The 55,818-nt window shown below is 42.4% G+C and carries 70 protein-coding genes (1 of these 70 cut by a window edge); 9 read left to right on the forward strand and 61 right to left on the reverse strand.

Annotation, left to right across the window (positions count from 1 at the left end; all coding sequences use genetic code 11):
* Nucleotides 1-81: 81 nt before the first annotated feature.
* From AC0MXB_RS14920 to AC0MXB_RS14950, 7 genes are read right to left on the reverse strand one after another with little or no spacing between them, the layout of a single operon-like run.
* Entirely contained in the window at nt 82-1,272 is a 1,191-nt protein-coding gene (locus tag AC0MXB_RS14920; RefSeq protein ID WP_474040519.1) for a MalY/PatB family protein, read from the reverse strand.
* A gap of 12 nt (nt 1,273-1,284) precedes the next feature.
* The gene (locus AC0MXB_RS14925; protein WP_474040520.1) at nt 1,285-1,959 is read right to left on the reverse strand and encodes a DUF1847 domain-containing protein; all 675 of its coding nucleotides are present in this window, start codon (nt 1,957-1,959) and stop codon (nt 1,285-1,287) included.
* Nucleotides 1,960-1,980: 21 nt separating this feature from the next.
* Entirely contained in the window at nt 1,981-2,736 is a 756-nt protein-coding gene (locus AC0MXB_RS14930) for an amino acid ABC transporter ATP-binding protein (protein WP_474040521.1), read from the reverse strand.
* Entirely contained in the window at nt 2,733-3,449 is a 717-nt protein-coding gene (locus AC0MXB_RS14935) for an amino acid ABC transporter permease (protein ID WP_474040522.1), read from the reverse strand. Before AC0MXB_RS14935 ends, AC0MXB_RS14930 begins: the two co-directional genes overlap by 4 nt.
* On the reverse strand, nt 3,442-4,653 hold the full coding sequence (locus tag AC0MXB_RS14940; protein ID WP_474040523.1) for a M20 metallopeptidase family protein: 1,212 nt from the start codon (nt 4,651-4,653) through the stop codon (nt 3,442-3,444). The genes AC0MXB_RS14935 and AC0MXB_RS14940 overlap by 8 nt, the downstream gene beginning before the upstream one ends.
* The gene (locus tag AC0MXB_RS14945) at nt 4,650-5,351 is read right to left on the reverse strand and encodes an amino acid ABC transporter permease (protein ID WP_474040524.1); all 702 of its coding nucleotides are present in this window, start codon (nt 5,349-5,351) and stop codon (nt 4,650-4,652) included. Before AC0MXB_RS14945 ends, AC0MXB_RS14940 begins: the two co-directional genes overlap by 4 nt.
* 8 nt (nt 5,352-5,359) lie before the next feature.
* Complete coding sequence (locus AC0MXB_RS14950) at nt 5,360-6,199, reverse strand: transporter substrate-binding domain-containing protein (protein ID WP_474040525.1); 840 nt, start codon at nt 6,197-6,199, stop codon at nt 5,360-5,362.
* A 442-nt stretch (nt 6,200-6,641) separates the two neighbouring features.
* Here AC0MXB_RS14950 and AC0MXB_RS14955 point away from each other — a divergent pair, with 442 nt between their 5' ends.
* Genes AC0MXB_RS14955 through AC0MXB_RS14965 form a run of 3 tightly spaced genes read left to right on the forward strand, consistent with a single transcriptional unit; the run spans nt 6,642 to nt 7,166 of the window.
* Nucleotides 6,642-6,806 carry a hypothetical protein gene (locus AC0MXB_RS14955; protein WP_474040526.1) on the forward strand — a complete coding sequence of 55 codons (165 nt, stop codon included), beginning with the start codon at nt 6,642-6,644 and terminating at the stop codon, nt 6,804-6,806.
* 13 nt (nt 6,807-6,819) lie between these two features.
* Complete coding sequence (locus AC0MXB_RS14960) at nt 6,820-6,984, forward strand: hypothetical protein (protein ID WP_474040527.1); 165 nt, start codon at nt 6,820-6,822, stop codon at nt 6,982-6,984.
* A gap of 35 nt (nt 6,985-7,019) precedes the next feature.
* Nucleotides 7,020-7,166 (forward strand): hypothetical protein, encoded by a 147-nt coding sequence (locus AC0MXB_RS14965; RefSeq protein ID WP_474040528.1) that lies wholly within the window; start codon nt 7,020-7,022, stop codon nt 7,164-7,166.
* Nucleotides 7,167-7,178: 12 nt separating this feature from the next.
* Here AC0MXB_RS14965 and AC0MXB_RS14970 read toward each other — a convergent pair whose 3' ends face one another.
* Nucleotides 7,179-8,024 (reverse strand): methyl-accepting chemotaxis protein, encoded by an 846-nt coding sequence (locus AC0MXB_RS14970; protein ID WP_474040529.1) that lies wholly within the window; start codon nt 8,022-8,024, stop codon nt 7,179-7,181.
* Between the two features lie 212 nt (nt 8,025-8,236).
* Between AC0MXB_RS14970 and AC0MXB_RS14975 the strand changes: the two genes are divergently transcribed.
* Nucleotides 8,237-8,362, forward strand: coding sequence for a hypothetical protein (locus AC0MXB_RS14975; RefSeq protein WP_474040530.1), 126 nt, complete (start codon nt 8,237-8,239; stop codon nt 8,360-8,362).
* Nucleotides 8,363-8,385: 23 nt separating this feature from the next.
* On the forward strand, nt 8,386-8,727 hold the full coding sequence (locus AC0MXB_RS14980; protein WP_474040531.1) for a hypothetical protein: 342 nt from the start codon (nt 8,386-8,388) through the stop codon (nt 8,725-8,727).
* 121 nt (nt 8,728-8,848) lie between these two features.
* On the opposite strand, the gene AC0MXB_RS14985 is transcribed toward AC0MXB_RS14980, so the two are convergent.
* From AC0MXB_RS14985 to AC0MXB_RS15005, 5 genes are all read right to left on the reverse strand, one after another.
* Nucleotides 8,849-10,690 (reverse strand): ATP-binding protein, encoded by a 1,842-nt coding sequence (locus AC0MXB_RS14985; RefSeq protein ID WP_474040532.1) that lies wholly within the window; start codon nt 10,688-10,690, stop codon nt 8,849-8,851.
* Nucleotides 10,691-10,860: 170 nt separating this feature from the next.
* Entirely contained in the window at nt 10,861-11,307 is a 447-nt protein-coding gene (locus AC0MXB_RS14990) for a hypothetical protein (RefSeq protein WP_474040533.1), read from the reverse strand.
* 374 nt (nt 11,308-11,681) lie between these two features.
* A complete protein-coding gene (locus AC0MXB_RS14995) occupies nt 11,682-12,164 on the reverse strand; it encodes a hypothetical protein (protein WP_474040534.1) in 483 nt (160 codons plus the stop codon).
* Between the two features lie 103 nt (nt 12,165-12,267).
* Nucleotides 12,268-13,323, reverse strand: a complete 1,056-nt coding sequence (locus AC0MXB_RS15000) for an LPO_1073/Vpar_1526 family protein (RefSeq protein WP_474040535.1) — start codon at nt 13,321-13,323, stop codon at nt 12,268-12,270.
* A gap of 16 nt (nt 13,324-13,339) precedes the next feature.
* Nucleotides 13,340-13,498: a hypothetical protein gene (locus AC0MXB_RS15005; RefSeq protein WP_474040536.1), complete on the reverse strand. Its 159-nt coding sequence runs from the start codon at nt 13,496-13,498 to the stop codon at nt 13,340-13,342.
* A 129-nt stretch (nt 13,499-13,627) separates the two neighbouring features.
* Between AC0MXB_RS15005 and AC0MXB_RS15010 the strand changes: the two genes are divergently transcribed.
* Both AC0MXB_RS15010 and AC0MXB_RS15015 read left to right on the forward strand, forming a co-directional pair.
* Entirely contained in the window at nt 13,628-14,845 is a 1,218-nt protein-coding gene (locus AC0MXB_RS15010; RefSeq protein ID WP_474040537.1) for a tetratricopeptide repeat protein, read from the forward strand.
* Between the two features lie 10 nt (nt 14,846-14,855).
* On the forward strand, nt 14,856-15,548 hold the full coding sequence (locus AC0MXB_RS15015; RefSeq protein WP_474040538.1) for a hypothetical protein: 693 nt from the start codon (nt 14,856-14,858) through the stop codon (nt 15,546-15,548).
* Nucleotides 15,549-15,569: 21 nt separating this feature from the next.
* Here AC0MXB_RS15015 and AC0MXB_RS15020 read toward each other — a convergent pair whose 3' ends face one another.
* The 39 genes from AC0MXB_RS15020 to AC0MXB_RS15210 form a co-directional block, all read right to left on the reverse strand.
* Nucleotides 15,570-16,220, reverse strand: a complete 651-nt coding sequence (locus AC0MXB_RS15020) for a hypothetical protein (RefSeq protein ID WP_474040539.1) — start codon at nt 16,218-16,220, stop codon at nt 15,570-15,572.
* 828 nt (nt 16,221-17,048) lie between these two features.
* The gene (locus AC0MXB_RS15025; protein WP_474040540.1) at nt 17,049-18,131 is read right to left on the reverse strand and encodes a helix-turn-helix domain-containing protein; all 1,083 of its coding nucleotides are present in this window, start codon (nt 18,129-18,131) and stop codon (nt 17,049-17,051) included.
* The gene (locus tag AC0MXB_RS15030; protein ID WP_474040541.1) at nt 18,103-18,711 is read right to left on the reverse strand and encodes a hypothetical protein; all 609 of its coding nucleotides are present in this window, start codon (nt 18,709-18,711) and stop codon (nt 18,103-18,105) included. Before AC0MXB_RS15030 ends, AC0MXB_RS15025 begins: the two co-directional genes overlap by 29 nt.
* Nucleotides 18,712-18,857: 146 nt before the next feature.
* On the reverse strand, nt 18,858-19,088 hold the full coding sequence (locus AC0MXB_RS15035; RefSeq protein ID WP_474040542.1) for a hypothetical protein: 231 nt from the start codon (nt 19,086-19,088) through the stop codon (nt 18,858-18,860).
* A gap of 21 nt (nt 19,089-19,109) precedes the next feature.
* Complete coding sequence (locus AC0MXB_RS15040) at nt 19,110-19,448, reverse strand: hypothetical protein (protein WP_474040543.1); 339 nt, start codon at nt 19,446-19,448, stop codon at nt 19,110-19,112.
* Entirely contained in the window at nt 19,445-19,933 is a 489-nt protein-coding gene (locus AC0MXB_RS15045; RefSeq protein ID WP_474040544.1) for a hypothetical protein, read from the reverse strand. The genes AC0MXB_RS15040 and AC0MXB_RS15045 overlap by 4 nt, the downstream gene beginning before the upstream one ends.
* Nucleotides 19,934-19,938: 5 nt before the next feature.
* Nucleotides 19,939-20,457 (reverse strand): hypothetical protein, encoded by a 519-nt coding sequence (locus tag AC0MXB_RS15050; RefSeq protein ID WP_474040545.1) that lies wholly within the window; start codon nt 20,455-20,457, stop codon nt 19,939-19,941.
* 129 nt (nt 20,458-20,586) lie between these two features.
* Nucleotides 20,587-20,748, reverse strand: a complete 162-nt coding sequence (locus AC0MXB_RS15055; RefSeq protein ID WP_474040546.1) for a hypothetical protein — start codon at nt 20,746-20,748, stop codon at nt 20,587-20,589.
* A gap of 2 nt (nt 20,749-20,750) precedes the next feature.
* Entirely contained in the window at nt 20,751-21,362 is a 612-nt protein-coding gene (locus AC0MXB_RS15060; protein ID WP_474040547.1) for a hypothetical protein, read from the reverse strand.
* Complete coding sequence (locus tag AC0MXB_RS15065; RefSeq protein WP_474040548.1) at nt 21,359-21,856, reverse strand: HNH endonuclease; 498 nt, start codon at nt 21,854-21,856, stop codon at nt 21,359-21,361. The genes AC0MXB_RS15060 and AC0MXB_RS15065 overlap by 4 nt, the downstream gene beginning before the upstream one ends.
* Nucleotides 21,832-22,125: a hypothetical protein gene (locus AC0MXB_RS15070; protein ID WP_474040549.1), complete on the reverse strand. Its 294-nt coding sequence runs from the start codon at nt 22,123-22,125 to the stop codon at nt 21,832-21,834. The genes AC0MXB_RS15065 and AC0MXB_RS15070 overlap by 25 nt, the downstream gene beginning before the upstream one ends.
* 21 nt (nt 22,126-22,146) lie before the next feature.
* Nucleotides 22,147-22,494 carry a hypothetical protein gene (locus tag AC0MXB_RS15075; RefSeq protein WP_474040550.1) on the reverse strand — a complete coding sequence of 116 codons (348 nt, stop codon included), beginning with the start codon at nt 22,492-22,494 and terminating at the stop codon, nt 22,147-22,149.
* Between the two features lie 66 nt (nt 22,495-22,560).
* A complete protein-coding gene (locus AC0MXB_RS15080) occupies nt 22,561-22,698 on the reverse strand; it encodes a CD1375 family protein (RefSeq protein ID WP_474040551.1) in 138 nt (45 codons plus the stop codon).
* A gap of 1 nt (nt 22,699) precedes the next feature.
* The gene (locus tag AC0MXB_RS15085) at nt 22,700-22,885 is read right to left on the reverse strand and encodes a hypothetical protein (RefSeq protein WP_474040552.1); all 186 of its coding nucleotides are present in this window, start codon (nt 22,883-22,885) and stop codon (nt 22,700-22,702) included.
* Between the two features lie 15 nt (nt 22,886-22,900).
* Nucleotides 22,901-25,621: a hypothetical protein gene (locus AC0MXB_RS15090; protein WP_474040553.1), complete on the reverse strand. Its 2,721-nt coding sequence runs from the start codon at nt 25,619-25,621 to the stop codon at nt 22,901-22,903.
* Nucleotides 25,622-25,822: 201 nt separating this feature from the next.
* Nucleotides 25,823-27,028 carry a phage tail-collar fiber domain-containing protein gene (locus AC0MXB_RS15095; protein WP_474040554.1) on the reverse strand — a complete coding sequence of 402 codons (1,206 nt, stop codon included), beginning with the start codon at nt 27,026-27,028 and terminating at the stop codon, nt 25,823-25,825.
* On the reverse strand, nt 27,015-27,722 hold the full coding sequence (locus AC0MXB_RS15100; RefSeq protein ID WP_474040555.1) for a putative phage tail protein: 708 nt from the start codon (nt 27,720-27,722) through the stop codon (nt 27,015-27,017). Before AC0MXB_RS15100 ends, AC0MXB_RS15095 begins: the two co-directional genes overlap by 14 nt.
* Nucleotides 27,712-28,872, reverse strand: a complete 1,161-nt coding sequence (locus AC0MXB_RS15105; protein ID WP_474040556.1) for a baseplate J/gp47 family protein — start codon at nt 28,870-28,872, stop codon at nt 27,712-27,714. Before AC0MXB_RS15105 ends, AC0MXB_RS15100 begins: the two co-directional genes overlap by 11 nt.
* Before the next feature lie 15 nt (nt 28,873-28,887).
* Nucleotides 28,888-29,277, reverse strand: coding sequence for a DUF2634 domain-containing protein (locus AC0MXB_RS15110; RefSeq protein ID WP_474040557.1), 390 nt, complete (start codon nt 29,275-29,277; stop codon nt 28,888-28,890).
* Between the two features lie 12 nt (nt 29,278-29,289).
* On the reverse strand, nt 29,290-29,874 hold the full coding sequence (locus tag AC0MXB_RS15115; protein WP_474040558.1) for a phage baseplate assembly protein V: 585 nt from the start codon (nt 29,872-29,874) through the stop codon (nt 29,290-29,292).
* A gap of 1 nt (nt 29,875) precedes the next feature.
* On the reverse strand, nt 29,876-31,069 hold the full coding sequence (locus AC0MXB_RS15120) for a phage late control D family protein (protein WP_474040559.1): 1,194 nt from the start codon (nt 31,067-31,069) through the stop codon (nt 29,876-29,878).
* Nucleotides 31,069-31,920 carry a LysM peptidoglycan-binding domain-containing protein gene (locus AC0MXB_RS15125; RefSeq protein ID WP_474040560.1) on the reverse strand — a complete coding sequence of 284 codons (852 nt, stop codon included), beginning with the start codon at nt 31,918-31,920 and terminating at the stop codon, nt 31,069-31,071. The genes AC0MXB_RS15120 and AC0MXB_RS15125 overlap by 1 nt, the downstream gene beginning before the upstream one ends.
* A 14-nt stretch (nt 31,921-31,934) precedes the next feature.
* Nucleotides 31,935-34,217, reverse strand: coding sequence for a phage tail tape measure protein (locus tag AC0MXB_RS15130; RefSeq protein WP_474040561.1), 2,283 nt, complete (start codon nt 34,215-34,217; stop codon nt 31,935-31,937).
* A gap of 185 nt (nt 34,218-34,402) precedes the next feature.
* The gene (locus tag AC0MXB_RS15135; protein WP_474040562.1) at nt 34,403-34,750 is read right to left on the reverse strand and encodes a hypothetical protein; all 348 of its coding nucleotides are present in this window, start codon (nt 34,748-34,750) and stop codon (nt 34,403-34,405) included.
* Nucleotides 34,751-34,790: 40 nt separating this feature from the next.
* Nucleotides 34,791-35,249: a hypothetical protein gene (locus tag AC0MXB_RS15140; RefSeq protein ID WP_474040563.1), complete on the reverse strand. Its 459-nt coding sequence runs from the start codon at nt 35,247-35,249 to the stop codon at nt 34,791-34,793.
* Nucleotides 35,250-35,259: 10 nt separating this feature from the next.
* Nucleotides 35,260-36,774, reverse strand: coding sequence for a hypothetical protein (locus AC0MXB_RS15145; RefSeq protein WP_474040564.1), 1,515 nt, complete (start codon nt 36,772-36,774; stop codon nt 35,260-35,262).
* A 14-nt stretch (nt 36,775-36,788) separates the two neighbouring features.
* Entirely contained in the window at nt 36,789-37,481 is a 693-nt protein-coding gene (locus AC0MXB_RS15150) for a hypothetical protein (RefSeq protein ID WP_474040565.1), read from the reverse strand.
* A gap of 7 nt (nt 37,482-37,488) precedes the next feature.
* Nucleotides 37,489-38,013: a phage virion morphogenesis protein gene (locus AC0MXB_RS15155; protein ID WP_474040566.1), complete on the reverse strand. Its 525-nt coding sequence runs from the start codon at nt 38,011-38,013 to the stop codon at nt 37,489-37,491.
* Entirely contained in the window at nt 38,010-38,411 is a 402-nt protein-coding gene (locus AC0MXB_RS15160) for a hypothetical protein (protein ID WP_474040568.1), read from the reverse strand. The genes AC0MXB_RS15155 and AC0MXB_RS15160 overlap by 4 nt, the downstream gene beginning before the upstream one ends.
* Nucleotides 38,389-39,114 (reverse strand): phage adaptor protein, encoded by a 726-nt coding sequence (locus AC0MXB_RS15165; RefSeq protein WP_474040570.1) that lies wholly within the window; start codon nt 39,112-39,114, stop codon nt 38,389-38,391. The genes AC0MXB_RS15160 and AC0MXB_RS15165 overlap by 23 nt, the downstream gene beginning before the upstream one ends.
* A 2-nt stretch (nt 39,115-39,116) precedes the next feature.
* The gene (locus AC0MXB_RS15170) at nt 39,117-39,401 is read right to left on the reverse strand and encodes a hypothetical protein (RefSeq protein WP_474040571.1); all 285 of its coding nucleotides are present in this window, start codon (nt 39,399-39,401) and stop codon (nt 39,117-39,119) included.
* A gap of 62 nt (nt 39,402-39,463) precedes the next feature.
* A complete protein-coding gene (locus tag AC0MXB_RS15175; RefSeq protein ID WP_474040572.1) occupies nt 39,464-42,268 on the reverse strand; it encodes a hypothetical protein in 2,805 nt (934 codons plus the stop codon).
* A 61-nt stretch (nt 42,269-42,329) separates the two neighbouring features.
* Entirely contained in the window at nt 42,330-42,533 is a 204-nt protein-coding gene (locus AC0MXB_RS15180) for a hypothetical protein (RefSeq protein ID WP_474040573.1), read from the reverse strand.
* Nucleotides 42,534-42,547: 14 nt separating this feature from the next.
* Entirely contained in the window at nt 42,548-44,602 is a 2,055-nt protein-coding gene (locus tag AC0MXB_RS15185; protein WP_474040574.1) for a minor capsid protein, read from the reverse strand.
* 253 nt (nt 44,603-44,855) lie between these two features.
* Nucleotides 44,856-45,035 (reverse strand): hypothetical protein, encoded by a 180-nt coding sequence (locus AC0MXB_RS15190; RefSeq protein ID WP_474040575.1) that lies wholly within the window; start codon nt 45,033-45,035, stop codon nt 44,856-44,858.
* Nucleotides 45,036-45,048: 13 nt separating this feature from the next.
* Entirely contained in the window at nt 45,049-46,383 is a 1,335-nt protein-coding gene (locus AC0MXB_RS15195) for a PBSX family phage terminase large subunit (protein ID WP_474040576.1), read from the reverse strand.
* Nucleotides 46,370-47,266 (reverse strand): terminase small subunit, encoded by an 897-nt coding sequence (locus AC0MXB_RS15200; protein WP_474040577.1) that lies wholly within the window; start codon nt 47,264-47,266, stop codon nt 46,370-46,372. Before AC0MXB_RS15200 ends, AC0MXB_RS15195 begins: the two co-directional genes overlap by 14 nt.
* Nucleotides 47,248-47,850, reverse strand: a complete 603-nt coding sequence (locus AC0MXB_RS15205) for a putative metallopeptidase (RefSeq protein WP_474040578.1) — start codon at nt 47,848-47,850, stop codon at nt 47,248-47,250. Before AC0MXB_RS15205 ends, AC0MXB_RS15200 begins: the two co-directional genes overlap by 19 nt.
* Before the next feature lie 23 nt (nt 47,851-47,873).
* Nucleotides 47,874-48,077, reverse strand: coding sequence for a hypothetical protein (locus tag AC0MXB_RS15210; RefSeq protein WP_474040579.1), 204 nt, complete (start codon nt 48,075-48,077; stop codon nt 47,874-47,876).
* Between the two features lie 297 nt (nt 48,078-48,374).
* Here AC0MXB_RS15210 and AC0MXB_RS15215 point away from each other — a divergent pair, with 297 nt between their 5' ends.
* Together AC0MXB_RS15215 and AC0MXB_RS15220 are read left to right on the forward strand one after the other, a co-directional pair.
* Complete coding sequence (locus tag AC0MXB_RS15215; protein ID WP_474040580.1) at nt 48,375-48,566, forward strand: type II toxin-antitoxin system HicA family toxin; 192 nt, start codon at nt 48,375-48,377, stop codon at nt 48,564-48,566.
* A 23-nt stretch (nt 48,567-48,589) separates the two neighbouring features.
* A complete protein-coding gene (locus tag AC0MXB_RS15220) occupies nt 48,590-49,009 on the forward strand; it encodes a type II toxin-antitoxin system HicB family antitoxin (protein WP_474040581.1) in 420 nt (139 codons plus the stop codon).
* Nucleotides 49,010-49,248: 239 nt separating this feature from the next.
* On the opposite strand, the gene AC0MXB_RS15225 is transcribed toward AC0MXB_RS15220, so the two are convergent.
* From AC0MXB_RS15225 to AC0MXB_RS15265, 9 genes are all read right to left on the reverse strand, one after another.
* A complete protein-coding gene (locus tag AC0MXB_RS15225; RefSeq protein WP_474040582.1) occupies nt 49,249-49,737 on the reverse strand; it encodes a hypothetical protein in 489 nt (162 codons plus the stop codon).
* Between the two features lie 680 nt (nt 49,738-50,417).
* Entirely contained in the window at nt 50,418-50,540 is a 123-nt protein-coding gene (locus AC0MXB_RS15230) for a hypothetical protein (protein ID WP_474040583.1), read from the reverse strand.
* 484 nt (nt 50,541-51,024) lie between these two features.
* Nucleotides 51,025-51,435, reverse strand: coding sequence for an ASCH domain-containing protein (locus AC0MXB_RS15235; RefSeq protein WP_474040584.1), 411 nt, complete (start codon nt 51,433-51,435; stop codon nt 51,025-51,027).
* Nucleotides 51,432-51,587, reverse strand: coding sequence for a hypothetical protein (locus AC0MXB_RS15240; protein WP_474040585.1), 156 nt, complete (start codon nt 51,585-51,587; stop codon nt 51,432-51,434). The genes AC0MXB_RS15235 and AC0MXB_RS15240 overlap by 4 nt, the downstream gene beginning before the upstream one ends.
* Nucleotides 51,580-52,164 carry a hypothetical protein gene (locus AC0MXB_RS15245; protein ID WP_474040586.1) on the reverse strand — a complete coding sequence of 195 codons (585 nt, stop codon included), beginning with the start codon at nt 52,162-52,164 and terminating at the stop codon, nt 51,580-51,582. The genes AC0MXB_RS15240 and AC0MXB_RS15245 overlap by 8 nt, the downstream gene beginning before the upstream one ends.
* Nucleotides 52,165-52,335: 171 nt before the next feature.
* Entirely contained in the window at nt 52,336-53,766 is a 1,431-nt protein-coding gene (locus AC0MXB_RS15250; RefSeq protein WP_474040587.1) for a DUF5651 domain-containing protein, read from the reverse strand.
* 112 nt (nt 53,767-53,878) lie between these two features.
* A complete protein-coding gene (locus AC0MXB_RS15255) occupies nt 53,879-54,421 on the reverse strand; it encodes a hypothetical protein (RefSeq protein WP_474040588.1) in 543 nt (180 codons plus the stop codon).
* An 11-nt stretch (nt 54,422-54,432) separates the two neighbouring features.
* On the reverse strand, nt 54,433-54,837 hold the full coding sequence (locus AC0MXB_RS15260; RefSeq protein WP_474040589.1) for a hypothetical protein: 405 nt from the start codon (nt 54,835-54,837) through the stop codon (nt 54,433-54,435).
* A protein-coding gene (locus tag AC0MXB_RS15265) for a DUF4373 domain-containing protein (protein WP_474040590.1) crosses the window boundary here: on the reverse strand, nt 54,834-55,818 show its 3' portion. It continues 26 nt past the right edge of the window; 985 of the gene's 1,011 nt are visible here — the last part of the coding sequence; its start codon lies off the right edge, out of view; its stop codon occupies nt 54,834-54,836. The genes AC0MXB_RS15260 and AC0MXB_RS15265 overlap by 4 nt, the downstream gene beginning before the upstream one ends.

Here is a 55,818-nt window from a genome sequence, read left to right on the forward strand (position 1 = left end):
TTATCTTTATTTAAAGTATATACTGGACAAACTAGGTTGTCAATGTCTTTCTCTTGACAGGCCTTTTCTCGTTTGATATTTTCACAGACTTTCAAGACCTGCTTTTATTCTTGTCAAAGCTTCTTGTAACACACTGCGCTGTGTAGCAAGATTCAGTCTAGCAAAACCAATTCCTTGCGTCCCAAAAGCGCTGCCAGAATTCAACCCCACCTTCGCTGTTGACACCAAAAAGCGGTCTAACTCTTTTTGATCAGTAAAATAGGCGCGAAAATCAAGCCAAGCAAGATAAGTACCTTCTGGTTTTGTGATCTTCACTTTAGGCAAGTTTTCAGCAAGATATGCTACTACATAATCAGCATTCTGCTCTAAGTAGCAAAGAACGCTTTCCAGCCAGCCTTCACTTGTTTCATAAGCAGCCCTTGTAGCTAAAACGCCAAAGAGATTATTTCTACTTAAATGCAGGTTATTTAACTCTTTTTCAATCAAAGCCCGCCGCCGCGAACACGGAACAATCATATAGGCCGTATTGAGACCGGCGATATTAAAGGTTTTACTTGCCGCCATAAAGGTTACACTGGCTTTATTAACACTTTCGCCTAAATTAGCAAAAGAATAATGGCGACGTCCTTTATACACTAAATCATTATGAATTTCATCAGCGAGTACAGTAACCTCATATTTTTCACTAAGCGCATATACCGCCTGTAGTTCCGACTCTGTCCACACGCGCCCGACTGGATTATGGGGGCTGCACAATAACAAAAGCTTATTCTTAGGATCGGCCAACTTAACTTCTAAATCAGCCAGATCCATTTCGTAGCGCCCAGCTTTTAGTTGCAAAGGATTTTCTACAATTTTTCTGTCATTATCTTGAATCGAAGCAAAAAATGGTGGATAAACCGGCGGTTGAATAATCACGCCATCCCCTGGCTCTGACAGAGCCAAGATTGATACAACAATAGCTGGAACAACACCAGGCGACTGGACAATCCAGTCAGCGGAAATATTCCATTGATGCCTTTTTTGTACCCATTTGACAACCGCTTCATAAAAAGAAGCGTCATAGCCATTGTAAGCGTAAAAAGGATGTTTTGCCCGCTCGGCCACAGCCGCAACAATCCCCGGCGGTGTAGCAAAATCCATGTCGGCAATCCATAGCGGCAAAATATCATCGCTGCCAAACACTCTACCTATATCGTCCCACTTTCTACTGCCAGTCCCTTTTCTTTGCAATAGCTGATCAAAATCAAAGCATTCAGTAGTTAGTTCCATCCTGTTTCTCCCCTATTCTTTTTTCTGTAGCAATTTTTTATAGTACGAATGCGCTGTGTATAACGCAGCTACCGGATTATGGCCGGTAATACGGTCTTTCGTCACAAGCGTCGTAACCGGCGCCTCGGAATACTTGATAAATAACGAATCGTGACCGACACATAAACCGACAACCACATTGAGATCCGTTTTATGATAATTTAAAATTCGCGCTTGCAAAATGGGGTTACACATGGATTCATGGCTGCCGGGGCGAATTTTCTCTTCTTCTTTAATCCCGATTTCCGTTTTATCGACAGAACCGACCTTACAAATGGCGCTATAATGTTCAAAGCCCTTGGCTTCCAAAATATTAGCAAAGATCTTAGCTTCTTCAATCAAACCAGCGCAAGTGGCAATACCAATCTTTTGTGCGCCAATCCGGCGGGCAAACTCCATAATTTCCTCAACCCGCGTCAATTTGCCATAAAAAAGTCCTTCGACTTGAGCCGAAGCTCTAGCTATAACCGCATCTTGTTCATCACCTTGCAGACGTTCTTTAATTTCAGCTATATCAGCCGCAATTGCATGGTCTTCATTGTCTTTTGTTGTTAAGCAAAACTGCGGAAACTGACTGTCCCGTGTGCGGCAGTTATAAACACTGCAATCAGTACAGCTTAAAGATTCAATATTCTTCTTTTGCGTCATTGGTTGCTCTCTCCTATCAAATTAAATATTATATTCAGTAAAAGAAATATAGCGTGATAAAAACCTCTTAGTTCTTTCTTCCTTCGGTTCGTTTAAAAGTTGCTGCGGCGATCCCTGTTCGAGAATACGCCCCCCATCCATGAAAATAATCTGATCGGCTACTTCTCTGGCAAAATTGATTTCGTGAGTCACAACAACAAAAGTACTCTTTACTTCGCGTACCGCCTGTTTCATGACTTCCAAAACTTCACCAACTCTTTCAGGATCGAGGGCCGATGTCGGTTCATCAAACAGAATTACATCAGGCTCTAAAGCAAGAGCCCTAGCAATGCCGATACGCTGCTGTTGACCGCCTGATAACTCATGGGGAAATGCTTTAGCTTTATCTTTGAGGCCAACCTTTTCTAAAAAAGCTTCGCCACGGGCCACAGCTTCCCCTTTAGGCATTTTCTTGACAACAAGCAGCCCTTCCGTAATGTTTTCTAGGGCCGTTTTATTTTTAAATAAATTATACATCTGAAAAACCATGGCTGTCTTACGGCGGAGCGCCTGGATTTCTTGTTTCGTCGCTTGAGCCACATTGACAGTTAGGTCATCTATCGTAATTTCGCCCTTGTCAGCCCGCTCTAAGAAGTTCAAAGAACGCAGTAAAGTTGTTTTACCTGAACCGCTCTGCCCCAAAATAACCGTAACCGATTCTGTTGGAATTACGCAGCTTACACCTTTTAGAACCTCATTTTGTCCAAAGCTTTTATGAATATCTTTAAATTCAATCATAACTCGGCTCCTCTCCGAAAAAATCCAATTCTTTTTTCAAGCAATAAAAAACACCGTTCAAAGCCAAGACTAATTCCCCAATAAATAAGAGCGACGACCAAGTAAGTTTCCAGATAACGATAATTTTCGGCACAAGCAATTTTCGCTCCGCCCAAAAGCTCAATCACGGTAATCGTAAACACAACAGACGTATTTTTTAATAACCCTAAAAACTCATTAGCCATAAGCGGCAGGGCAAACAACGCCGCTTGCCTTAAAATAATACGATAAAACCCTTGAAACCACGTCATGCCAACAGCTAAAGCAGCTTCCATCTGACCTTTTTCCACCGATAAAAAAGCACTGCGAAATATTTCTGCTAAGTAGGCGCCTGTATGAAGCGTTAAAGCTACAATCGCAAAAATCATCGGCGGAATATGCTGAAATCCTGTATCAATTCCTGTTTGGTTTGTAAAAGCCATCAGAAAAATAGGCAACCCGAAATATACAAGATAAAGCATAACCATCGTAGGCGTCGCTCTGCCCAGCAGGATATAAATAGCTACAAGCTGGCGCAAAACCGGAATCTCCTTCACAATGACTAGAGCACTGAACAATCCCATTCCGATGGCTAAAACCATACTGGAAAAAGTTAAAAAGAGAGTTACGGGCACGAAATGCAGCATGTCAAAAAAGGTTTCCGCCATAAAAGAAAACTCCAATAAATCACCCATCACAAGCTCCTTTCTCGGCTAAAAAGGTAAGAACGGCAGCTGTCATTACAGAAATCCCCGTTTTTAAAGAAGCGTCAGCTGCTGTAAACCGCGGACTATGCGCTGCAGCACTAGGTCCTAACCTTGCATCATGAATTCCCAGCCGGAAAAATACGGATGGTACGGTTCGGGAAAACTGATAAAAATTTTCCGAACCATTTTCCGGCAGCTTAGCTCGTAATACATTTTCTTCGCCAATCATCAGTTCACTGGCTTTAATAAATAGCTGTGTCAATGGAATATCATTATAAACAGCTCCCGAGCCCAAACGAAAATCGACCTCAGCTTCTACGCCGCTAACCAGTTTTTGCGCTGCAAGAACCTTGCGGATTTCCTCGTGGATCACCAACCGCAAACCATCTTTTTGTGTACGAATAGTCCCTTGCAACACGACTTTTTCGGGAATGATATTGCCGCGAGTTCCACCATGAATACTACCTACCGTAATTAAAGCCGGCTCAATATGGTTAATTTTTTTACCGGCTATCGACTGTAAATCAAGAATCACTCTGGCTGAAGCTAAAATAATGTCCTCGGTCTCATGCGGCGCCGAAGCATGACCGCCACGCCCGCTTAAAGTAATAGTAAACGAACTAGCTGCCATCATAACTTCTTGGTCCTTAATCTGAATTTGACCGACCGGTATGGTTTCCAATACATGAGCCGCTAGAAAAGCTTGAACGGGGGGATTTTCGAGTACTCCCGAAGACAAAATTTCCTTCGCCCCGCCACCTACTTCTTCAGCAGGTTGAAATACCAGTTTTACAGTACCGCCAAAGAATGGTTTCATTTTTGTTAGCACATAGGCAGTACCCAATAAATTGGCTGTATGAATATCGTGTCCACAAGCATGCATGACACCGCGTCGTTTCGATCGATAAGGCACAGACGCTTCTTCTTCAATTGGTAGGGCATCCATATCAGCCCGTAGACCAATACACTTCTCACTATGAAGTTCCCCTTTGATTTCAGCCAGAACAGCTGTAGATCCAGCGAGACGCCGCGAAGGAATCTGCCAATTACTTAAAGTTCTTTCAACAAGTTCAGCCGTTTCAAATTCTTCATAACTTAACTCTGGGTGTTCATGCAAAGCATGGCGAATTTTTATAATCTCTTCATAGATTTCCTCAGTAAAATAAGAAATTTCTCTTTTTATATCATTCACGTTGTCCCCCCCTTCCCAGGTACAGGATACTGTTTCTCTAAGAAACGAGCCCCGCTACTAACTAGCAAAACAAGCAGAATATAAATGATTGCCACATCAATATAAAGCTCAAAACTACGCTGACTATTCGCTCCCATCAAATCCGCTTTGCGCATCATATCAATGACGCCTACATTAAAAACAAGTGAAGTTCCTTTAATCGTAGAAATTACTGTATTACAAAGCCCAGGGATCGCCATAGCAAAAGCCTGCGGTAATACAATACGGCAATAGGCTTGCACAGATCCCATCCCCATCGCATAAGCTGCTTCTAACTGCCCTTTATCAACCGCGGCAATGGCGCTGCGAAATATCTCTGCCGTATAGGCGCCAACATGAAGCGCAAAGACGAGAAAAACATAGAAAAGCGGTGGAATTTCCCGTACCCCATCATAACCAATTTTACGCAGTACTTCTGGCATACCAAAATAAACCAGGAAGAGCTGAACTAAGAAAGGCGTACCTCGCATAAACGAAATATAAATTGTCACTAATTTTTCTAGTCCCTTGACCCTATTCAGCCGAATCAGAGCTGCTACGATTCCAATCGCCAAACCAACGAGAATCGCAACTACCGTAATTTCAATCGTAGTATCTACAAAAGACAATATGATTGGAAAAGACTGAACCATGTAGGACAAGTCAAAATAAGTTCCCATAGAGCCCCCTACTTAGGTTGTACCGTGTAATCGGCACCTAAAAATTTTTCTGATAGTTTCTTTAGCGTACCATCTGACTTCATATCTTGAATGGTCTTGTCAATGCGATTTGCTAAGGCTTGGCTGTCAGCATCCTTGCGCAAAATAAAATACGTAGGCACACTGGAAATCACAGACCCAACAGATTTTAAATGAAGCCCCAGCACCTGATTGGCTTCTCTTACCGCCACTTCATAGTCGCCGCTAGCGTCAGCCCTGCCGGTAGCAACAAGGTTCAAAGTTTCTGATGACCCTTTGTCTGTATATAAAACATTAATTTTAGGTTCTGCTGTTTCATTATATTTCTTAACAAGACGAGCCACTTCACTAGTAGGCGTTAAGGCCATGCTTTTTCCTCTTAAATCATCAAGGCTCGCAATATCATTTCGACCTTCTTTTACCGTAAGCTTACTGCTCGTATAATTATTTACTTCTTTAGTAAAGGTATATTTAGCAGCTCTGTCTTCATTCAAGGCCATTTGATTCGCAATTAAATCAATTTGGTTGGCTGTTAGTGCAACAAACGCGCTTTCAATACTCATCGTTTTAAACTCAAACTTAATATCAGGATTGCGCTTTTCTACTTCCCTTAAAATTTCAAGATCATAGCCAGTCAACTGTCCTTTATCATCCGTATAAGTAAAAGGTTTCATTGTCCCCCGAGTTCCGACATAATACGTTTTTACCTTTTGGTTTGAATCACTTTGATTCGCTTTCTCCCCAACACTTGAACCACAGCCAGCAAGGAAAAACAGCGAAGTCAGAACTGATAGTACCAATAAAAAAACTTTTCTTGCTTGAATAAACATAAAAATCTCTCCTCATTTCTTCTTTTGGAATTTGGGGTTTAAAAAATAAAAAGGCCTAATCGCTCTTTTCAAAAAAGAGAAATTAGGCCTTCAGTATTTCTGATCGGCAATATGAATTTCTTTGTATTATAAACAAGGATCGCACTTTTGTCAAATAGATCTAGTCATGAAAATTTTTACACTTATTCATTAACAGCAAACGGGTATACTACCTAATGGAGGTGATACGCATGAAAAACGATTGCTCTAAACAAAACGAAAGTACAAAAAAAGGAAAGAATCTAGAAGCTTCTTGTGAAATAGGAGTGAATAAGGAAAAACTGCCTAACAAAAAAAGTTGTACTTCCAACTGCAGCCGCTAATCCTATCTCCTCCCAAAAGCGGTAGCTTCGGCTATCGCTTTTTGCTATCAAACAACTCCGCGAATTACGAGGTGATTTCTATGCACCAAGAAGATACTGAATCCTTTACTGTAAACAATCATCCTGCAAAAAAAAGCAAAAACAACAGCACCAACAAAAATAAAATATCAGCCTCCGAAAAAACACAGATAGAAGCCGTCAATGCCCTAGCTTCCCATGTTAATAAAGCAGAGTGCGAAACGTAAAGGGGGAATCTGGATGCCCATTTACCGCATCTTTATCGATGGCATCGAAACAGGAACAACTGTTGATGCCAGTGATTATGTAAACGCTTATTTTAATGTGGCTAGCAGCCAACCCATTCCCTATCGCAACGAAATCAGCCTCGTAGAAATTACAGACCAAACCGAGGATATCCCTTAGTCTTTTAAGTATTCCAAAGAAGGTGAGTGCATAATATGGATAAAGAAAAAGAATCGTCTTATTATATGACAAAAGGACAAAAAAATGTAGCAAAAAATATGCCTTATTGCGATACACCTTGTCAAAAAGCAAAAGAAGCACCACAATCAAACCATAACGCCAAAGCAATCAGCCGTCCTTAACGGACGGCTGATTTATTTTACTCGATACATAGAATTAGCAATTTCAGAAATCTCAATGGCGGCATTGGCAAGACTTTCACTCGCTTTTGCCAAAGACTCAACAGTTGCTTCTTCTTTTGTAAGATTTCCATCCATTCCATTTAATTCTTGCAACAGAATCTGAACGATGGAGCTCATTTCCTCTAAACTTTTAACAATGCTGCCCACAGATTCAGAGCTTACTGTAGCAAGCTTTCTCACTTCTTGTGCTACAATAGCAAAGCCTTTGCCTGCTTCTCCAACACGAGCTGATTCAATCGAAGCATTCAGCCCTAACAAGTTAATCTGCTTCGTAATCGACTGAATTAAAGAAATGACTTGATCGTTTTCGGCAATCGCTCGGTTTAAATCACTGCCAATAGAAACAATTTTTCGACTGCTCTTTGTGAGCAGTTCGGAGTGATGATTGAGCTCGATCATGCCTGTAGCAAATTCTTCTGAAGAGCCGGCTAATTCTTCAGCAACGGTTCGAATTTTCTCCTGTATTGCAATAGGCTGCGTAACTGTAATACAGCCTACGACCGATTGATTTTCTTTTATAGGTATGGCCCGCGCTACGTAAGGAATACCATAAGAAGATTTTTCCCGCGATACTAAAGAAAACTGCGCTTTGCCAGTTTCTATACACTGCTTACTAACAATCCCTTTTACAGGATCGCCTTTTTTATTACCTAAATTCAATTTTTCAGCTGGAATATATTCTAAATAGACAGAATCGGCTACTACGGAAATTCCAATATCTTCGGGCATACTTTCTTGAATGTAAGAAGCAAGATCGGCATAATGCTGAAGAATTTCTTTAGCAGATAAACTAGCCATACTCTCCCACCTTCTAACAATAAGATCTTGAATTCATTGTAACTTTTCTACCAATCTTCACGAAGTCCTGCTACTGATTATCAGTGAATTCCAACTTTATCTACAGAACCTGGCCTCTGTTGAAAAACACTCCCCCTAGATGTAACAGCCTGACAATAAAACTCATAAGATAAAGCAACAAAAACAGATACTACATAAAGGGAGGAAATAGAATGGTACACGGCTGCCACTTCGACTCCGATACCCCGTCGGGACCAACCGGCCTATTTATCATTATTGCCATTATTGTACTCTTATTCGCTTTAATAGCTAACGATCATAGTACATCCCGTTTCTAAAAACTATATAAGAAGGTGATTCTATGAGTGAACAAGATGAACAAAATCCTCTGTACGGCAAAGATGAAGCTGTTTCGGCTAAAGCGTCGCAAGAGTCTTGGCGACAACCGCTTTTCTCCGATGATATCGCCTGTCATCATAATTGTCCGCCCGAACAGCCCCTTGATACCAATAAGACAATTCACTGTTTTTGGGAGCTCCGCCAGTTATCTCAGGAAATATTTCGTAGCATCGGCTGCTCGCCTAGTGAAAGGCGTCTCTTAACCTTATTTACCTGCCTCATCTTAGAAGACCTCAATACGATTTATAAAGAAGTAGCAGAATGTAAAAGATTACTCTGTTGCCTAACTTCCCGTGATGAGTAAAAAAACAAAATTCCAAATAAAAAAACTAGACAGCCACGTATCTGTCTAGTTTTTTCTTCCCAGAAATCTAGTCATACAACCCTCCGTGCATCTGTTCATGATTTCTACTTGTAAAAAAACTCTAGGAAAGGATCGGAAAACGGATCGAAAAACAAGTTCCTGCTGCACTACTTGCCACCTGAATCGTAGCCTTATGTCGTGCGGCAATCCGATAGCAAACACTAAGCCCTAGCCCTGTACCATTGCTTTTTGTTGTTGTAAAGGGAGTTCCAAGCTTTGCTAAAATATCCGTAGGTATTCCCGGTCCATTGTCTTCTACGCCAAGTATTACGTACTTTCCTTCTGTTAAAACAGAAACATGAACTTTCCCGGCAATCGGCACAGCGTCTAATGCATTTTGCACAAGATTCGTTAAAAGCTGCTTGATTTCCCTGTCGTCTGCTAATGTATTCGGCGTATGAAGAATATCAATTGTAAAGGTAATTATTTTTTCTTGTTCACGTGCGTAAGCTTCCATCAAATATTTGAGCTCTAGAACCACAATTGCTAAGCTTCGAGGCATTAAATGGGAAGCCTTATTCTTAGCAAGCGATAAATATTCAGAAATAATAGAACTGGCTCGATCCAATTCATCAATCATTAAACCATAGTTACTCTTTTCTTTAAATGGCAAATTTCTACTGTAATATTGTAAAAATCCTTTGACAGTTGTTAGCGGATTGCGCACTTCATGAGCAATGGTTGCCGCCATTTCACCCACAAGATCGAGATTTCTTAGCCGTGATAGTTCCATTTCAATCTGTTTCTTTTCAGTTAAATCATAAAAAACAAAAGTCCTAATATCACCTCTGGCAGTTACGCGGGTAGACATGAAGATTTGAAGCGGTATCAATTCCTTGCCCGCCACCACTGCATCCGCAAAAAAATTCTGATGTACTTTTTCTGGCCCTTGGCGACAATTCTGTAGCAATTTTTCCTGAAAGTTTAAAATTTCTTTTAATCTTTTACCAATGACTTGAATTTTAGGCAACCCAAAAAGATGCTCAGCGCCTTCATTCCAAATAATAATTCGTTCAAAAATATCCGTAGCAACAATAGGAAATTCTGCAGTCTCTACAAGTAGTTGGTAATTTTCTTCGGCCTCCACAAAAAATCTAGCTACAAGTTCAGACGGGTCTGGCAAAGACTTCGTTTGTATGGCAACTTCAATAATGGCAAAAATAGCGCACCAGTGCCCTAAGTACTGCATTGTCCTTCCTAAGATATTCCAATAACCGCCAACAAGTTTCTGCGGAAAAATAAAAGCAAGCCCCACTGTAATCAATAAAATGGACAAGCAAAACCATAAACTAAAGCGAATCCTGGTTCGAATATATCGTAAAAGCAAAATGACAAACGTCTGAGAATACAATATAACGGCTAAGCCTAGTATAACTTGACGAAAAGCAGTAGCACCCTGATCAGGCTCAAAAAACGGCGGCATCATTTCTGTAGTAGTTAAAACAGCTATCGTGACCATAAGAATAAAAGAAACGCTATAAGTGCCCCAGATGGCTTGTCGAGGATTCTTCAAAAAATATTGCTTACGCAACATCGGTAAAAATCCGCTTAAAAAGAAGAATAGCGAAGAAATTACGACTCCCATATTATGAATTGTTACAATAATATTTTGCGATCTATAGTAAACAAATGTTCCTCCCGCCAAAAAGGCGCCAACGCCGCTAATAAAAAAAGCACAACCAAATAACAGTAACGGTAAAGAGTAATTTTGTTTTACAACCTGAATGGAAAGGTAGGCAATGATAAAGGCAGGTACAGTAATGAATAGAACATTTTCAAAAAACATAACAGGAAAAAACCACTGATTGGCAAAAATCTTTTCTTCGCCAATAATAGCCCCTAGAATAACAAGAAAAATCAATAGAAGTACCATATTCCCCTGCAAAGGTCTTAATCTTTTCATAGAACCCCTCCCGCACCAGGAAAATTTTTACTTTTAACTACTTATTATATAAATTTTTCCATAATCCTTCTAAACTTCTCTTTAAAAACCAATTAATTACAAAAATAAAAAAGCTTAATTCACAAGAGTGTGAATTAAGCTTTTTATGTTTAAAGTTACATTCAATAAATTTAGATTCTCACATCAATAATAGCAGAGATACCAACACCTTGTACCCGTGAAAAATGTAAGGGATTCTTACTGTTTATAGGAATTAGCCCTTTCACTCTAAACTGTGCGCCATTGAAATTTCCTTCTAACTGTAAGACAGCCTCTGTTTGCGCTACAAGGTCAGCATCGCCCGTAACTTGAGCAGCGCCAATATACCCACCGGAACCAACCGTAATAATTGGCACTACCTTTGTGGCATACTCGGTACCGACTCCTTGTTTTGCCATTAAACCATTAATAAAATTGTTTAATGGCGTCGCCATACGGTCTACGATAAAACCAATACCGCCAACTTTTAAAATATCGCCTAAACCAAAAGCAGCTACATTCGCTGTAAAAACAGGAAGTCCCAGTAAGGCGAGAGCTAACAAGCCAATGAGAACTTTTTTGTGAAATACTTTTTTCATGGTCAAGCCTCCTCTTATCCTTGATTGAGAATAATTCTTGTTATTTATATTTTACCACATAAAAAAAAGTAGTCCAGCGCTTTGATTTTTCATAACGAAATAAGACCTCGCGATCGCCGCGAGGCCTTATTTCTTGTGCACCTTTTGGTGCCGAGGACCGGAATCGAACCGGTACGGAGATCACTCTCCGACGGATTTTAAGTCTCACCGAACCAATATTACTAAAGGTTTCCCGAGCATTGACTACTCTGGATAAAGCCGCGATATTACTACATTCTAAAGAGTTTAATAACGTTATTTCGCGGTATATCGTTACGGCTATTTTAAATTTCAAGTAGTCAAAAAGTAGTCAGCTTCTTTGTACCCATATTGATTTAGAATACATATCCTAGTCGTTCTAATCGTTTCTTTCTATCATCGCTCATATCGTTAAATTCTCTACCAAAATACAGTAAACCATGAATAGTGTCACTTTTTCCAATAAGATTAACTGCAACGTCGTCAGCATCAAATTCAAATTTCAATCTATTTTTTTTCAAACTTAAACTAAACACGCCTACACATATAATGAAGGCTAATACAAAATTAAAAGGGAAAAAAAGAAATCCAAGCAGCCAGACTAAGCTATATACATTATGATCATTATAAAAATGACCATATTCATGAGCAACAAGATATCTTTTCGCCTTCTCATCTGCATTAACAAACGACTTTTTTCTAATCATTAATAAAATCAAAAATGAATGCCCGGCTCCTTTTAACGGAAGCAATTTAGGAGTAACTTGAATAATGCTATTCTGCCAGCAAGGCTTTCTATTTTTAAATTCGTCAAGTATTTTGTTTACTTCATTTAGCATAATATACCCCCTTTCATAATATTAATAAATTACTATCTCTTACGGCCTCACCCCTTCATCAAAGCAGTTGTATCATATGACTACATATGATACATACAATCAACTACTGATCCATCCAAGCAGCAAGATCTGTAAAACTACCTATTACACGTCTAATATGGGCATGCGCAATTGCTATACCTACACTAGTTAAAGTCATTCTTTTCATAAAAGAATGTTCCCATATATCAAGAAACTTCTCCATAGACTTATTTCTAGAAATTAAATCTAGTTCCATTTCTAAATCTGAAAAACAATAACCTGAATAAATTCCCTCTAACTCAGTAATGGTCTTTTCTGAACATCCTATCTCTAAAAGCTTCTCTTTTAACTTTTCCGCATTAGCCGCATCAAATTGAAATAGGCTCTGATCTCTCAAACAAGGAATAATTATCCTTTGAACTTTAGAATCAATAGAAATAATATTTTTAACTTGATCATTGGAAAACCCTTTATAAAATAAGCCTGAGTATTTGGATCTAAACAATTCTTCTATTGAATGTCCTCCTATACTTACTGAACCACAGCCAGTAAATTCTATATGCAAATAATTCGCATTATTTTTAACTAATCCTGACGTAAAAGAAGCTATCGTGCCGACTAGTTCATCAAGCTCACTAAGGTCAACTTTTTCCACACGCTTAGAAGTGTATTTTATTAGAAATATCAAACTTAATGCATTTAATTGATCTTCGGTGAGTTTAGGAATAACATTCAGTGATTCATTTAAAACTACTTGTAACAAGCTTCTATTATTCTCTTTAGATCTTTGAACGAGAATATCGACAAGAATATCTGCCATCCCCTTGTCCCCTGTTTTAGCATACTCTTTTTGAGCAGTAAAAATGGCATACTGCATTCCTGGATCCTGGAATGCAGTAATGTTGCAAGGTACTGATGAGCACATTTCCCCTAAGAATTTCTCAGTAATCTCTTCAGCCCGTTCACGAGCAACACTCTCTGCAATTCCTGATAACTTAATAAAGTTCGCACGAAAGACATCTTCAGCAATTGCTTTTGCATCTTGATAAGTTAGTCCTTTTTGAACAAAGACATCCCTTCCAGCCTGAATATTTACGCTATCATTACCGGATTTTTGTGATTGATTACTAATATCCATCTAAATAACCCTTCCATCATTTATCTTTATAATCACGACCAACTTGAATATTAATCGATTTTTTCCCAGATGTTTGTTTTTGCGAAAATCCTGACGACCTAGATAATAGCCATCCAATGGCTGCTACACCAATTCCACTAAAAATCCATTCTTTATTTGAAATAATCCACTCCATAAATTCCCCTCCGTTATACCATGTATAAAAACTTTCTGCAGTATTTTTCCAACTCCTGCAATTTTCAAATTATGATGACAGCAGGAAATCCATTTGATCTGCAGAATTCGCAAATTAGAAGGTGATATTATGAAAAAATTAGCATTAATACTTCCAATGCTATTTCTATTTTATATTCCATCTTGTTTCGCCGGCACAACAACAATACTTGCGACAGGTACTTATAGCATGGGCGATGGCGAAACACCAGACGTTGCCGAAAGTCGCTCTCTGACCAATGCCAAACGATCTGCAATCGAACAAGCCGGTACTTATGTAGAAAGCTATTCACAAACTAAAGGCTTTCAGCTAACCAAAGATGAAGTCAATATTCTTTCATCGGGCATCATGCAAGTAGAAGTGTTGGACAAGCAGCGAGCCATCCAAGATCATGGCGGCATATACTTTACTACTAAAATAAAAGCAACCATTACAACTGATAATTTAGCCGACATGGCCACCAGGCTTCATGATCGAATCACGGCCAAGCATTTTACCAATTTAGAGAATAACTACAGTACGCTAGACGCAGAGCACATCGCTAATCTGAATTCAAAAGAATCTGATGCTGCAGCTAAAAATGAAAAGCTTTGGCTTGCCAATCACTGGCTTGACGTGGGCATACAGCACTTTATTCAAAAAAAATATCCGGAATCTATCTCCGCTCTTACTAAATCATACGATTTAAACCGAAATCACGACGCTGAAATTCTTTTAGGTGATATTGCATATGAGCAAAGAAAATACAATGATGCTATCGCCTGGTACAACAAGGCGCCTGAATCGGAAGAGACTCTTTTAAAAACGGCCATTATTTATGATGAAATGTCTAATCAGCTAGAAGCTCTTTGGCATTATCAAAAAATTGTCGGCGCTCTCTACTATGACGACATCAATGGCGGCAAGATTTTAGCTATACCAACGGATGCCAAAATCATGGATTCCTATTATTTAAATCTTGACTCTCCTCCTAATCCCCAAAGCACTAATGCATGGTTCCGAATGGGGAAATTATACGAGAATATTTCCACTGCAGCCGCTGATCAAGCTTCCCCTTACCATGATTATAGAAATCAATTCTCTGCAAATCTTCAAAAGGCACTTTATTGTTTTGACAAAGTTATTAAATTAGCACCAAACTATAGCCCTGCTTACTTTGAAAAGGCCCTACTCTATGAAAAAATGAATCAACCTTATGAAGCTATGCGGGAATATAAGAAATTTATCCAACTAGCCGGTCAAGACGATGTTTCATATGAAATAGCTAAGAGCAACCTTCAAAAGCTTATAACTCAGTACGGAGATTGAGGAGGCTGCTATGAATATTAGTTGGACAATCAAGGTCCATTTTGGCAAATCTCCTAGCTGCTATTTTAAGGATGCTTATGCTGTAGCTAGCCGATCACCATCTTTCGTTCAAACCGAAACAGGCTATGAAGCCATATATTCGGCATTTCAATTAAATGATTTCTTTGACCTTTACTTTTTTATTAGCGAGTGGAAATCAACTTACTATATAATTAATGAAACGAAATACCGCAAAAAAATAGATGGAATGCTTCTTTGTGCTTACGCTAGGCTAAAAAGTGAAAATGAAAGCTACTGCTACGGCATTAATACCTGCTTTCAGCCTACTATTTTTAGTTGCGTTCGAACGCAGAAAGGTTGGCATGATGACTGGGAAGACTTCGGTGAAATACAGGAAAACGGTATGAGGAAAATCGATAAAGATGCCGTCCTTTCTACTTTACTGGAAAGGCTAACACCATATAAAGAATGCCCTTTCTTGAGCCTGGCTGAAATCACTAGACAAGTCCGGAGCCTACCAGAGCAGGTACAGCCCAGGCAGCCTGAGCCGCAAGGCGTAGAAATTAAACTCGATGCGCGCGATTTCTTTTTGAAATACGGAGTTGACTTAAATAAACTTTTGCCAGAAGATGAAAAATTCGTAGTTAAGCCAAAAGCTTCTTGGCTCCCCAGAGTGATCCAAGGAAAGAAAACCGGAAAATAATTATTAACAATTTAAATATTGTTAAAGGTTTTGAAATCGCAAATAATTTTCGTAACAACTCATAAATTCAGCACGGATTCCACGTATTTCTACTTGCTTATCTTGTATCTTCCTACACCAAGCAAGCTCTTCAGTTTTAGGATTCAAATAAATTTCATTAATACGTAGCATATGAATTTGTATTAAATCATCAATAGCCTTCATATTTCTTTCAATAATTGCTTCTAATTCCCGAGAAAATTCATCATCAAATAAAAAGTTAATCTGTTCTTTAGCAATTCCCATTCTACCCCAATTATTTCTGGCTCGATATGAATATTCCGTTGCCTCAATAGCATTTCCTTTTAGATGTTGAATATCATAAACAGGCTCATCTTCAATTCCTCTGTTTATCATTTCCATAAATTCTACGTAAAGCGCATATCTCTTTTCAAACAAACTAAAGTTGAATTGTTTTCGCGTGATTTCTGTTTGCATTTCTGAAAGTTTATTTTGCCTTTTAAATATCATTATAGTTGCTACCACAGCTATCGCAGCGAAAATAGCTTGCCCTATTGCTCCACGAGCCGCCCAGATTTCCGGCTTGTCATATACATCCAAAGTAAGAGAAAGCATAATTGAGTACCAAAAAGCCCCAATTATTAATCCAATATTAATGATTCTTTCAATCATTTCCACACATCCTTTTCGATTTATGATCAGCTGATACTTTTAGTGTACAATATTTTAACTCGATAAAAACAACACCTTTGTCAAAACGGCACTTATTTTTTAAAACAAAAGCTCCCCTACGCCAGAAAAGCTGGAATAGAGGAGCTTCAATTATTATTTACCCGTATTAATTAGCTTTTTATTAACTTCTCCTTGTATCATTACGACTTGACCTGATTCTTCTTTTTCCACGCCCAAGACAGCACAATTTTTACAATAATGATAAGTGTATATCGTTTCGCAGTAATTCAGGCTCCCAGGATCGCCCCATTGCACAATTTTAGGATTAGGTGATTCCCTCATTGGACAATTACATTTTTCACAAACCAACGCAGTCACCTTCATAATCGTAAAGATCTAATTCTAATATTAGTATAAAAGTCTTTCTAATATATACAAGTCCCAAATATATGTATACAAAAAAGACACCCTACCTTAGCCTAAACGAGCCAGAGCAGGGTATATCAATTCTTTATTAATGAGCTTCTAACAAAATCCTTTCTGACTCAAATTCACAGTTCCGACACTTTACTGATATAACAACCGTTTGACTATCCTTCGATAACCTAACGATCTCAAAGTCAAAGCCTTCCATTTTCGAAGCTAAGTTCTCTGTATTCCCACACTTGCAGTTCAAACGCATATAGTCACCTACGTTTCTACGATCTATATTTCAGATAAAAGTAGTCAATTGATGGCTTTCAACTGTGATAGCGCATTGTATTTTGGGCATCTTATGACCTAATATTAGTGTAATTATTACAAAAGCTATAATCTACTCTTAAGTTTTTATCGAACGAGACTTAACATTGGTTTATTCCCAATTGAGTAAATTTCATTTGCATCACTTTCACTCATACAGATTAAATTGCTAAATTCCTCTAGTGAATATTCCATATCATTGCGGTAAACTTCAATAATTTCACGGTATAGTCCCGGTTCCTCTTTTGGCATATCGCCTTCAAATGGTTCATGTGTTCTAAAGCCGTTTGCACTAAGTTTTATCCATAAAGATCTTTCTTGTTTTTCTGTTATTGTCCCGAGTGTAGCCGCTTTCTTTAAAATAGCCTGCATAGATGTCTTCCAATATATTTTTAATTCGGCTAATTTCTCTAATGTAACATTTTTCAAAAACGGCCGGATTTCTTGACTTGGCATTAAAAATTCTGAAGCGAATCGATCTGCTTGGCTTTCCATATCAGGATCAATTTCATGCTGATGCATTACTACATGGGCAAGTTCATGACATAAAGTAAATCTAAGCCTAGAGGAAGGAGCATCCATATTCACAAAAAATAAAGGGGGTAAATTAGGAATAACTATACTCATTGCATCAATTTTAGATGTATCAAAATCAAATGGAATTATAATACCACCATTATCTTCAATAATTTGCATCAAATTATTAACTGGTCCTAGTGGTATTTTCCAAAATGAGCGAACCGCTCGAGCGATATCGTCAACAGATCCTCGAAATTCACTAAGATCATATACTGGAATTCTATTCTCCGTCAGATCAACACTATTAAGAAGTTTAGAAATTTGCATCCTTTTTATGTTGATCTTTGCATGAATTTTTTGGAGCTTTTTCCCACTGATACTTTGTCGCTTTCTGTTAAATAGTTCAGTCGGTCCAAATCCATATACTTTTTCTTCCTGATAAAAAAATTTTGGGGGATAATTTAAACATCTTGATAAATCATCAATTAGATTTACTGGAAATTCTCGATCTCCACTTTCAACTCGCGAAAGCCACCCTTGATTTACACCGAGACTACTAGAAAGTTCTTTTTGAGTAATTCCTCTCGATTCACGTGCAACTATTAACAAAGCTGGATTAAATTCAACTATTTTTTCTGTTTTCTTGCTCATTTTCATCCGCCTTCTTAGGTCTAGCACGTCTAACTCTATTAGTAGATGTATCGTCGTCCGATTGGAAAGGCAATATTTCTGCGCCCACAGATTCTTCCTCAATACTAAAGTGCCATTTATTGTTTTTACCATTTGGACATGTAACAAACATGCCTGTACAATCATCCTGCAATTTATTCCAGGTATATCCTGCAAAAATATTAGTAGCAGGTACTATCATTTCTTTATCATCCCAAAGAGCAAGTGACCGTTGACAAAGAAATTTTTTGGTCTGTTGCGTTGAAATATTACTGGTTTGTAATTTTCCATTTAATCTTTTAAATTTAAGAATAAATTTATCTCGTAATATGATATAGTGACTGCCATATTTTTGCTTAAATCGAACCCCCGGCTTGCCTGAAAGTTCAATTAATGCATATTTATGTATAAGGCAATTGATAACAGATGCCTTTGTCTTAGTATCATAAAAGAGTTTTTGCGGATCTCTTTTAAACTCAGATATTGCCTGCCGCATAATATAAGAAAAGCTCCTTAAGTAAGTTTCTAAATCTTCTTTGGCATGTTTTTCTTCACTTAACAAAGATAATTTCACTCCTCTACAATTATAATATTAACTGTATTCTATCACTATCAAATAAAAAACACAATAAAATATGCCAAAAAATATGCCAAATAAAAAAGCGCCCCTACCCCAGCATTACTACTGCCAGGATAAAGGCGCTCTTATTATTTATTAGTTGTAGTTTCAGTTACGTCCCCGTTTTGCGGCGATGCCGTGGCAGCCGCTACTTGCTGTAGTCCCGTACTCAAGACTGCATTGGCCGCATTTAAAATAAGCTCAGTCCGATATCCACCTGAAACCCACCCAGTATTCTTATTGGATAGTCTAGCTGATCCATATGATGCTATTGCCCCTAATAAAACTTGTCCTAATGCTGTTAAAATTGGGCTTGCCATAGTCCTTTTCCCCCTTATATTTTATTGAAATAATGAATATAACCATTTTGCTGCTGGAGTCGCAACAGCACCTCCAAGAGCGGCTGTTGCAGTAGGCCAATACTTTTTAATAATCGGCCAGACTCCTTTGATTACAAGCTGCAGCCAGGGCCGAAAATCGAAAGGCTTCGGCGAGTCTCGTGTCCGATCGGCGGCAACAGGAATTTGATCGGCCGTTTTTTCAAGATCTTCCATGGCCGCGATATCTTCACGCAGCGCGACAATATACTCGCTAAACCATGCCTGGGAGCTTACTGTCGGCAGCTTAACATTTGCCGCCAATACGGCCGATAATTCTTGCTTTTTATCTGCTAATGTCATGCCGTCCCCTCCAGCGCTCGCTCTGCGTCCATTGGTGTAATGCCATCGGCCCAAAGTCCATGCAAAAGATCGATTTTCCCAGCACGAAGATAGCGGGTTACAAACTCAGAACAGTTCATGGTTTCTTCTCCATCACCCTCAATATTTGCACCAGTCAGATCGTGGATGCCGCCGATCACACAGCCACAGTAAGCATACTTAGTGCCAATCTTACTTTCGGCCCAGGAGTCAGCTGCAGCTTTGTCCGGTAAATCGACGTCAATAAATTTTGCATCAGGATTACCGACATATTTATCGCCGCGGTGTCTCCATACGCCAGCATATGGATCGGGATTCGGATCTTCTTTGTCCGGCATTCCCAAAGCTTCATATACGTTACCATTCGTTAAAATTGCCGCGTGAGAATACTGACCATTTGTGACGGCCTTGATGGCATCATCAACGAAGGTATCCCCACCGACAAAAATCACTGTTACTTTTGCCATTTAGATCACTCCTTCGTTAAAATAGTTACAAATTCTCTGCTATCACTTGGATTAGAATCAAAAATATCAATCCCATCCCCCGAGCTAATCAAGCGGTAGCGGCTTTCTGGAACGGCAGAACCCTTCAAGTAAACTTCTTTAAATTGGACTTGCTTAGGGAAATAGTAAATTCCGGAATGGCCAGATCGAATCAACTGCAGTTTCTCTAGTTGCGGCGCTGGTTGCTCATTCGTCGCGACATCGATTACTGGCAAAACTTTTCCCGAATGTTCCGGCGCTGGTGCAGGAGTAAGCGGAACTTCGTTTTCATGCAATGACATTACAGCTTGACCAATATCCACAACTGGTAAAGCAGTTTCATGATCGACATCGATTACGTATTTGAGCTGATCAGTCACTGCCACCGCTGGCTGATTCTCCTGCTGCACTTTCTCGTAAGCAATAAAAAAGCCGCTGATAATCAGCAGCGCAATAACCAAAAATAATCCAAACAATTTATGTTCTTTTTTGATTTTTCTTTTCATGTTCGACCTCCTCGAAATTTTTTCTAAATTGATTTGCAGTATCTAAAATCACGGTTTTGCATGAAGGATATTTTATAACCATCACATTTTCGAAGCTATTGAGAAACTGCCTCATATGGTCGAATACTTTCATGTTCTCACCGCCGCTGCCGTCATATGGTAGTCGATTGGCTTCATGTCTCTCGGTACCCGGTCAATTCCAACAATAAAAGCAACTTTAAAGCGAGCGCAGACACTAAAATTTTCTTCCGTTATCGCGCAGGGTGGGCATCGTTCTTTAAAAGGACACATAATCAGACCTCCCTATATTCAGGTACTCCGTATTTAGTAGTTAAATCAAGGCTTGAAACATAGTTAAAGGTATTTTCTGCCCGATTAGCATAGCTAGCAGCAGCATCGTCACAGTCAGCGGCATGCGCGTATTGATTATGGAATAGATCTCTAACTACTGCTAAGTCTCGAATATCGTAATTGTTCTGACGATTTCGCAAAAACCGCCGAACAACAACATGAGAAGTCGGGCACCAAATACCAGCGTAAATAAAGCAGCGGCTATCATCTAAATCCTCGACAAATTTCAACGCCGGGACGTACAATTCAAGACAGTCTGTAGCTAAGATCTGATTCTGGGCTTCTTGACCCTGGGGCGAATCTAAAAGAGCAGAAAGTGCATCAAGTTCTCCCGCCTCTTTGATCTCCGAATACATGCGACCGGCAAAATGATCGCCGCCATCTATATAAGAAAGCAGCGTGTCCCCTCGGCCGCCATTAAGGCCCTCCCATTGGCTTACTCCCATAGAAGGATAATCACCAGCGGTGCTGCAACTTACACTGCCATATCCACCCTCTACGCCAGTCTGCCCAATTCCCCTCGCAATTTCATAAGCTAACTCCTGATCAGTCACTCTTTTATACCTCCAATTCTCTGCAGCACCTGCTGCTCTGTTTCTCCTCGCTGTGGTACCGGGTTGAATCCGTCTTTGGCAACCACTTGGATTACAAAAGCCGGAAAAGTCGTTTCGTGAATACCGATCCCGCTGCCGCCATCAGCTCGATCGACTCCGGTATGATGCTCCTGGTCCAGCACGATCATGTTCCGGACATCATCAATCGAAGTAATCGGCAAGTTTTTCATTAATGCACTGTAGCCATATGGATCAAACTTCATTAAAAAAGCCTTGAGCTTGTCGAAATCGACGCAATGCTCAAGGCTAAATTCCGCGATATGGTGCACCTGTAGCTTTTCGGTTTTTCCTGTCACAAAGCACCGGTAATGGCCGTCTTCTTTCAGGCGCTGCACCGACTTATGAAATGCGGCCGTGTCGCGCGGTCCATGTTCTGGCGTAATAATAAATTCATGAAGCGTGTGTCGTTCTAAGTGTTCTGCGACTTCGGACATGGTAATTTCCCCTCCTTGGCCATGGCTGTTTCAATATCGTCAATTCTGTGGTGAGCGGATTTAGATCTTTCTTCGACTCTAACAAGCCGTTTATCCATCTCCTGGCGAGACTTTTCGGTATCACCGATCATTTTTTTCAGATCAAGAATCGCTTCTTTTAAAGCGTCGATAGCTGCTCCAAGCGGACGCATAATAACATAATTAATTCCTCCAGCAACAGCAACAGCAATTCCAACAATCTGCGCTAAATCTCCTAGTTTAATCTCCACCTGGTCCCCTCCCGCATCAGTTTATTCTTTGTGCTTTAGCAATAAATGTAATCTTTTAAGTTCTAAGAGTTCATTTTTGATAATACCCATCATTGATTTGCTTTCTTTCAGTTCTTGCATGACAGTATCATGGGTTTCTTGTAATAGTTGTTGCTGCTTTGCCCCTTCAATCTTTGAAACTTTGGCCAACACAGCCAAAGCAACTAACTGGATTACGGTCTGGCTAATAAACTGTTGCCAATCTAACAAACTGGCAGGCTGTTGGTATATTAATGGAACAAATGCGATGAAGCAGAAGAGTAAAATACAAGCATTTGTTCCCAAGCACTCTGCTAACTTGATAAAAAAACGATTAATCAAATGATTCACTTTGTTCCCTCCAATAAAGCATCGATTATTTTGCTTCATATGCAATATAAAAGTAGAGCAAGCTGCTTAATTAGCGGCTTGCTCTTTGCTGATTTCATCTTTTACTGCTGCCTGGTAGTCGGTCGGTACTTGATCGATTGTTCGGCGATTGTTGATCACTAGGTTCGCGTAAATTTTAACCATAGTTGTATTTAATATAGCCATTTTAAATAACACCTCCTTTCTCCACAAATTGCGCAATGAGGTCTTGTGTATCGAGCAGATTACTGTTTAATTTTTGATTCTGCTCAAATAAATTAGCAGCAAGCTCTTGTGTATCAAGGAGCTGCTGCTTTTGCTCTTTCGCGGCCATTTCAGCTACTGTAGATTTTCGATTGATCCTCTTCCCCATGGGAATTCCCCCTTTTTATTCTGACCACGCCGCCACAAATCCCCGCACAACAGGAGTTTCGGCCACCCAATCATAAGCGGCAGCCATTGTGACCCCTTTACTGCCTACCACCGTCAAAATTCGGCTATCATAGTCGTAAGTCCATTGCGGAGTACTACCATCACTGGCCGTTACAACAATGCTGGATGTCTTAGCAGCATGAGATAATACAAACATTTGAGTCTTGCCTGTAGCCGTTCCCAGGGCCTCATTAGAAACATGACCACCTGGCTTGTCCAATACGATCTTTATGTCTGAGACGCCCTTACCTGTTTGCGCGGATGGTAACGTATAACTAAATGTCGTACTATCTGTGGCATCATCGTATTTTTGCGTGCTTCCTTTTGCCATTTCGATCCAAGTTTCTGGCTGCCATCCATATTCGTAAGATGCAAACACTGTTACGCCGTCATCCGGAACAACAGACACCTGGCTTAATTGCGTTACACCAGGGGAAGCTATCTGAGTATTGTAGTCGAAGTCGAAAACCTCTTTATTACCATAAAAAATTCGAATCGTGCTGTGATTCACTCCAGGATCGGGGACAATATTCCCTGTTGTTGCATCTTTTACGCCTAACGTGAGAGTTAATCGCTGCCCTTGATTCCCTACTCCAATTGCAATACGATCCCGAGCCTGAGGTACATCTCGCATAGAAATGTATGCCTTTATACTAGCGTCTTGCAGTTTTTGGTGTTTGACCATTAACCGGCCATAGCGCATTTCGTTCTCAAAATCCTCGGTTATGGATATGATCTCAGCTGTTTCTCCTGATACCGCTGCATCATTGCTTCGGTAAGTTGCTGTGGCTTTAGACACCTGCGCGCTACCAGTACCAATCGTTGCTACCGCAAGAGTCGCCTGGAATTGGATAGCTGACGCTTTTTGCCGTTTTGCTTGGTTGAGCGTCATCGGAGCCGACCATGAACCGCCTTGCTGCAATAATACTGCCGTTGTTGCCGTAGCGCCGTCTGTAGCCGCCGTCAAAGCTTGCAAATCAATCAGCTCAACATCGGCTGAAGCCAGTTTTATTTGCGGCGAAGAGATTGTAACTGCTGTTTGAGCTACTGTAGAATGACCTTTTATGGCTAGCTGCATAGCCGGTAGATCCGTGGCATCAATTGGAGCTGTAAGTGCAATGATTGGATAAATTGATTTCCCGACGAAACCTGCCACTAATGTTGCACCTTGCAAGTCGGCCACCGTATTGCCTTCGGATAAAACAGAATCAACCGTAGGCGACTGAGTCGGAACCGCGGTCAGAGTAACCGCTCCTGATCCAGAAATTTTATACCAAGCCTGAACTGAGGTTATAGCTGTACCAACGCCTATCACGATTGTCCCTGTTTTCGTAGCTGCCGGAGGCGTATTCCCGAATCCTGCATTTTTTTCGGTCAGTGTTATTACTCCGTTAGAGTCCGCCGATGCTATATAAAGCGCGTTGATCGTACTATTGCCATTGATGGTCGCCGCTAAATTTGTAGCTGTAGCAGCAAGGGTTGCCCCAACATTAAACTGATTTCCTGTCGCGCCTGAAGCAACAGCAGTAAATGTCACGCTGTTGATTACAACCGTATCATTTGCCACCGCATTAGTCGTTATCGGATAGGTTCTGCTGCCAGCAACAGGAGCATTAGTCTTAAAAATAACCCGACCATCTGAATTAGTTGGAATATGGCTAGTTACGGCAAATCCGTCTACTGAAGTCATAGCTGTACAATCTAAGGCGGTATTTGCTGTTAGCATTCCTGTCTTATTGACCATAAGAGTGTCTAGTGCATAAGCGACTGTATTAGTCGTTATTGCTGAGTTAGTAGCAATATAACAAGCACCAGCACCGCCGCCACCTTCGCCGACGAAATCTGATCCATATGAGCTATAGCCACCTTGACCGCCAGTAGATATCCCCGAAAGAGAGAAATTCACAATCGTTCCTGCAAGTATTAAAACAACAGCCCCAGCGTTACCATTAACATACATATTACCAGTGCTATTATAGCCACACGATCCACCATGATACCCTGGTTGTCCACCTATTCCTCGATAAGGTGTAGGCCATCCTGCTTGTGATCCACCGCCACCGACAGGGCCTGTTGCATCAGTTCCGTTTCCGTAGCTCCCCGATCCACCATTACCACCAAAACCCGCTTTACCGTTGCCACCGCCAGTATATGCCGCACCACCGATAACGGTCGTATCAGGTGTTCCTGTTGATCCATCCCAACTAGCACCTAGTCTTCCGGCTTTATAAATGTTTGCAATTGCGATAGCAATGCCATTACCAACACTCATTACCAACTTATCTTTTATGCTACTATTTGTAATGACAATTCCCGATGGCTTCAATGAATTTGTCTTATCTGTTCCGTCAGGGTTTAAACAAGATAAAACAGGTAACCCTTTTCCTTCGGTGCAAAGCATTCCAGTTGTAAGATCAAAGGTGTTTTTTGCTTTAGCTATAATAATACCGCCGTACTTATTAGTTGTATCATAGGCTATAGAATTCAATCGGCAGGTCACCGTTAAGTTATTAAAATTCGGAATGCTAACAATTTGGCAAATATATTTAGTCAGGTCAATTAACGGTAAAGCTTTATTTAAAGTTACCTGGTTTCCATTTATGGCCAATATTCTAGCAAAAGCGTATTTCCCCATATTACTAGTATCTGTCGTTTGACATGCTGTAACATGAAACATTATTTCAGTTCCTGCCGCAAAGGTTCCAAAACTCCCCGCAGACGGTGATCCTATGGTTAGAGTTTTTCCATCAACTGACTCGCTCACCACGTTCGCGTAGCTATTTAGTTGCGTATTAACATTGCTAATGGTTAGATCGCCTAAGCTGCCATCGCCAAAGCCACCATAATCTTGTACTTTAATTGCCACTTATATCCCCCCTTAAACTAGCGTAACTGAGCCGTCAGCCGTAAACCCTACGCTGCCAGTCAATGTAAATGCTGCCACATTGCTCTGGGTCGTGACTAGAGCCGCCGTGACCGTGTTGTTTGCGGCTACACCAGCCCAAACCATAGTCGGCAACCATACCGTCGACTTCTGATCGCCTGCGCCCTCAGCTACGCTATCAGCAGTCACGATTTGCGCTGTACTACGATACATTGTTGTACTACCGCTTAGATAGGTATTGACAATCGGCGCGGTCATAATAGCCCTCAGAGTCGTGCCGTTTTTTGCTATCGACTTGACCTGCACGACCTCTTGATTGACGCCATCTGTGATCGTGTAGGAGGCCCCTGGCACAATCCCTTTCAAGGTCGATACATCGACGGAATCATCACCTGCGGCAATGCCTGTCACGTCACATTCAAAGAGATCAACTTTATCTGGATTTGTAAAGTCTTCGACAATCATTGCATTGAAATCGGGGAAAATCTGTTGGGCTTCTAGTGCAAGAGCCATGTTCGACTGCTCGCGTTCGACTTGTTCGACACGACCAATTATGATCTGCATGTCGGTGCCATCGCCGCCCAATATTTTCTTTTTAGCGTCATCAAAAGAAATAGGATGCAATTGCCCATCAGAACTATCTTGCGCCCAAAAGTGCGAAGGATTTGACGTTACGGTCTTCACCTGTAGCCAGTTTGGATGTGGATTCGTGCTACTAATATGGTTGGTCAAATCAATCTGCGTGGCGAAAAGAATCGAATTGTTAATTGTTGCTGTAACGCTTTGCGCTTGGCCGACTACCGTAATAATCTCCAGTATCAGCTCAACAATATCGGCGCCGCCTCCTGACGGAATAAAGTCGGCCGCATTACCTGCATTAGCCACTGCGTAAAGAATCTCGCCAAGATCCGGATCCTCCGCGAACACCCCAATTTCCCGCGCAAAAAATCCTACGGAGATATTTTTATTTTGAAGCACTACTTGCAAGCTTGCAGTCCCCGTGCCAGTTACACCAATCGAAGCAATCGGGAGATCCAGTTTCCAATTAATTAAATTTGTAAGAGACGATAATGTCTGGCCTTGTTGCAGTTGACCATCACCCAAAGCAACTCTTGTAAAATTTAGTTTAGTGCCAGTCTGTGCTTTGGTTTCCAGTTGCAAGCCAGGCGCTGTTAGCGTCATGCCATTATATTGACTCAATTGATTGTCTCCTTCCTATTGTGATTTTGCCACCGCGACGTAAAGCAGCACCGGCGAAAAGGCTAGCCGATGCTTTTGTTGGCAACGAGATATTTATTTTTTTCAGTCCACTAATTCTATTTGCGGCGCCCCACAGCCAGCCAATACTGCCACCAGTAGGATATGACAAGCCTACTGTTTGCCGACCGCCTTTATTATTCAGAAGCCCAAGAAAAAAATTACTATTACCTGAGGCTGTCACATCGCGTTTTAGCTGCATTGTCATGGCCAAGTGCGCTGGCTTTGATGCGTCGATTGACTGCCGCATTTCACTCAACCAAGGAACTGCACTAGGTAATACCAACGTAAAGGAGTACGGCCCGGAAGGATCTATAATAGAAGCATCTTTCTTTGGAATAAAGCAATTCGCAATAGCTAAAATCTGCGCCGGCGTAATTGTCTTAGGCCTAAGAAGCTTTGCCAAGACAATTGCTCGCCGCATTTCCATAGTTGCTCCCTCAGGTGGAGTTATCCCTAAATCCTGCTCCCAATTGGTCAGCCCCCATGTTGCTTTACTAGCACTCATTTGTTTCACATTATCTGCGATTGTAGCAATAATACGGGCATTCAGATCGTCAAAACTTCCTGCTAAAACTTTGGCGACAGTGCCTGCTTGATATAAGTCATGCCAAAAATCAATTGTCTTAGCTGCCATGAACGGTCACCGTTCCAATCACCGCAACTTGCTCATCTGTAATCGCAATATTGGAGTTACCGCCATTTACCGTACAAGATGCATAATCAATCACTCCGGTTTGATCAACAAGAGTTGAACAAATCCGCGCATACCTTACTATATTTGCTTTTAGAGCCATTCCCGATAAATAAGTTTCAATTGCAGATATAAAATTATTTTGAATCGTAGCGATAGCAATTGACTGCGTCGTATCCAATACAACTGTAGCATCAATATTAATTGCAATAGACTGTGCACCTACAACAGTTACAGTAGCCCCAACAGGTGCCAATCTATTGGGGCTCGTTTTATCAGCTGGATCTATCGCATTTTGCACTGTAGCGATCAATTCATTGCTAGGAGGCTGATAGTTTGGCCCTAAAATAATGACTTTCACTGTCCCAGGGCCATTCCATGTTGGTACTACTCTAACCCCTGTGACACCATCAATATTGAGAGCCCATTGCTCATAATCTTTGATATTTCCCGACGTCCCCGGATTCTGCAGCCAGTCTAAAACTCTCGCTCGTAACAAGTCATCGCTTTCGATATCCGCCCCATTTGTGATGTTGTAATTCAGTTGTACTCCGTCGATTCCCGGAACGGCCGAACTTACCAGCAGCGCCGTATTTGCATTAATATTTCCTGATGTCCCAGTAGTTTGGCAAGTTGCCTTAACATCAACCGATGCCTTTCCTGCCTGAAGTGTTGCGTCTTCATCAGTAGCAAAAATAATGATATCGCTCGTTGATGTAGGAAGCGTTGAAATCAATGTTCCTGCTGGAATAATGGTCGAACTATTTGATGGACTATTTACTGTAAAAGTAAAATAATTTGATGCAGCTGCAGCCGCCTTTCTTGTAATACCATAGTCAGCTGCTTTGTTATCCAGGTCCTCCTCGGTAGCACTTGTACAATAAGCAGCCAATAAGGACATAAAAATAGCCATCCCCAGGGCATCTGCCGAAACAGATACAGAAGATAGCAACGTATAAATTACGGATCCGGAATTAAAATCAGTTAGTTTGGGTACACCGTCCGGCCAGTTGTCAGGGTTCTGCAGATAAGCGATCATCGCATTTCTGAATTCATCAAACTGGCTTGCATATGTTGGTGTAGTCGTTGACAAATAATCGCCTCCTTTCTAGCCTAATTCCGTTGTGCCATAAGCGCTATCCCCACTAGTGGTCGTAAATCCAAACGATATGTGAAAGCTACTTCCGTCTTGTGTAATTTGGAGATTGAAGATACTAGCTACACGCTCATCTTGCGCAATCGTTTCAGCGACTTCCGCTTTAAGCTTTTGCATCATCGCAGCAGGCAGCGGCTCTCCAATATATTGACGTGCTAACGTCCCGTAGTTACTATCAAAAAGATAAGTACCTAAAGTCGTTAAAATCCGCATTTCAACCGCCTGCCAGACGTTCTCAATCGAACTTTTTTGCCCGACTAAATCCAAATCGCCTGATTGAGTAACTCCCAAGTCATTACCACTTAGCTTTATATCTACACCAATTAAAGAATCTCCCCACACAATTAGAGCCTCCTAACCACAAGTGACTTTCGATGAACCACCTGTAATTGTTCCTGTACCACAAGGGCATTGCACCGCATCGCCTTTTCTAGCAATTCCTTCGCCTCCGCCACAAATGTTCATACTGCCTGATGAATTTACAGTGGCCGTCCCAGACGTCGTAATGCTGAGAGCACCTTTCGCAGTGAGACTTAAATCACTCACCGCGGAAATCTCAACCTTTCCATCTGAATGGAATTTTATAAAAGCCCCGCTTTCATGTTTTAAAATTGCCTCCCCAGGCGTAACCGGCGGCGGTGCGTCAGTCTCATTATGATGAAAAGCAACGATGCGACCACAGTTTATATCGCCATGCTCAAAAACAACCGTACATTCAGCACCCTGCTGTGGATAGGCAACAAATCCGAATCCTTGGCCTGCATACACGGTGCCGATCGAAAGCCATCCCGTCTCCACCCCGGAAGGCTCAAGCATAACTTTAGCATTATGGCCTGTGCCATCGACAGTAGTAATATATCCTGTCGATGCCATCATAGTGGAGTTATTAAGATCCCTTGATTGTTGCTTAATTTGTTCTCCTAAATCTAACGATCGCATGTCATGTCGTCCCCCCTCTAATGGCTTCTGTATTAACCAAGTACTGATTGCTGAAAGAAGTATCAACAGTGTATCCCCCTTCGTTAGAAAAACGATGCGTAACTCGGTTTAAATAATAATTTTGGCTTAAAGCCCTGCCAACCCCATAAATCACGATTTGCTTGTCTACATTAAGCACATCAAGACCAGCTGCGACCATTTGTCCAATAATCTCGCTTCTCGAAAGCTCTCGCAAAATTTCCTGCGCTTTCTTTTGCGCTTGCTCCCGCGTCAGGCCTGGGATCGTATAAACCTCTGTATACTGCTGCTTTTGCCCGCTTTGATTGCTAATCGATTGAGCTTTTTTCGTATTTGATCTAGCAATTTCTTCGATATGATGCTCGTGGAATTTAGTCCCTTTTTTATTGTATTTGCGGCTATAAGAAATAACCTTTACTACAATATCCTTAGCGGCATGAGGACTCCGTTCAAAGTTTAGGCTCTTGATGTCATAGCCCCAGGTGTAAGGTATAGGACTTATTTGGTTATAAGTCGTCACTTCACTGTATGGGCCAAAAAGCAGCTTATTATCAGTAGTTACTCTGACAATGAAATTCTCTGCCTTTGCTAAAAATAAGAGCAGATCCCATTGCGTCGTTTCTCTGCCAATAATAGCACTATTTTGGTTATACCAGGTACCAGCTAAGGTAGAAGTTGCTGTCACGACAGGTTTGAGGCCGTTTTCATTTGCAAACTGTGTAGCAATCGCGCTGCTAGTCATATTTGGAAACTTATCAAGGACCTTTGTATCCAGCATCTTACCAACAGCGTTTCTCCCGCGTATAACAACTCGCTCTCCCGACATATCGAACGACCAGCGAGCTGTATCAAGCGATCCATCCATTAGTAAAGAAAGATCTTGCACCGTATATTTATCTTTATTTGGTGGACGGCCAATATAGATTTTTACCGGAATATCATCAGTGGTTAGAAGCATACTGTCGAAGTCAGGGCCATTCGCCAGCACCTTTTCTCCATTCTGCTTATCAGCAATAAAAAATGGTAAAGATACTTCAAAGCTATTTGCTGCCGAAAACCCATTTTGCTCTACTGAAAAGCTCGTGTATCGCACTTGATACCCATTAATTAAAACAATGGCCCTCCATGCGGAAAGGCCATTTCTACCACTTTGCTTTGTTTTCGTAGTCTGAAACATTATTTATTCACCGCTTGCTTAGGATTTGGAACAAAAAGCTGCTGACCGATCGCTAAAGCAATCGGATTTTTAACGTTATTGGCTTGTGCGATAACCGGCCATAATTTGCCATCTCCGTAAGCCTTCTGAGCAATCCCCCAAAGAGAATCAGACGCTGCTGTCATATGCGTAAGCTGCGGAACTGCTGCAGCGATGACTCCTGTTAAAGCTAAGCTAGGATTGCCGATCGATTTCGCTTGCAAAATTTGCCCCAACGTTGTTGTTGCGGCGGCTCCTGTAACTTTTGTTAAGACCTGCCCTAATGCATTTTTAACAATATCGCTACTATTACCAAGCGCCTTATCAATTACACCAGAGAGTGTCTGATCTAAGGCAGATGGATTATTAGCGGTCGTTTGCTTCGTGTACTGACCTAGAGGCTGCAGCTCAATGCTATACGGAATACACGATTCATTAGCGTAACTAAAATGAAATTTCGCGATAAGCACTTTATACGAAAGGCTTCCGATCGTAAATAATACCGGCTGCCCTTGAATTCGCATAGCATTTATCGCTTGGGCACGACTCAATGCATCATCATACATAAAAGTGGCATCCCATGCGATAGCATCTTCATACGCCCCCATGGTCTGCACGTCCATGCCGCCGCCAGGATATTTATGTACAGCTAACTCTTGTACACCCCCTAGCTTTACTGATTCTGGAAGATCATCAACTGCAAAGCTGACCTTACCGAGAGATAAAACGGACGCTGATGCATCTTGAGTCAAATTTCCAAAAAGATTCGGTAAAAATTGTTTTAGTTCATTCTGTATAATCGCTTGCCCGAACTGAGTAACAATTCCTCCCATATAGCCCCTCCTTTCTACCACATTGCAACAGGTTGCGTTCCTCTACTAAGAGACTGATCTCGCATCATTCTACCGATCTCTCGCATAACTTCTTGAGCGATTTCTTCTGCCGATTGTCCCGGCGCAGCAGTTATATGGATTCCCCCGTGCAAATGGACCTCTCCGCTTCCTCTTGATTCGCTAGAGCTTGACGCTTGCGGTTGTATTTGTATAGAATTATGCGGTCCTTTTAAATTGCTAACTAAATTATTAACCTCACTCGCTAGCATCGACGGTAAGCTCTTCAACATTCCCAAATTCATGGACGACAACATACCCGTGGGATTATTCGCCAACGATTTGATCATACCCATCAAATTATGATTTGGTATTACCTGGCTACCACGCGGCAAATTAATCAGTTCCGGACCTCTTTCACCGACTAGTGACATGCCACCTGGCGCCGAATCCGTCCCATCGGCAAAAGCGCCGCCTGGTGCTATAACACTCCCCTGCCCTCTATCAACTGATAAAGAATCGCCTTCGCCACTACCAACACTGACATCTTTAAGCATTTTACTTTTCCCAATTGCACCAGTGAGTTTGTCAATAAAAGCTCCTATTTTCCCTGACAACCAATCAAGTTTGCTTCCAATAAAATTAGAAATGTCAGCAAAAACGTCTCTAATTCCAAACCAGTTATTTTGCCAAGCAATATAAAGCCCCCCTAATGCAGTAATGACGCCCGCAATGGCCCACCCAACAGGCCCTAACCCAATAACCCATGCGGCTGCTAAGCGAACCGCAGCTGACATACCTTGAACTGACAATCGAATCAACGATGTACCAAAAACCCTAACTAAAGGAGTAGCTCGCCCCACTGGACCTAATAAACCTCTAACTGCAGAAGTAAGAATTCGGAAAGTAGTTTTAACGGTCTGTGAATTTTTAAAATATCCCAACGCGCCGACAAAAACCATCATTGTTCCAACTGTTCCTAGTGCAGCTGCAGAAAATGCTAATATTCCAGCTGTCCACTTTGCCAAGGCGGGATGTTGGCCTAGGAAACCAACTAATGCTTGTACCTGATCACTCACTAACCGTACTGCGGGCAAGAGAATTTCCATCATTGGTTTTCCTAGCGCTAGGCCCATATTATCAATGTTACTGCTTAAAATATGACTTTGCCCTTGGAAACTATCGCGGATGGTTTCGATCTGCTCATGAAGCCCTTTTGTTTGCTCCATTTGAGATTTCAATCTCTCTAAATTTTCTTTATCTTCCGCAATTGCTGCAAACCTACCGCCTTGTTCTCCAAAAATATCTCTTGTATATGCTTCATACCTTTCACTATCTCCACCAGTTCTAGCCATAAAGTCAGTTTTAGATTGATGAAGAATAGATGAAATATCCTCAAAAGATTTTAGCTTATAACGTTTCTCAACTTGATCAAAATAATGAAAAACATCTCGGCCATCATCTCCGATAAATCCAAGTTCTTTCATTTCATCTATTTTACGTTTACCACTTCTAGGCATTATTGCATAAATTTCACTATTTGTATGTTCAAGCATATCTGTGAGGTTAGTACCCGCCATTGATCCTTCCATACCGGACCTAGCTGCTAAACCAAAAGCCATGCCTAAATCTTGCTCGGTCCATCCAGCCTGTCGAGCTTTCGGAGCAGCATACTTAAAAGATTCGCCCATGGTCTCACTAGTTAAATGGGTTACGCTTTCTAAACGAGAAAGTTCATCGGCAAAAGCTTTCATTCTCTCAGTATTTTGAGAAATTCCCATATCATCAACCATTCTTGCAAAATTATATGCAGTTGACTCTGGTGATGAAGATTTTCCCATTCCTTGCTCGATTTCTGCGAGATATGTAGCTTCTGGCAAAACAGCTTTTAGCGCATCTCCTTTTAATCCAGCGTGAGCCATTTCAACCTCAACACTGATGATCTGCTTCTTTGAAAACAATGTTTGCAAAGACAAATTTTCCGCCTCTTGCTCCAAGTTCTTCAATTGAGAGTCATCAATGTTAAGCCCATAAACTGCACCTAACTGAATCATTTGCTGTTGAACTTCAGATGCTTTGTGTGCTAATTTGTCCATGACTTCAAATCCAGCTGCTGCAGACATGGCCATGGCCCCTCCGACAAATCCCATGTTTCTAAAATTAGTAAGCTTTTTTTGGACTTCTTCTGTCTTTTTATCTAGCACACCCATCTCGACAGCCATTTTTTCCATTGGTCCGGTAAGTCTATCAACTGCTGAAAAAGCTACTGATATTTCAAATATCTTCGATAGCATCCCCATCTAATACTACCTCCCGACTCTTTACCCATCTGCTGCCTCCTGTCTCTGCTTTTCTCTAAGTTCACTAATTACTTCTATAGCAGCTATTCGTTCGCTCAGGTTCATGCATAAAGCAGTACTATAAGAAATGCCCCCTTGAGTAGCATCAGCCAACATCACCGCTTGACTAAAGGCCGCCGACTCTTTCAGTCTATTAATTCTGAGTCGGAGGCCTGATCTTCCCCCAAATCATCTTCAGAGTCTTCATTCAACTGCTCAAAAACCTTTGCTATTCTCGAAGTATCCTTCATTCTAAATTGAGCCATAAGTGCTTCAATTTGAACAATATTAGTAGGCCTTTTAACTGCTTTACCATCAATTTCAGCAATGGAAAGCGCCACTAATGCCGCTCGATACTGTACAGCCTCACTTCTCCCCCCTTTAGTTCCACTACTACTGATCTTCCCAGCAATTATTTCATCTAAGCCAGTTAGCTCAGTAACTTTTACTTTTCTCCCATCCTTTAATGTTACGACTTCAAAAGCCTTTTCCATAATCAATTCCTCCTAAAATAAAGTAGGGTAGGCTTTTTGCCTACCCTCTTACTCTCATTGGTGCGAAACCAGAAAAGTCTTGCTTAATTTCATCATCTGCCTTAGCACTATCCGTCTTGAAGTTATACAAGATAACATCATCGTAGATCCAGGTTTCTACGGTCCCATTGTACCAGGTCGTAGTTTGCACAATTCTGTATCTCGGTGCGGATTGCCCAGCCAAGAGCGCCTGATCCTGAGTATATTGCACGTTATCCCAACTGTCGTTGATTTTAGCTCCTTTAAAAGAAAGGTCCCATTCGCCATAAATTACTTGGCCATGCTTAGTTTTTTGTCCTAAAGGCTGAAATTTTTTAAGTTCAGCCTTACTATTTGCACTAAAGCTATCTAATTCTGCCAAATCAATCGGCCCATCAGATCCATAAATTTGCAGTTGAACCATGCTACCTAAAATACGATCCTGTGAATGTCTTTGTAAATCAAACGTAAACGTCTTCATAAAAACCTCCTTACGCTGCAATAGCTGTACTTGATGTTGTAATCGTGCCAGTTGAAATATCGGCTGAAATAATAATCATCTTGGCAGCTGCCAGCAACCTTACTTTTACGGATACGCTTAATTTTCCGGCCGCAATTTGATCAGGCGGATTATTCGTCAAATCGCAGACCACCAAATAGCTATCAATTACTTTCAGCGCCGGATCCTTCGGATTTGCAAGTCCATTTAAGAACTGACCGATAGATTGTTTAATATCGCCCCGCAATTTATCTGTGGCCTGCGTCGACTGCAACTCATCGACCGCCCAGCCCATAGAATTCATAACTGAAAATTCCAGGTAATATCGCATGCGGCGCACATATAAGTCAGATCCATCAGACGCCACACCTGATCGCGTCCCCACTCCACCGCGGGGAATACTATCGCACACGCATAAAACACCAGCCTGCTGCAGCTGAGCTAGCTCTGCTTGATTTCTCGGTGTTACAGATCCTTGCGTGCCGTAGATAGCTTTATTGCCCCAACTTTTTTGAGGCGCCAGTTGTGAAGCCATCCCCATAACAAGAGCCGTTGGAGCACAATTCCGATTTGTTCCCAGATCCGAATCATAGCAAACTCGCCACCCATCACACATAGCGACATTATCTTGGCTAATCAACGATTTCGCAGAAATTGTATTAGCTACCGTAGCTCCAATAGATGAACAAATAGCCGCAATACAATGTTGGCTCTGCACATGTGCTGCCAGTGCTGCATTTACGGCTGACGAAGTATATTCCGCCGCTAGAATTAGGTTTTTTGTAATCGTTTCGAGTAAAGCTAAACCAGTTCGGCTCCCATCCTCATTAACCTCGCCAATTAATGCAGCATCGATATCAGTTTCCTTTGAAATCGCTCCGCAGGATCCACCGGCAAACTGAAATGTTCCTGCAGCAGCCGGATTCGTCGATGGTGTTGTCGCTTTTTCCGCTATAATAATATTGCTTTTACTATTAATGGTATTAGCCCAAGTCTCCGCCGTCAGTCCAGTATAATTTTCTGTTACGCTTGGCGTTGCAATAGTAATATTAAATGACCCAGCTGGCGTCGCGGAAGTAGTAACAGTTGCCGTCCAAGAATTTGGTTCTGACCCTAATAATGGAGTCATTATTCCTGATTGAGGATGCGATTGTGCCGCTGTTAATGTCCCTAATACGCCGGGTGTCGATTGGGAATCTTTAAGCTGCACCGAAGAAGCGGCAGCACCTTCGCCAAAGCAAGGGACCACCTGTATATTGCCACAGCTTTGTCTAAGTAAATTTTGTATCGCCATTGGGCCGCCAATGTCAGCTCGCGATTTACCTAACAAACGAACTGCAGTCGCGTAATCACTAATAGAATAAATTCCTGTCGGAATTCCTTTCTGGAAAGTGCCAACCAGGCCAACAATTCCAACCTGAACCCCTTGAATGACAGGAGGCGAAGAGACTTCGATAATATATACATCATCGAGAATCTGCCCTGCTATGGATTGAACAATAGGCATGAAAATCACCCCTTTTATGAAATATCAAAATTGATTGTTAAACCGCCTCTGGTTTGAGACTCTGAAGAAGTAGCGCCTGGCCCCGTTGTTGGCTTCGATGAAATAGGATCCTGAATCACAGGATTCTGTTTCTGTTCTTGCGCGGGAGGCGGCGCCGTAATTGAAACATCAATCGTCTTCAAAGGATAGGCCGGTACCGCATCGAGTACACGGCTTGTAACCTCAAAAGTAAAATCCCGCTGCCAGTAATTCTCTTCTCCTTGTGGGTTTTTGTGATCTCCTTTATAACGAAACATCATATATTCGCCCGTTTCTACCGGAGGATTCTGCCTAAAATCCAGAATTGGAAGACGAAAGTTAGTGACCAAGTACTGTTTAATTTGCCATCCAAGTTGATCCCTCGTGCTTTTGTCATTGGCAAGCAAAGTCAATTGCAGCAAAGTATTTAAGCGAAGTTTTTCTTGAACAATGTTAGCGGTGCCATCCGTGTTCTTAATAGTTCTGTGAACATCATAAAGGCCACAGACATGCCCACCATGCTCAGATATTTCCACTAAAAAAACAGCTGGCAGTTTTTTATCTAGCGACTGCCACTTCCTATCTGGCCACCCTAGGATAACTGACTTTAACTGTGTAAATCGCCCAATAAAAATAGCACGAAGATTATTGGCGATATCCACCATAGGCTCATTTTGTATGATCGCCATAAGCACCTCACATCTTTTTAATAGCCGCTATCATAGCAAGAGCCATTCTATCATGAAAAAAATCCTGGTTTTGATATGCGGCTGGCCGCAAAAATGGTCGAGGCGGAATATTTTTACCGGGTGCTCCATATTCATGGTATTTAGCCAAAGGGTTATCAGTTCCAACTTGAGCCGTCCAATGACTTACGTGCATAGAAATTGAACTTCTTAATGGCATTCCCCACTTTTTCCCACGATTCTTCCATGATGAACTTTGCAACCTCTTGCGACGATTCCCGTTTTTATTTCCGTAATGTCCGATCAGCGGATCGTCTCCGCCGCCAGCACGATTTTTAGCTTGAATAGTCGCTTTTTTGAGTGGTGCCCATTTAGGGTATGGACCAACAGCATCCTGGTAATGGCCAAATTTCTTTACAGCATCATCGCGTACTTTCGTGGCAACTCCTTTTAGCTCAACCTGAACAGCCGCATGAAGAACAGCCGGTGTCTTGGCAAGTCGAGTCATTAGTCCTTTCATAGTAATTTGTGTCATATTCTATCGAGCTCCCTAACCGCCGTATAAGCTTCCAGCGCAGGCATTCCCTGTGATATAGCTCTGCCTACATGACGCACATTATAGTTGTGACTACTATAAGTCACCATGTCATTTTCAAATAAAGTCCCTGGTTCACCAAGCAAAAGAAGAAGCTCTTTCGGCTTTCCTCCGCCAATAGTAGCTTCTTCATCAAGTTCGGTTCCTCCAAAAAGCACTTTTACCTCAAATTTCTGAGGTGGTATTTCTGGTTCCCCATAAATATCTTCACCAGCACCTTGAATGGCGGTTTGATCTAATCTTTCGACTGCAACAAGAACACCATGCAACTGCAATAGAGTAGACAAATCAATACCAAGCACTGAAAAAGGATTATCACCAATAGACACTTGGATCATCACCTCCAAGCGCGCCATACGGCCGCATAACTACTTCTTTTCTAAATTGTCCCCTATAATGATCAGCCTGCTCCAATAGCTGAGATGCAATTTTGCTATTATCGACTTCAATGCCCATACGACCACCGATTCGGTACTTTTGAAGCTTTACGGCTTGATCGGTAGCAATGGCGCGAAGTGCCTTTTCATAAGCAGGAAGCAAAGCCGTAAATTCCCATTGCCGAGGAATTGTTGACCCTGAATCATCAACCTGATGATATGCGCAATAATCGCATTGCAAAACATATGACACTACTGGAGCTGCACTCAAGACCAGCATTTGACTTTCGTCATACCACTGAAAGGAAAGTGAATTTGTTTGCAGTCCAAGAGGGAATCCCGGGATCAAATAATTTCCCGGATCATCATTATTACTAGGCGATGATGCCGCTAAAAAAGAAGGCATGTCAATAGACAGCCAATCTGTTGGCAACACATAATTTGTCTTGCCTTGCTCAAGCTGAAGCGTAAGAGGCTTTTTTAACGGCCGATAACGAGAATACTCCGCAATAGCATCTTGAATAAATTGCCTTATCTCTGGGCTACTTCCCTTAATTGCTTTGGGCGGCGAAGCATCATCCAATGAATCAGGGAATACCTGAGCTGCTCCATTGTCTCTAATTTGATTCCGGACTCGGATCACAAAATCAACAATTGTAGCCATAATTATTCACTCGCCGTATTTAATGCAGCTAAGGCGGCCTCTTTTCCCTTAATCCTGGATCCACCAGGCAACTCATAAACGCCTCCGCCAACATGTTTAATCGGATCATCGGTACCTTCAGCGTTTTCTTCGGCCACATCGCCCACTTCTTCAGTTTTCTCGGCGGGTTCAGTCACAACGGCCTTGTCCTCATGCTCATAGTGTGCAGGAGTTCCATAAAACTGCCCCGGTTCGATCAGCTGATGAGTCACAGGATGGAAAAAAGCTTTATCTGTATTTTGATGCATCGTAATCTCTCCTTCATAAAGATTAAGGCCCCTGCATTAGTAGGGGCCTAGCATTTATTTACTTAAGGCACGATTTTCAATGTGCGGGATACAGGATTAATAATATTGCCATTAATATCAGTGACCTGAGGCGTGCAAAGAACGCTATTTTCACGTCCATACCAAAGCTCAACATCCATGATCTTTCCGGTCGAATCATACTTCGGATAAGGCCCCTTCAGCTCATACGGCGTGTTAATGCCATATTTGGTGCTGCCTTTTTGTGTTAAAAGAATGCGGCCGTCACCAGCTACCCAAGGAGCATTGATTTTGGCCAAATTCATGCCAGCACGTTCACCAAAATAGTTACCAGAGCTAATCAATCGAGTTCCTTCTGGCTGAGCCAGTTTATAAAACATTTGCGCATTCTCTACATAGGTAGCGCTTGACCGGCTGAAAATTGCTAGGTTTGGGCTCTTATACCGAGGAGCGCTACCCATTAGCGCGCTTACATTGGTCAATTTCTGCAGGAAAGTATTATAGTAATCTTCCGGTTTTACGCCATTAGGAATAGTGCAGCTCCACCGGTCGTAGTTAGTTACTGCGCTATAGCTAAGAACAGGAAGTATGGGCGTTCCTGCCGTTGGATTTACTCCGGAGGCTGCAGTAAAATAAACAACTCCGTTTTCAAAATCAACTGCCATAGTAGCTGTTGTGTTTGGATACGATGCAATGTTTCCATTGGCATCTAAGTAGCCAAGTACTTGAGCTACACCATTAACCGTGCATGAAATCGGGTTTGTCGTAACAGTCTGCGTATTACCATTAGGTAAAATTTGAGTTTTAATCCGCGGACGCACAATCGGGTTAGATCCCGCATTAGCGATGCCGGCAGCGCTTTGTTTTAAAGTAAGATTTGCCCTGAAGGCAACATTCGTGCCATTGTTTACTGCAGTAATTTGAGCAGCAGCAACAGTTTCACTGTTAATCGCGGCCGCCGCATACTCGTCAGAAGAAAGAATCATTTCATAGTAGGCCGCATTATCGACAATACGACGTTTTTCTTCGCCGACATGATAAAGAGCACGGGCGATTGCTGGATACCTCGCTGGGCCAGTTCCCAAGGCTTTAATTACTTCTGCAGACAAGCTTACAGCATTTCTACGCCATTTCGGGTTGAAAGACAACCATCCGAGGGAAATTGCAGCTTCCGGAATCCCAAGACCTTCTGCCACCACAATATCCATTAAGCCAGTCGACGGATCCGCGGCTTCATTCCCCTGGAAAGTCTCAACCGGAATTCTCCATTCAGAGCCGTCAAAGGTATCCGTCAATAAAAATTGGAGGCTTTCGCAGTCCTGGAAAGCTTGTACAATTACGGCTGTTAGAATCGTTGGCTGATTCAGCAGCTGCGCGGTAGTAATCGACACGCTATCGCTCATAGTGTCAAGACCCTGCACACTGTCAGCCAGAACCTTGGCGCCAACCTCATTTTCACGCCGTTCCAAAATACGATCAATAATAGCTCTATTGCTTTCACGCAATTTCGGATCAATTGTTTTACCGAATTGTTCGCCGTATCGATCAAATGCTTTGGTCAGCTCATCAACGATCGGCATCCAAGGTTTGGCCTCATGGGTTACTTCGACACGAGTATGGCCGTTACCACCGTCAAACACGCCATCGAAAGCTACACTATCTGTAAAAGCTTTTGCTCCTGCAGCACCTGCAATTTTTACAGCTGCATCAAAAATAGCTTGAGCCGCTTCTTTATCAGCAGGCTCCCCAATGCTATCCGAGATTACTTTTAATTGCTTATCATCGAACTTACCTTTCAGAGTAGCTAACTTTTCATCCAAAAAGACTTTTGCTTCAGCTTTTTGTTGAGCCTTTTCGTTTTCTAAGTTTTGAGCAGCAACTGCATCAAGAGCAGGCTTTGCAACTTCTCCTGCGATACCGGCAAAAGCCGTGCGCAATTCTGGATTTTCTTTCAAGGCTTTAATCAAGTCTTCAGGTTTCAAGATCTCACCATCTCCTCCGACCGCATCGGTCATTTTATTTTTTTGGTTATTCTTTATCCACTCTCGCGCTAGCCCATACCGGTCCCAATTATCCGCGGAAACGGTTGTTAAAACATGATTTGCGCTGGTGTTTTGCGTTATATACGAATCCTCAACAAAAGGGCCATGTCCAGCAGGGCATACGTAAAAATCAATATCGCCATCTTCGTCCGGATCCTGCACCTCAAGCTTTGCAGCGCATACCGGACAAATCGGAGCCTGAATTTCAATACCGTCCTCAAGAATTTCCTGAACCTGTGAATCAGTAAGGACTTGAACAGTACCGCAGCCATCTGTTGCCGGATTCATCACAACATCCCATGAATGAATATCAAGATAGGTAGCCACATCAACCATGACACTTTTTATCGATCGCTTGACACTGTTTCCAACCATCCTGATACTGTCGCCTACCTGGACCTTTTGATCGATTAAAGCTTTAAGGTCCTTACCTTTAGCTGTACCAAGAATTTCGGCATCAAAAAAGACGTCATCATTTTGCATGCTAACGTCCGTTATCTTAATTACCGAGTTTTCAATTTTGGTATCAAAAAGTACCTTTCCGGTCTTTGATTTCATTGCTTTAGGGTGAGGACTTTCGCCGATCACCGGCAATTTTTCTTTAAATCTTTCAACTGCGTCGGCCAATACCTTCCTAGGGTAGAGTCTACAATTTTCATTTACTATATTGGCCGTAGCACCTTTGAAACGAACCTTTAGAGGTTTTTCTTCTGCTGCATCTGTCAAAATTTCAATATTTGAAACAACAGTATCAGACATTTCAATAATATTTTCTATGTCTGCTTTTACTTCTAGATCTTTCGCCAAAAATGTTCACTCCTTTCACTAATTTTAATTTTGCAGGGGTTTAGCCTGCGGCAGATTTGGATCACCTCCCTCTTAAAATTTGGTTGCTATTTGCCAACGTTTTATTAAAGTCGCCAACCAGTTGGATAGATTTCTTCCGCTCATTCCGCAACTTTTCCTCAAAATCTACGGACTGCTTAAATATTTCTCTTTTCACTTCTCGAGCTAGATAGCACAAATACAAGCACGAACTAATAAAAACTATACAAGCGGCATCTTCTAACATAGCTTTCACCTCCTTCAATCTGCTGAAACTACAGTACAACGGCACCTAGGATGAGCAGGTAGATTTTCTTCAGCCCAAGACAGGCTGTAGGTATTACCATTGCGATTCCGACAAATAGGGCAAGTTCGGTTATCCATTACAGCCATCCAAGTAACAGAGCTTTTCCCAGCCTCTTTATAAGTGCCTAGGAGGCTTTTTGAATAAGCCCAGGCCAATTCGGTCCTAGCAATCATTTCAGCTCGCCCTTTAGGAACGTCGCCATTTAGCACATTGCGAATCCGCTTTTCCCACTCGGGCCACTCTTCATTATTGCTATAAGCCTGATTTAAGGACTTTCTTAGTTCAGACTTGGTGGTCTCATCCATAAGGCGACTGCGAAAACCAGCCTGCTCTTGAAAATAATAAGCAATGCTTGGATTGAAAAAGTTCTCACTATCATCTTCAATGCTGTCCGTCATGATCTTGACGTCATTCAGGGCGATTTCATGAGCTATAGCTGCAGCGGGACGATAGTATTTCAGTAGACAATCTGACAAGGATACTTTCTTAGCGGCTTCGTCAAACGATTCAACCACATCATCAATAACCTTTTTCTTATGATTCTGGTCCGTAAAATGATTGTACTTCTTGCCGAGTTCACTGATGTCCATCGCCTTAAATATGCCTTGAAAGTGCTTTCTTACCTCACTTGCCATCAAGCTTTCAAGTGCTGCTATTTTCGGGCTATGAAGCGGAAATGATCGTTTTTTTTTACGCTTTCTGCTCTCGGCTGCGTCCATTGCTGCATTAGCTGCCTTGAGTAGTACATTGTGACCTGCTGGGCTTGTTGCGGGATTTTCCGGATTCAGCTCTTTCTCTAAAATCTGCTGCTCCTGTCGGTCCAACTCCATTTCCTCATCAATCGCCTCTAATTCCGACTCAATAGAAGATTCATTTTCAAGACCGATATCCTTAGCGATAAGCGTCAATCCCGTCTTACGGGAAATCAGAGGTGTAGGCTGTGCGGATCTTAGAGCAACCACACGATTAACGCGGTCATTGGTCGTTTCATTGTCGTTTTCATACCAACGAATATTGTAATCTACAAGCGTAGGATCAATGCCAGCAAGCGCCAAAGCAAAGTCGAAAATAAAACGCAGTCCACTGTAAGGTGATGAATCACCATATTCAAGCAGATTGCGTAATTCCTGGGCGTCCTCTTCAAATTGCTTTTTCTGGTCCTCTACGATATCGCGATTGACATTCTTGCCAAATCCAAGGAGATGCAACGGAACACCGGTGCCGATCATGTAAACTTCCTGTAAGTGCTCGACGTCTTTGATCTGGTCTAAATGATCATCTCCGTCAAGCGTCTTAATATCACCTAGACCATTTAAGTAATAGTCCGTCGTAACCTGAGCTCGCCGCGGATCAAGAGCATTCTTGGCTTTGTACATTTCAACCTGATCCCATGATGCCGGATTCTCTTTGTCTCCCAAAATATGCACACGTCGTTGCGGTGCCCGACTACGGCGCCGAACCACAAGGTCTTGCTCCGTCATATCAAGTTTCTTCCAATAACCGCGAATCTGGAGATACTGGCTATTTCCATAACGATCTCCCTCTTCGTGGTCCCAACGAATATGATTGATGCTCCACAAAGGAAATTCTTCGATAACGAGGAGAGAAATAGGATCGATCTGCCGAAAAGCTTTTTGCAAATCCGCAAAGTTTCCATCCATCCCCTCTTCTCGTTGCATGGATATGGCCGGGAGACGCTTGATGTTTTTAATTTTATTGGTTTTCAGGTTGATAACCGGATTTAAAAACAAGTCGCCTTCTTTGAGCAATATCCTTGCCCATGAAGCCAATTTGGCATTAACCTGAGCATCCCGCATAATTTGGTTGATGACCTCTTGCCCCTTTTCGGCTAGTTCTTCACTGACTTCTGAAGTTACAGTGACGGTAATTCCCTTGCGAACAGCTGTACTTGCAAAAACTCGATTGGCGCGCTTTGCTCGTGGATCAGACTTCAGCATCAGCTCAACATCTCGCAAAATTGAGCGCCGATCCCACTCTTGCCGAAACATCTCATATTCCCAAATGGTTGGTGAAGTCTTAATAACCAGCGTGGTGTCATTGGTAGTCTCTCCGCCGCCTTGTTCCGGAAGAAGGTGAATGAACGTATTAGTAATGGCCTTAAGCGTTCTGGATATCCAGCTTTGTTGCTCGTTTTCGCTTGCCACTCTATAAGTTGGCGCATCATTAGGATATGCGGATTTTCCTGTGATTTTTATTTCAGACAAATTATCACCTCCTCACACAAATAATAAAATCGCTTACTTAGGGCTGATTCCCAATATAAGCGACCTGGTATCTGTAGCCTTTTTTCGGTTTAAATATTGCAGCAGTTTCGCCACTTGGATCAATGTACCGCTCATTGCTCATCAAAATAAACGGCCGTGACGGCTTCCAGAATTGCCACCAAAAACGCGGCGGCGGATATGCAATAACCTCAAACATTTGCCATTCTCCTTTATCTAAACATGTCGCCATACATATCGGCATTGATGATATCGTCATATCCGACAGGCGTGCCAACTTCAAATATCGGATCAACAGTACGTAAGAGTTTGAAAATAACATACCGTAAAGCATCCATAGCATGGTCATACTGCTTAATCGGCTTGTCCTCGCCTCGATCCTGCGCTTTCAGATCCCACGCATAAACGGAAAACTCCTTGAGCACATTGATACAGCTTGAACAGATATAAAGCAACTTGTTGCTCAAAGCAGTAGCAACTGTCCTGATGCCGTCAAGAACATCATTATCAGCTTTAGCCACATTTGCTACCTTGTCTTGGCGAAGTTGCGTAATAAAGGAGGCGGCTGAAGGATCGACAAAAACTTTGCTGATCACATACCCAGAAACGAACTGCTGAAAATCGGCCGAATACTGCGCATCCGTTTTTTGCTTTCCGGATCCGCGGCCGTCGTAATAATATTCTTTTATCACGTAATACCGGTCTTTATATTTGCCGACAAGAAGAAATACTGTTGCATTTCCGGTCCCATAGTCGACACCGACATAATAACTTTCGAAGGCTTTCGGAAGTTTCTCTGGATCAACTCGGTGAACGACTTCATCAAACATGTCGTAAATAACGCCCTCAGCCATTTTCCAAAGACCGAGAATATAGCGTTCGTAGAACACGCCCGTATACATGCGGCGATAGCGTTCTTTGACCACTTCACTCAGGCTGAAATTATCATCCATTGTGAAATGCAAGTAAAGAGCCCGCTTTTCAGCAAGCTTCTCAATGTACTCCACTTTGAACCAATGATATGGTCCTGCCGGGTTACAGTTGAACCACATTTTTGAGCCAGTCACAGAGCAACGGGCTGTTGCTTGATTGACAAAAGACTGCGGCATAAGCGCGACTTCATCGAAAAACATGCCTGCGAGCGTAATGCCCTGAATCAGATCCTGGCTACGCTCATCTTTGCCACCGAAAATATAAAAATAATTTCGTCGGCCGCCCTTGCTGATTTCGACCATGTTATCGGTTCGATGCTCTTTCACTCGATACTTCAGCGACTTGAGCATGCGTTTCAGCGGCGCCAGAACATTTCGCCGAAATGAGCCGATTGTTTTACCAGCCATGCCGACATTCTCATGCTGAAAAGTCTCCATCGCCCACATAACATACGAAAGGGACATGGAAACAGTCTTGCCGCTCCGGACAGCGCCGTCAGCAATCAAGATATCGAGATCTTTAACCGGTGAATTTGGTAGCCACCAGGTGAGAACCTTAAGCTGCTTTGGCGAGAACGGATCAAACTTAAAGGGAACGATCTTATTCTTTCTCATCGCCCCACACCTCCGGCACTTTGCCGGCCAAGGCTTCTATGAAGCTATTGTCTGCTTCATCGGTGTCATCGTCATCGCCAATTTTAGCTTTTTCAATTGCCAATTTATCCTGGGCAACCTTCAACCGATCTTCCTCAAGCTTGCGCTGCCACTTGTCAGGCAACCAGTCGAAATACTTGATCAGCTGTTCCCAGGCCCACTTCTTATCAGCAAGCTTGATGCTGATACCGTCCTTGCCCTGCTTAACCTCCTGAATGACGGAAGTATCGAGCTTATCACTATTAACCAGATCAATATAATTTATTGTTTTCTTAAGTGGCTTTTTGGTTTTTGGATCAAGAACTGGTCCAAACGTTCCCATGACAGGAACGTCTTTTTGTCCGAACGACAACATATCACCGACGTCGGCATAAACGACTTTTACACAGAATTGCAGGAAGTCAATTATGTCAACATGAATTTCTTGCCTAAAGAGAGCTTTTAGTCGATCGATTTCCTTCTGTACTCGCTGTCGCTGTAGTAGCCGACAACCAAGGACGGTAGCGGTATGCTTATTGCCGCCCTTGCCATAGCCAGCGCTGAGCGCGGCCTGAGTGGCATTATGGCTTTTCAAATAATAATAAACAAAGAGCTGCTCCTGATCGGACAGCTCTTCATCTTTCGCTTCGTCTATTTCTTTTTCTGTAGACTTTTTGTAGACCTTTTTATTTTTGTCTACATTGTCTACAGTCTTTTTGGGCTTTTTAATGGGCTTATCTCGCTCCCATTTATACCGAAACTTCCATTGCTTTACGGTAGAGATTGAAACATTGTACTTCTCGGCAATATCCTTGTATTTCATCCCAAGGATATAGTCTTTTAGCGCTAACTCGTGTTGCTGCATTTACACAAGTCACCACCTCCATCTGCCAATATATCCGGAACGTCATTGCCAAATTGATTCCAGTCCAGGCCATACTTGCTTAGGATCGTCTGGAAATCATCGATGTCGTGGGGCTCTAACCTCAGGCCCCGCAGCCCTATCCCGATGTGCTTTAGTTCGTGATACATTAGCAGCTTCTTCTGGTTGTCCGTCATGAAGCTCATGTTCGGCCAGTAAAACGTCACAATGAAGTGGAACGGCAAAAAAGCCGTATATACACTGGTTGTCTTGCGGCAGTCGGCAAATATGACTTTCCGTCCGGATCGTTTCGGCTCCCAGCTCATGACGTAACCAACTTTAATGTCATACGTGTTAATAAACTGCAGATCACGCATAGCGTCAATGACTTGCTGTCCTAGCTGCTGCAGCTCTGGCGATACTTCAAAATTCACAACGCCTAAATCTTTTGCATACTCGCGGATCAGTGCGCGCCGGTGCCGAAAATCCTCTTTGGAGCAAATACTTGCAAGCCGATCGAGCGCTTTGCAACTACGCTTTTCTTTTTTACAGATTTGTTCAAGATAGCAATTTTTACAGACGCTCATCAGGCTCAGCTCCTTTCGAATATTTATTTCAGCACATTGGTCACACGACTAGATTTAAACTTGCCGCCCTGCTTATGGCAGCGGGGATTGAATGGCGGATCAAGTACCTTGCCCTTTCGCGGCTTGTACTTCGAACACTCCCCATGTTCCCACGAAACTCGCCTAGCAACGCAAATATCATATCCGTGATTTTCGCAATCGATATGATCACACTCTACTGTTGGCATCGTAGCACCTCCTAAAATGGAATATTTTCGTCTTAAAAACGGGAATATTTTTCGGCATAAAATCAGTTGAAAACGGTATTAAAAAACGGCATCATCCGGACAAATCCGTCCAGTGACGCCGCAAAGGCCTGATTCTATTGGGTTTATAGGTGGGCTAATTCTGTATTAAAATCGGCAAGTTCGTCCACCTGTAATACTCAGCATATTTTTTAGCATAATTGCTAAATCTTTTACGAATCGCTTGACACGTGTTTAAATACGTATTATAATTATAAATGAAAGGAGGGAAAAACTAATGTGAAAAGCTACTCTTCAAGGGAAATACTCAAGATGCTGTTAGACGATGGCTGGTACATAGTCCGAACCAGAGGCGATCATCACCAGCTGAAGCACCCGACAAAGAAGGGGCTAACAACAGTACAACATCCCAAGAAAGATTTAGATCCTAAAGTCGTACAAAGCATATTAAAACAGGCGGGGCTGAAATAGCCCCCCGCCTAAAGGAGGCTTGTATGGATAAATATATATTCCCAGCAATCTTTGAACCAGGCGAACAGCACGGATACTGCATTACCTTTCCGGATCTGCCTGGCATCATCACCAGTGGCGAAACCATTGAAGAATCTCTGTCCATGGCTAAAGAAGCTCTTGAACTGCATCTCTATGGCATGGAGGAAGACGACGAAGAAATTCCAGCAGCTAGCGCACCACACAAACTAGACGTTCCTGTCGGCGCCTTCGTTAGCCTAGTGGAAGTTTGGATGCCACTCGTTCGTGATGAAATGGCCAATAAGGCCGTGAAGAAAACCCTCACAATCCCTAAGTGGCTGAATGACGTTGCTGAAAAGCACAACGTCAACTACTCTCACCTGCTACAGGAATCGCTTAAGCATCACCTAGGCGTCTCTAAGCCGCCATATCTAAGTAAATAATTTTTACTGCCATGCCGCGGAACTTCATGTTCGCGGGTACTAAAAAAGGCCGCTCGCAAGAGCAGCCTTTTTCTTTTGGGAAGTGGGAAATTCAACCGGTTTCCACGGCGCAGTACATCTGTCCCAGGATCTTCCCCGCAGGTCAGTGCCTTACGGTCACTGCCGTAATGACCATTAATTCATACTATCATAGTAACACCGAAAAACTGCAATGGAACACAGTGTTACTTAAAAAGTTTTTATAAAAGACCTTTTTTCAATACAAAGTAAAGCGAAAAGCTCAAAATTTTATTCCACCAAGAAGTAATTGTATTGTCATGCAACCAATATTTTTCCGGCAGAGATCCGTATTTTTCAGCCATAACTTTCGAATAGTTTGACTGCACATAATAACGCCACGCCTCGCGGCCATTCACCAGTTTTTTATGCTTTGCTGCCCGCCGCCTAAGTTCTAAGAATATTTTTTTCTTAGGGGCTAGAGTCCTCTCAACAGCCTCGATAGCAAGGAGCCATTTTTCCGTTTTGTCCAGCTCTTCCAGGCTTATAACTTTATGCAAAACAACATTTCCGGGGCCGGTCTGAACAAATACCGCCGGTGAGCTCTCGCTATCTCTAATATAGTTTAGGTCTTTGTAGTATTCTTGAAGTCTCTCAGGATAATATAACAGCCACTCCTCAACTGTAATAAGATCTTGTTTTAAATTCACTTCTTGCTGCATATTTGCCAAACCAAACCCCTCCCATATCGTAAACGCACCGAAGCAGACGCCCCCCAGCGCCTGCTTTTCTTGCTATTTATTTACTGCTCTAAAGTTCGCTAATGTTTGCTTATTTGCCTGAATTATAGCTTGTCTTAATTGTTGGCCAACTTTAGCAGCGGTCTGCAGTAGCACACGCGACCATTCAACTATGGCCGCTGCGGCCTCTCGTATATCAAACAGCTTCATTCTCCGTTGCCTTTCTTTCAAGCGTGTAATTTGCCGATGCCTGTTATTCAAAATTATCACCTCTTCGGCTTACTAAAGCCGCATCGATCACGGCAGTACTTCGTGCACTTGACGCAACATCCGCACGTCTGGCGGCATACGAGCCGCAGCGCAACTGGGCAATTAGGTTTCATTCGCATTCCTCCTTTACTAGGTTAATAAATTCAATTATTATTAAGCAAAATAGTTATACCTCAGCGCAATAATTTACATATAAACTTGTTAACTAAAGGATTATATTTATAAATGTGTGACTAGTATGGAAATCTTGTCAAATATACAAAAGGATGGCGATTTTTCTTGAAATGTTTCCCATGGAAAAAATCCCCCGAATCCGAAATAGAATATCTTGATATGAACGGTAACCCCGCAGATAAAAACCACGCTTATCGAAAGCTAGTAAACTCTTATGATCAACAACGTCAACTGCAGCTGAGTACATTGACGATTCGTTTTTCTTTAGACTCTGAATGGTGATACCCAAATTCTAAAATAAGAATTTCTATGCTAGCCACATAGGTCCAACAAATTGCATATACTAACATTGGCAATGCCCCTCTGACGTATAACACTCCTTTCAGGAACAAGGTTGAGTTTTCAACCTTGTTCGTTTTAATAATTAATGCATAAAGTTTCCACTTCAGATACAAACTACCAGTAGGGTTACTCTCCTCTAAAAATATCAAGGCCATTGGCGACTGCCGTGGTCTTGGTATTTTTATTGCGACGCCTTGAATAAATCTTGAATTTTAGCACAATCTAACTATGTTATTCCTCCCCCCGTTAACAAAGCCGCTATAAGGCTTTGTTTTTTTATACTATTTAGCTGAACTGAGGGTTAAGTTATGGACTTCGTCTACATCATTTTAAGCATCTGTGTAGCCACGCATGCTTTCAGCTATGCATTGTACCTAAAAAAGGTCAAGCCAGCGGTTTCGTTCTACATAATTTCCCTCATTTCAGCACTAACAGTCGCATTGTCAATTTATCGTTATATTACCTAGTCATTTATCACTAGATGATCATCCATCATATCTTGCCTTTCCACTCCCAGATTCTCTGCTGTCCCTTAGCCGGTACCGGATCGATCGGCCGGACGTTGTCCAAGATCCACGCGTAGCGCCCAGGCTGGAAGTCACCAAACACTATCTCATTCTTTCCATACACATCGCGCCAGGTCACGATATGATCCATCGTCATCTCTTGGCAGTCGACCAAGTCGGCTATAGCAATTACTGAGCCAAATGGCAACTCTTTTCCGGCTTTCCCAAGTGCCGCGAAAAACGGATCAGCTTTAGCGAGCTGAATAAATCGTTTCCCTCGCCCTGCATGAATCGCAATCGGCCCCCGGTAGCGTGTCGGCCATGACCGCGTCTCTATATGCTTGGCACCGCAGGCGATTAAGCTCGCCCACGGTTGCAAGATTGTTATTGCTTTCATGATTTTCCACCGCCAAGCACCCAACCCGAGCAGTCCTGGCACACACGAAGCACCTTGCCGTTATGCTTATTTTTTATAGCAGTCGTCGCCGGGCGTTCACCGCAGAGCTCGCATTTCAATTCACATTGCTTTTTTTCAGGGCAGTTATGCATTCTTACCCCTCCATTCGGCAAGGGCCTTAATTAAATCGTCCCAACCAACACATACTGCTGAATCGCCATATTTGACATATAACTCTGCCGCCTTGCACACTTCTTCGGCTCTCTTAAGCTTGTCGGCAGCTTCAGACGGTGTAATATCTAGAGAATTTTTCATTATAGCTATAATTTCTTCTTGCTTACTAAGCGCTTGTTTTGATTCGTCAGATCCATTGCTGTAATAGCCATAATTTCCAGCCGCTTCGACTAAAACCTGATACTTAGATAATGCCCCGCGCATAATAGCGATTTGAGCATCTTGCGCTGTAAAACGTTCTCGCAAAATATCACAGCTGAACGGCATGTTGTCGCTTTGAGAAAGAATATAATCTTGCAAATCATCAAATAGAGCATCAGTAGAAAAGCCCTGCATTTCCGTGTATTTACGCCCTTTGGCACAACATTTTTCACATTCTTTTCGATACTCGCAATTCAAGCAGCATTCATTTATCCCGTTGGCATCCGTTCTCATACAATCTTCACAGTCATAATCTTGATTCGATACACTATCATTTTTACAGATATCTTTCATTTGTTCCCCTCCATCCTCTTCCTTAGTTCCCGCTCAAACTCTCCAGGCTTGGCTGTATCGGCTTTTTTCTTATCCGTCTGGGTTGGTGCCACCCAAGGTTAGTTTTGATCGCAGGAGCGGCAGGAGCGATTCCTGCCGCTTTTTCTATTCCAATCCCCACGACATCGCCCCCTAACCTACGAGGGAAGCGAGTGGATCAGTGTATTCTTTTCCGGTGTTCGTCTTTGTGTCTGGCTGCCCGATCGGCTCATGCTGCTTCGTTGGCGCCAACGGCACTCGATTTTCTCTTTCAACCCAATAACGATTTGTTAATAAAACCGCCTCGCCACCATCTTGATCAGAAACCTTGTCCGCTTTGTAGTCAGCAAAAACGGTAGTCGAGCAGATCCGGCAGCGCCCCTTGTCTCTTCCTGCGTTCATGGTTGCGAAATACTCAGCGCCGCACTTGCACTCAATACGATAACGTCCCTCTTCCATTGATCCCGCGAAAGCAGCTGTAGGAGCTGGCGCCGAAGATGTAAAACTTCTTTCTGGCCACTTTTTCACCCACTCACCTGCCGGGAGCTTCTCGACATGAACGCTAACAACATCTTGCAGATCGATCGCAATAAACTCGCCGTCTACATACTGCGCCACAGTGCTGCGTGCATGCTTGGGCCGCTGAATTTCATCGATAAGAATATTCGTCATGCGTGCCGGTAGCGTGTATTTGAATTCTCCACCGCTGGCTAGGCCGATCTGAACAGGATATTTTTCTTTCGCTTGCTCCCGATCGGCGGCTGCAGCATCAAGTTGAGACTGCAACGCAACCACTTGGGATTGCGCTTTATTTCGTTCATCTTCCGACTTGCCTAGCTGATCATCTAAAAAGTTATTTTCTTTTTCTGCTATCTTCGCTTTTTCTTCTAGATCCAGCAGTTTAGCATTTAAGTCTTTAATAACGGCATCCTGGGATTCAAGTATGTTTCCCGTTGCCGCCAGCTCATCTTCTAGCTCTACGATTCGCGGCTGCTGGTTATCAATCTTATCCTTCAGCGCTAGGAACTCACCAACGGCCGTATTGTACTTTGCGGCCGGTACCGTCTCGGCTTCAACCTCAAGCGCTGGCTCGTCCAGCTCTCCGGTACCGATGTAGCTATACTGGCACTTGCCAACTGCGGCCGGATCAATCGGGTGAACTCCGTATTTAGTCAAAATTCCGCGGATAGGACACTCTTCGAATCGCTTGCTGTAGCAGGTTTTACACGATACCTCAATTACGGCCGAATACCAATCCTCGAAATCAGAGATTTCCATCGGGATGACTGTCTGCATCTTAAGCACTTCGGCATGCGCTTTTTTCGCTTCCTGAGTCGGTACAAAAATGCATTCCAATCTGCTAACGTGCTTCATCAGGTCAATTTTTGCAGTTTGATCTAAGGCATCGGATCGCATTTCAAGTGCCTTGTTGATCATCGTGCGGCCCATGCGCATATACTTCATGAAATCGGCAGGCACGCTTTTCACACTGTCATAGCCTTCTATCGCCTCATCGATCAGTGCAATCATGGCTGATGCTCTAACAAATTTTGCCTTTTCCTCTTTTGACAAATACGGATTCATACTTCTTCCTCCCCCTATATGTGCGCACGCGGAAAATCTTAACTTTGCTTAACCGCTGCGCTTTTGTATTATGTAAACTAACACTTCACCCAAACAACTGCTTGACATACTTTTAAGCCCCCTCTGTAACCACCACAACGATTTCCCTGATAAACTTCACTCGACTTTTATCTAAGACCAGAATCTCCGTTTCATCACGCCGAGTGAACAAGGCCAAAATATCCCGCTTTTTCACCTGGTACTCACTAACCGCATAGACACCGCGCTCCTTCGCAAATCGGGCTGCAATCATCGGATCTAACGTGTAGGAAATCCAGTCTGTCTCGAATTCCCTGTGAGCCCTGTAGGCCGTCACAAACCAAGGCAGCTGATCGAACTTGATGACTTCCGAAGGCTTCATGATCGATTTTCTCCGGCCGCCGCGAGTCGAAGAAAACAACCGTTTCCACAAATTGAGATCAGACCAGCCGCAATAGTTAACCCAAAGAGTCGATAGCATGTACCAGTAATCGTAATCATTCAGGCCGTCGCAAACTTCTGCGAAATAACGGATCGCCTGAGGCGTTTCTTCCAACTCAATCAACTTCCGCGCAACCTGTTCGCCTTTTAGGCTCCAGTGAAAATTTGCCGACACATCAGAAAAAATATTATTCATACCGTCCCCTCCTATTCATGCCCCACGCACTGCCCACCGTACTTCAGCCGCAGTAATTCCACATTGCACTTACACAAAAACTCAATGTCCTCAATCCCGCGCCCGATCACATACGTCCCGCCGCTGCGAAGAATGTCCTCTCGAAAATCCTTCTGGTCTTCCGATAGCGTTCCGGACGCCGTCTTCGCCTCTACGTAAACCGTCCAGCCGTCCTTTATGGCTGTCAAGTCGCTAAGCCCCTTATGACTGCCCAAGCTCTGCTGATGCCGGATCACGAACCAACCATGCAACTGCAAATATGCGCGCATCGCATTTTGAATCTCGGTTTCCTTCGGCCCTTTGACCTTCTTAGGCTTGCTAGCCCGTTTCTTGTGGCCAGACAAAATATCTTGAAACTCTCGTTCACTTAACCTCACGCTGTCGCCCCCTGATACGGGCAAATTTGAACTCGTTCATGCCCGTCTTCATCATCCGTAACTAAAAAGTGGCCCTGGCCTTTACACTCGTTGTGATACTCACAGTTAGGGCAAATTGCCACTTCTTTGGGCAAGTACGCTTTGTAAGCTCCTTGTCCAAGAAAATTCTCGGCTTGCTTGCAAAACTTAATATCCTGTTTCCCAATTCCAAACTCTTTCGCATACTTCAGCGCTGCTATGATGAGATGCTTTGCACTCATACCCGAGCTGATTGCAGCTTCCCAGGCCTTCATCGCCTCAGCTGGATTTCGTTTCTTGGGATAAATGCTCCAAAAACTCATGAAGTCCGGATTTTCTCCAATGGATAATTCTAACGATTGGCTTCCCAATGTCTCTGCTGTTTCCTCGGCAGAGTTCCCCGAAGGGTATAAGTTATCCACAGGAACCTCCCCATCACCCTCGCGCGCGTTTATTTTATTTTCTTTTTCCTTTACTTTATTTTCTTTTACTTTACTTTGTGTACTAAATGCAGGCGGTAACTCATCCTCAGCGGGGATTATGTCGCCATTAACGGTAGTAAATGTAACATTATCTGTCTTGATCTTGTTTTTTTCCTTATCTGCTGGCTTTATCAAGTAGTAATCCTTGATCATAGGAACCGCGCTTCGCCTTTCGCAAGCCTTAAGGAATCGCTTCTGTATGCCTGCCGAAGTTAATATCCCATACTGCTCATATAGGTTTTTGTTGAAAAAACCCTCGTTAATGTAAGCATTAACTATGTCTATCGTGGTATTTATGTCGACGCTAATATCTTTCGTGAATAGAAACTGTTCCCGTTCTGTCCACATCAAGTAATATCCGTTTCGATAAATTCTTATCAATAACCGGATAAGAAGACCGAAGGCCATTACTCCATATTTTGCGTCAACATAGCCAACGCTTCCCTCTTCCATAATGTCTAAGTCAATTGAAAAATAATCT

It is taken from the genome of Pelorhabdus sp. sgz311001 (assembly GCF_055901755.1).

Coding starts and splice junctions, on each gene's coding strand:
- AC0MXB_RS15040 (WP_474040543.1), bottom strand. CDS start 19,448: ATGACATTAGCAGATAAAAAGCAAGAATTATCGGCCGTATTGGCGGCA.
- AC0MXB_RS15135 (WP_474040562.1), bottom strand. CDS start 34,750: ATGGAAAAGGCTTTTGAAGTCGTAACATTAAAGGATGGGAGAAAAGTA.
- AC0MXB_RS14925 (WP_474040520.1), bottom strand. CDS start 1,959: ATGACGCAAAAGAAGAATATTGAATCTTTAAGCTGTACTGATTGCAGT.
- AC0MXB_RS15155 (WP_474040566.1), bottom strand. CDS start 38,013: ATGACACAAATTACTATGAAAGGACTAATGACTCGACTTGCCAAGACA.
- AC0MXB_RS14995 (WP_474040534.1), bottom strand. CDS start 12,164: ATGCTAAATGAAGTAAACAAAATACTTGACGAATTTAAAAATAGAAAG.
- AC0MXB_RS15045 (WP_474040544.1), bottom strand. CDS start 19,933: ATGGCAAAAGTAACAGTGATTTTTGTCGGTGGGGATACCTTCGTTGAT.
- AC0MXB_RS15035 (WP_474040542.1), bottom strand. CDS start 19,088: ATGGCAAGCCCAATTTTAACAGCATTAGGACAAGTTTTATTAGGGGCA.
- AC0MXB_RS14955 (WP_474040526.1), top strand. CDS start 6,642: ATGCACCAAGAAGATACTGAATCCTTTACTGTAAACAATCATCCTGCA.
- AC0MXB_RS15015 (WP_474040538.1), top strand. CDS start 14,856: ATGAATATTAGTTGGACAATCAAGGTCCATTTTGGCAAATCTCCTAGC.
- AC0MXB_RS15255 (WP_474040588.1), bottom strand. CDS start 54,421: ATGAATAATATTTTTTCTGATGTGTCGGCAAATTTTCACTGGAGCCTA.
- AC0MXB_RS15220 (WP_474040581.1), top strand. CDS start 48,590: ATGGATAAATATATATTCCCAGCAATCTTTGAACCAGGCGAACAGCAC.
- AC0MXB_RS15125 (WP_474040560.1), bottom strand. CDS start 31,920: ATGGGAGGAATTGTTACTCAGTTCGGGCAAGCGATTATACAGAATGAA.
- AC0MXB_RS15160 (WP_474040568.1), bottom strand. CDS start 38,411: ATGATCCAAGTGTCTATTGGTGATAATCCTTTTTCAGTGCTTGGTATT.
- AC0MXB_RS15000 (WP_474040535.1), bottom strand. CDS start 13,323: ATGGATATTAGTAATCAATCACAAAAATCCGGTAATGATAGCGTAAAT.
- AC0MXB_RS15085 (WP_474040552.1), bottom strand. CDS start 22,885: ATGGGGAAGAGGATCAATCGAAAATCTACAGTAGCTGAAATGGCCGCG.
- AC0MXB_RS15250 (WP_474040587.1), bottom strand. CDS start 53,766: ATGAATCCGTATTTGTCAAAAGAGGAAAAGGCAAAATTTGTTAGAGCA.
- AC0MXB_RS14950 (WP_474040525.1), bottom strand. CDS start 6,199: ATGTTTATTCAAGCAAGAAAAGTTTTTTTATTGGTACTATCAGTTCTG.
- AC0MXB_RS14980 (WP_474040531.1), top strand. CDS start 8,386: ATGAGTGAACAAGATGAACAAAATCCTCTGTACGGCAAAGATGAAGCT.
- AC0MXB_RS15150 (WP_474040565.1), bottom strand. CDS start 37,481: ATGGCGATCATACAAAATGAGCCTATGGTGGATATCGCCAATAATCTT.
- AC0MXB_RS14970 (WP_474040529.1), bottom strand. CDS start 8,024: ATGGCTAGTTTATCTGCTAAAGAAATTCTTCAGCATTATGCCGATCTT.
- AC0MXB_RS15210 (WP_474040579.1), bottom strand. CDS start 48,077: ATGCCAACAGTAGAGTGTGATCATATCGATTGCGAAAATCACGGATAT.
- AC0MXB_RS15230 (WP_474040583.1), bottom strand. CDS start 50,540: ATGTTAGTATATGCAATTTGTTGGACCTATGTGGCTAGCATAGAAATT.
- AC0MXB_RS15130 (WP_474040561.1), bottom strand. CDS start 34,217: ATGGGGATGCTATCGAAGATATTTGAAATATCAGTAGCTTTTTCAGCA.
- AC0MXB_RS15065 (WP_474040548.1), bottom strand. CDS start 21,856: ATGTCCGAAGTCGCAGAACACTTAGAACGACACACGCTTCATGAATTT.
- AC0MXB_RS15205 (WP_474040578.1), bottom strand. CDS start 47,850: ATGAGCGTCTGTAAAAATTGCTATCTTGAACAAATCTGTAAAAAAGAA.
- AC0MXB_RS15185 (WP_474040574.1), bottom strand. CDS start 44,602: ATGTTTCGGCAAGAGTGGGATCGGCGCTCAATTTTGCGAGATGTTGAG.
- AC0MXB_RS15025 (WP_474040540.1), bottom strand. CDS start 18,131: ATGAGCAAGAAAACAGAAAAAATAGTTGAATTTAATCCAGCTTTGTTA.
- AC0MXB_RS15100 (WP_474040555.1), bottom strand. CDS start 27,722: ATGGCAGCTAAGACAATTGATTTTTGGCATGACTTATATCAAGCAGGC.
- AC0MXB_RS15190 (WP_474040575.1), bottom strand. CDS start 45,035: ATGTTTGAGGTTATTGCATATCCGCCGCCGCGTTTTTGGTGGCAATTC.
- AC0MXB_RS15165 (WP_474040570.1), bottom strand. CDS start 39,114: ATGGCTACAATTGTTGATTTTGTGATCCGAGTCCGGAATCAAATTAGA.
- AC0MXB_RS15180 (WP_474040573.1), bottom strand. CDS start 42,533: ATGTTAGAAGATGCCGCTTGTATAGTTTTTATTAGTTCGTGCTTGTAT.
- AC0MXB_RS15170 (WP_474040571.1), bottom strand. CDS start 39,401: ATGCATCAAAATACAGATAAAGCTTTTTTCCATCCTGTGACTCATCAG.
- AC0MXB_RS15195 (WP_474040576.1), bottom strand. CDS start 46,383: ATGAGAAAGAATAAGATCGTTCCCTTTAAGTTTGATCCGTTCTCGCCA.
- AC0MXB_RS14920 (WP_474040519.1), bottom strand. CDS start 1,272: ATGGAACTAACTACTGAATGCTTTGATTTTGATCAGCTATTGCAAAGA.
- AC0MXB_RS14985 (WP_474040532.1), bottom strand. CDS start 10,690: ATGAAAAGATTAAGACCTTTGCAGGGGAATATGGTACTTCTATTGATT.
- AC0MXB_RS15145 (WP_474040564.1), bottom strand. CDS start 36,774: ATGCCTATTGTTCAATCCATAGCAGGGCAGATTCTCGATGATGTATAT.
- AC0MXB_RS14975 (WP_474040530.1), top strand. CDS start 8,237: ATGGTACACGGCTGCCACTTCGACTCCGATACCCCGTCGGGACCAACC.
- AC0MXB_RS14935 (WP_474040522.1), bottom strand. CDS start 3,449: ATGGGTGATTTATTGGAGTTTTCTTTTATGGCGGAAACCTTTTTTGAC.
- AC0MXB_RS15245 (WP_474040586.1), bottom strand. CDS start 52,164: ATGAAAGATATCTGTAAAAATGATAGTGTATCGAATCAAGATTATGAC.
- AC0MXB_RS15090 (WP_474040553.1), bottom strand. CDS start 25,621: ATGTTTCATGTTACAGCATGTCAAACGACAGATACTAGTAATATGGGG.
- AC0MXB_RS14990 (WP_474040533.1), bottom strand. CDS start 11,307: ATGAAAAAAGTATTTCACAAAAAAGTTCTCATTGGCTTGTTAGCTCTC.
- AC0MXB_RS15020 (WP_474040539.1), bottom strand. CDS start 16,220: ATGATTGAAAGAATCATTAATATTGGATTAATAATTGGGGCTTTTTGG.
- AC0MXB_RS15050 (WP_474040545.1), bottom strand. CDS start 20,457: ATGAAAAGAAAAATCAAAAAAGAACATAAATTGTTTGGATTATTTTTG.
- AC0MXB_RS15010 (WP_474040537.1), top strand. CDS start 13,628: ATGAAAAAATTAGCATTAATACTTCCAATGCTATTTCTATTTTATATT.
- AC0MXB_RS15115 (WP_474040558.1), bottom strand. CDS start 29,874: ATGCGATCGTTAGATTTAGGAGAACAAATTAAGCAACAATCAAGGGAT.
- AC0MXB_RS14945 (WP_474040524.1), bottom strand. CDS start 5,351: ATGGGAACTTATTTTGACTTGTCCTACATGGTTCAGTCTTTTCCAATC.
- AC0MXB_RS15080 (WP_474040551.1), bottom strand. CDS start 22,698: ATGGCTATATTAAATACAACTATGGTTAAAATTTACGCGAACCTAGTG.
- AC0MXB_RS14930 (WP_474040521.1), bottom strand. CDS start 2,736: ATGATTGAATTTAAAGATATTCATAAAAGCTTTGGACAAAATGAGGTT.
- AC0MXB_RS15140 (WP_474040563.1), bottom strand. CDS start 35,249: ATGAAGACGTTTACGTTTGATTTACAAAGACATTCACAGGATCGTATT.
- AC0MXB_RS15200 (WP_474040577.1), bottom strand. CDS start 47,266: ATGCAGCAACACGAGTTAGCGCTAAAAGACTATATCCTTGGGATGAAA.
- AC0MXB_RS15240 (WP_474040585.1), bottom strand. CDS start 51,587: ATGCATAACTGCCCTGAAAAAAAGCAATGTGAATTGAAATGCGAGCTC.
- AC0MXB_RS14960 (WP_474040527.1), top strand. CDS start 6,820: ATGCCCATTTACCGCATCTTTATCGATGGCATCGAAACAGGAACAACT.
- AC0MXB_RS15120 (WP_474040559.1), bottom strand. CDS start 31,069: ATGTTTCAGACTACGAAAACAAAGCAAAGTGGTAGAAATGGCCTTTCC.
- AC0MXB_RS15055 (WP_474040546.1), bottom strand. CDS start 20,748: ATGTGTCCTTTTAAAGAACGATGCCCACCCTGCGCGATAACGGAAGAA.
- AC0MXB_RS14965 (WP_474040528.1), top strand. CDS start 7,020: ATGGATAAAGAAAAAGAATCGTCTTATTATATGACAAAAGGACAAAAA.
- AC0MXB_RS15235 (WP_474040584.1), bottom strand. CDS start 51,435: ATGAAAGCAATAACAATCTTGCAACCGTGGGCGAGCTTAATCGCCTGC.
- AC0MXB_RS15005 (WP_474040536.1), bottom strand. CDS start 13,498: ATGGAGTGGATTATTTCAAATAAAGAATGGATTTTTAGTGGAATTGGT.